Raw genomic sequence first — 53,449 nt, 5'->3', positions numbered from 1 at the left:
AACCGATCCCGCACCTCCGAGACCGTCACCCCCACCACCACACCCGAATCCGTCAGCATGTGCTCCACACGCCCCACCGGATACTGCGGATCCACCGGCAAAAACGCCGCCCCCGTCTTCGCCACCGCCCACACCGACAACACCGACTCGACCGACCGCGCCACCGCCACAGCCACCACCGACTCCGCACCCACCCCCGCCCCCAACAACACCCGCGCCAACCGATTCGACGCCTCATCCAACTCCCGATACGTCAACCGACGATCCCCACACACCACCGCCACCGCACCCGGATCCGCAACCACCGACGCCGCCAACAACTCCGGCAACGACACCTCCGACACCGACACCCCACCCACCACCGGTGTCAAGCACTCCAACTCCGCCACACCGATCACGGCGAGCGGTGTGCCGGGGTCGGCGGCGAGCAGTTCGTCGATCAATTCGACGACGCCGGCGTGATGCGACCGCAGGTCGTCGTCGCGGTAGCGGTACGGGTTGGCCTCGAACTCGACGATCGTCGACGCCGGCGTGCCACTCCGGTACACGTTCACGGACAGGTCTGGGACAGGACCGGTGGTGAGGATCCGGAAGTCACCGGTCAGCGACCCGAAGGTGAGATCCTGATCGAAGAGCATCACGTTGATCATCGGTCCCGAGATCCTGCGGGCCTCGGCGGAGACACCCAGCTCACGCAGAATGTCCTCGACGTTGCCGCGCTGGTGCCGCATTGCCCCCATCAGTTCGTGCTGGACCCGGGTCACGAGGTCGCCGACGGTGTCGTCGGATCGGACCTGCACCCGCAATGGCGCAACGTTGGCGAGCATGCCGCCGGAACGGCGCAGTACAGCGGTGGTGCGCGCGGACAGCGGAATGTCCACGAGCACGTCCTGCCGTCCCGTCCGCCGCGAGAGGTAGCAGGCGAAGGCGGCGATCAACGCGGCTGCTGCCGTCGCGCCCGGCCGGCCGTCGGTGTCCTCGAGCCGTGCGACGGTATCGGTGGACAGCGCCGCGCGCACGGTCAGGCTATGGGCGGCGGGTGGAGCCTCGATGTCGGTCAGGGAGGCGCCGTTCGTGCGTGTGTGGAGACGTTCGGCCCAGTAGTCACGGTCGGACGAGAACCGGTGGGACGCCCGGTAGTCGCCTTCGAGGCGGTGCAGGGTGTGCAGGTCGGATGCACGGTTCGGTTCGAGCTCGAGACCGTGGACCGCCGCGGTGTACAGGGCGGCGACACGGTTGACCATCGTCATCGCCCCGTATCCGTCGAGGGCGACGTGGTGGATCCTGCTGTACCACAGGTGCCGCTCGTCACCGACCCGCAACAGTGACGATTCGCACAGATAGTCGTGCTCGAAATCGACTCGTGCCGTGTAGTTCTCCTGCATCCACGCCTCCGCGGCGGCCATCGGGTCGGATGCACTGCGGAAGTCGACGATTCCCATGGCCGCGTCGGCAGGCGGATCGACCACCTGATGCGGCTCACCATCGACGTCGACCAGGCGCAGGAACACCGACTCGTATTCGTGGCCGGCAACGAGCGCTACCTCACGGAACAGATCGACGTCCAGCTGCCCGTGGATGTCGACGTACTGCGCGATGCAGATCGGGACGTCCGGGGCGAGTTGCTGCGCAAACCACAGCCCGTGCTGCGCCGCGGACAGCGGGAACGGATCGGATCGATGCTCTCGGTAGTTCGCTCGCGCAGCGTGTTCCATCAAATCACCAACCGGGGTGCTTGCGCCGCTGGATCGACGGCGGGACGCTCGGTCCTTGTGGGCAGGGGCAGCCGGATATACCGACGCCACTACGGTCCCGCGGATCGCCTTGCGCGAAAACACACCCTAGGTGTGTGGTGTGGGCACCCTGCACCGTCGGCACAACCCCACGACGAGGATGCCGGAGAACTATGCTTGGCCGTGAGCGTGTTCGAGGCGCGATGACCTGGAGCGCCGCCGAGGAGGTCCGCGATGAAGGCGATCATCCACACTCGGTTCGGCGGACCCGAAGTACTCGAACTCGCGCAGGTCCCGAAGCCGACACCCAAGGACGGCGAAGTCCTGGTGAAAGTCCACGCGACAACGGTGACAACAGCGGAATGCAAGATGCGCCGCGGCGAGCCGCTCTGGGGCCGGTTGATCCTCGGGCTGCGACGGCCACGAAGGAAGCTGCGGACCCTGGGCCTCGAGCTTGCCGGAGAGATCGAGGCCGTCGGCAAGGACGTGCACAGGTTCCAGCCGGGCGATCAGGTATTCGGGTTCACCGGTTTCGATATCGGCGCCTACGCCGAGTACAAGTGCCTGCCGGAAACCGCCTCGCTCGCACTCAAGCCGGTCGACAAGACCTACGAAGAGGCCGCCGCCGCCGTCGACGGTGCCACCACCGCACTGTTCTTCCTTCGGGACAAGGCGAAGGTGCGAACCGGACAGAAGGTTCTCGTCAACGGCGCCTCCGGCAGCGTCGGCACCTACGCAGTGCAACTCGCCAAGTCGTTCGGCGCGGAGGTCACCGGAGTGTGCGGTCCGCACAACACGGAGTTGGTGAAGTCCCTGGGCGCCGACAAGGTCATCGATTACACCACCGAGGATTTCACCGACAACGCCGAGGAATACGACGTCGTCTTCGACGCCGTCGGCAGGAATTCGTTCGCTCGGTGCAAGGGCGCGCTCACCGAGCACGGGTGCTACGTTCCCACATCCGGGCTGAACAACAACCTGCTGCAACTCTGGACGTCGATCCGAGGCGGAAGGAAAGTCGTCACCGGTATGTCCGTCCGCAAGAACGACGCATTGGCGTACATCAAGCAACTCATCGAAGCGGGCACATTGCGGATCGTCATCGACCGCAGCTATCCCCTGGAACGCATCGTCGAGGCGCATCGGTACGTCGACACCGGACACAAGAGTGGCAACGTCGTCATCACCGTGGTGCAGACGGGCCGCCCCGGAGATCGGGTTCCAACCACCCGTATGCCCACATGACCCCACTCGGGTACGCGCGTTTACGAGATCGCGACCTGGGGGAATCTCGTACACAAAAGGACGGTGCCAGATGTTGAAATCCGAGAACCCGAACCCCGTGCGGCCCACCCGAAGCTTCCTCGACCGGCGCCGCGGGCCCTCCGACCGTGAACTCTTGACCACCGCCAAGGCGGTGCTGATCACCAGCCGCGGCTACAGCGACGCGCAGGCGTTCGACGAACTGCTCGACGTGGCACGACGGCACCACCTCTCCGTGCAGGGTGCCGCCCGGTGCCTGATCGACCTCACCAGCAACACCCGGCACCTCACCAGTCGCCGACCGGGCACCTTCCCCGAGTGGGAAGGACTCCGCGGACAGCCTCCTTCGGGGCCCCACCGGCCGACGCAGCGCATGGCCAGCCTGCACGGGCGACACCATCCCCACCTCACGACGCAGATACGCCCGTGACCTGCGCGGTCCGTCGGCTGTCGGCGCGCCGGAGTCGCCGGCAGCGGCTGCGTACCCATATTCCTGCGGCAGATCGCCACCCGGTCTCTAGGCTGGATTGCGCGGGACCGCGACCGTTGACCCCACCCACCGTCGCAGGTACGCACGCAGTTCGTCCTGGCTCCGCGGCGGGTTTCCGGGCGAGATGAAGAACGACTGCATCGTCCGTAGCTGATATTCGACGAGCTCACGCAGGGCGGGCTCGTCGTAGCCGTGCCGCTCCCAGTCGACGTCGAAGCGTCTGATCATCGTCATTCCGAAGGTGAGGGCCTCGTCGGACGTGATCCCCTCGGTGTGGGAATGAGAACCGGACAGCATGATGCCGAGCTGCGGAATGCGGGGCGCTTCGTTGAGTGTGTAGATCACGGCCTCGACCACAGCTTCAGCGGGGTCTTCGATGCCCACGAGGTGTTCTGTGAGGCGGTCGAGGAATCCGGCGACGGCGGCGATGGCTGCGGCTCGTAGGAGGGCGTCGGTGCTGGGAAAGTATCGGTACACCGTCTGACGGATGACGCCGAGGGATTCCGCAACGTCGGCGATGCTGATCGCCGTATCTTTCCGACTGATGAGTTCGACTGCGGCGGTGACGATTCGCCGGGACGCTTCCTCGTCACTTCCAGGCGGACTACCACCCCACCCACGCCTGCCAGCCACTGTCTTTCCCTACCTCTCACAACGCGCCGTTGGGCCCGAACGGCATGCAAGGGCTGTCGGCGCACCGCCCCACCGGACTCAGAGGTTACCGCGAACGCTTGGCCCACCACCCCGAAGCCCTGTTTCGCGGACGCTCTCCAGGGATTCGCCGAATTCCGGGTGCGCGATGTTGAGCCGGACCACCACCGCTTCCACCGGCGTGGACTACGGGCCCGGGGTTGTCGCTGATGGTCCGGGACCCGAGCGCGACGCTCGAGCTGCAGCTCGACGCCACTCGAGCTCGTGCCGATGAAGTCCGGAAACTCGCGCGGGCCTTCCTCTCGCGGTCCTACCCTGGTACGCGAGAGACGGAAGGCGGATGAGTGATGCTGCTGCAGAACCGCACCACGATCGTCCACGGAGGCAGTGGCGCCATCGGCTCCGCGGTCGCGCGGGCGTACGCGCGGGAAGGCGCAGAGGTGCACCTCACCGGACGCACGCGCGCCACGCTCGAGGATGTCGCCCACCGCATCAGGGACGAGGGCGGGATTGCGCACGTCGCGGTTCTCGATGCGGTGGACCGGGACGCGGTTGAATGGCATGCCGCGGCGGTGGCGGACCAGAGCGGCGGCATCGACGTCTGCTTCAACGCCACCTTCAACGACGACATCCAAGGCACGCCGCTCGTCGACATGCGGGTCGGCGACGTCATGCAGCCAGTCGCCAAGGCGGTCACGACGAGCTTCACCGTGGCCACGGCCGCTGCACGCCACATGGTGGGACGCGGCACCGGCGTCATCCTCGTCATGGCCGGCGGACGGGAGGCTATCCCGAACCTCGGTGGCTCCCACGTCGCGTGGGCCGCACTCGCCGGACTGTGCCGACAGCGAACGCGGCCGTCTTCGCCGCGTCCGACTGGGCCACGACGATGACCGCGGCCGAGATCAACCTCACCGGGGGCGCTGTCGTCGACTGACCCGGGCCTGGAGGCGGGACGAACGCCCTCCTCCTTCCGGGTTCGGTGGCAACCGAACCGTGAGTAACGACAGCGCTAGGTCTCCGGAACAGGCGCGGGACCGCATCGCGATCGGTGACCGGCACCCCATCGTTGATGGAGCCGCGACCGAGGCTCGTTGGCATGCGCAAAACCGAATTGTTCAGATCGGTAACCCGTTGCTTGGGAAACTTAATCATACATACCCATCGATGTGTGTATGTTGTTAAACGCTCGGGTCTCTACCTGCCCAGAGGCTGCAGCCCACTCATGTCGCACGAGACGAGGTATCCCACATGACCGACCTGCACCCCAGAAAGATGGATTTCGCGTTTGACGAACAGGACGTCCCGTTCCTCTGGAACCCCGACAACCCGGCCTGGTCGAACATGTCGAATGCGATCTCGTTCCTGGCCGTCGGCTTCGAGAAGATGATCGTCAAGGCGATCATGCAGGCAAAACCACGGATGACCGACCCCGAGGTCGCAGAAGAGGCCATGGCGTTCATGCGTCAGGAGGGTCACCACTCGACCGCGCATCGCCAGCACGTCAAAGCCCTGATCAAGCGATACCCGGGGCTCCAGAACACCCTGGACGCCGTGATCGGCGAGTACGACCTCCTCACCGAGGCGACGACCCTGAACTACCGACTCGCCTACACCGCGGATCTGGAGGCAACCTTCACGCCGGTGTTCAAACTGATGCTCGACAACGACGCGACCCTCTTCCGACCGGGAGACGACCGCGTCGCGTCCCTGTTCATCTGGCATTTCGTCGAAGAGGTCGAACACCGGAGTTCCGCGATGATCATCTTCAATTCCCTTGTCGGGGAAGAGCTGTACCGGATGCGGATGGCGCCGTCGATCTTCGCACATGTGATGAAGGTGATGCGGATCGCCTGCGCCGGCTTCAATCAGCACGTGCCGATCAGGGAGCGGAAGGTCGATTCGATGTCGATGTTCGCCACGCACCGCACGAAGCAGAAACTGCTCACGTCGTTCGCGCCCTACCTGAGCAAAGGCGTCATGCCGCGTGCGTTCGACGACCTCCCGCGCGGTGAACAGCTCACCGCACTGGCCGGCATCGTCCGTAGTCAGATGCCGAAACACGACCCCACCCACGAAAAGCTGCCCGCGCTCGCCGACGAGTGGTTCGCCCGATACGACGCAGGCTACGACTGCACCCGGTGGTACACCGCGGACTCACGCGAACGCCGGACCGATCCCGTCCCGGCGGTGGTCAACTGATGGCCGACCTCTGCTCACCCACCTTCGACCAACTCTCGGCAGCGCTCGGCTTCTCGTGCGCCGAGGCCGGCGGACTCGTCGAGGTCCGTAGCCCGTCGGCGCTGGAGAACTGGACCCTGCCGGTTCTCGAGCTCACCATCGTGGTCGGGTCGGTGCTCGCGCTCGTATTCGCGATCCTGCGCTGGCGCCGCAACGGCGATCCGACCAACCTGGTGCTCTGGTTCGGCGCCACGGCGTATCTGTTCGTCATCGAGCCACCGCTGTACTTTCCGGCGGCCTTCGGGATCGAAGAGCACGTGGACACGATGTTCGCGCACAACGTGTTCACCGTGGACTTCCTGTGGGGCCGACTACCGCTGTACATCATCGCGATTTATCCGCTCATGGCCACGCTTGCCTTCGAGCTCGTCCGGATGCTCGGCGTCTTCCGGAAGTACGGGGTACTCGTCGGCGCGGTCTGTGTGGGCTTCGTGCACCACGCGTTCTACGAGATCTTCGACCAGCTCGGACCGCAGCTGAGGTGGTGGGAATGGTCGACCACCAACCCGGTCAACCAGCCCATGTTCGACTCGGTCCCACTGCCGAGCGTGGTGGTGTTCGCGGCCCTCTGGCCCATGTCGCTGGCCCTGTGCGTTCAGTTCTTCGTGGGCCGCTACGCCGACCGGGGCCGGGACTTCACCGGACTCGAACTGGTGTGGCGCACGATCGTGATCGGTCTCCTGGCGTCGGCGGGCACATTCATCCTCCCGATCCCGGCGACGGTCCTCGGAATGGAGAGCACCACGGTCCGGGGAATTCTCTACGCGACCGAACTGATCGTCATCGCGCTCGTCGCGATCCCGATCCTGGTCCGGCAGTGGTCGCGACTTCGACGGGGGACGTCCGACGTTCCGATCTATTCGAACGATTTCGTCCGTGCCTACAGCGTGGTGTACCTCGGCGTGATGGGCATTCTGTGGGTGACCGCGTTGCCCAGCTACTTCGGCGCTGTCGACGGCGTCACGAGCAACGGCGATCCCATCGGAAATCTCTGGTACACCATCGCCTGCTTCGCGATTGCGATTCTGTGCGTCGCCGCCACCTTCACGGTGCCGCGGGGCGCCGCTGACGGACGCGGCCCGGTCTCCGGTGAGGGTGCGGTGCCGAACGCGGTCCGATAGGCGCGACGACGGGAGCGACTGCTTGGCCGGTGCGACCCCAGCCCGTGATCCGCGGTGATGCGCGCAGATCACGGGCTGGGATGCGCGAACTACAAGGCGCCGAGCGCTTCACAGGCCTTTCGCACGCCTTCGCCGTAGGCGGGGTCTGCTCGAGTGCAGTTGGCGATGTGGCGCTCGATGACGGCAGCCGACGCTCCGGTGATGGCACGGGCGGTGTTCTCGAACAGCACCGTCTGCTGTTCGGCAGTCATGCTGCGGAAGAGGTTGCCGGGCTGTTCGAAGTAGTTGTCGTCGTCTGCTCGGTAGTCGAACCGGTCGGCGACCACGCCGACTTCGAGTGGCGGTTCGGCGTAGCTCCGCTGGTCGGCGAAGCGGCCGTGTGAGTTGGGTTCGATGCTCGGGACGCTGCCCAGGTTGCCGTCGACCCGCATGACGCCGTCACGGTGGAACGAATTGACGTGGGTTGCCCCTCTGGGACTGTTGACCGGGATCTGGTGGTGGTTGACGCCGAGCCGGTAGCGGGCGGCGTCGCCGTAGGAGAACAGTCGGCCTTGCAGCATGCGGTCCGGTGAGAACCCGATGCCGGGGACGATGTTCGCCGGGGAGAAGGCCGCCTGCTCGACGTCGGCGTGGTAATTCTCCGGGTTGCGGTCGAGTTCGAGTTCCCCGACCTCGATGAGCGGATAGTCCTTCTTGGACCACACCTTGGTGAGGTCGAAGGGATGATAGCGGTAGGTCTGGGCGTCGGCTTCCGGCATGATCTGCACGAAAAGGGTCCACTTCGGGTAATTGCCCTCCTCGATTGCATTGAAGAGATCGCGCTGCGCCGACTCGCGATCGCCGGCGACGACGACGGCAGCCTCTTCGTCGGTGAGGTTCTTGATGCCCTGCTGAGTGCGGAAGTGGAACTTCACCCAGGAGCGTTCCCCGGCGTCGTTGACGAACGAGAAGGTGTGTGACCCGAAACCGTGCATGTGCCGGTAGCCGTCGGGGATGCCGCGGTCGGACATCACGATGGTGATCTGGTGCAGCGCCTCCGGGAGATTGGTCCAGAAGTCCCAGTTGTTCTCCGCCGAGCGCAGGTTCGTCTTCGGATCGCGCTTGACCGCGTGGTTGAGGTCGGGGAACTTGAGGGGGTCACGGAAGAAGAAGACGGGGGTGTTGTTACCGACGACATCCCAGTTGCCTTGCTCGGTGTAGAAGCGGACGGCGAATCCGCGGATGTCGCGTTCGGCGTCGGCGGCGCCGCGCTCGCCGGCGACCGTGGAGAAACGCAGGAATACCTCGGTCTGCTTGCAGATCTCCGAGAATACGGCGGCGTTGGTGTGTGCGGTGATGTCGTGGGTGACGCGGAAGGTGCCGAACGCGGCCGAACCCTTGGCGTGCATGCGGCGTTCGGGGATGACTTCGCGGTCGAAGTGCGCGAGTTTCTCGAGAAGCCAGACGTCTTGCAGGAGCATCGGACCGCGTGCGCCGGCGGTGAGGCTGTTCTGGTTGTCGGGTACCGGCGCACCGGCGACTGTGGTGAGTCCGTTCGGGTTGGTCATCGATTTCTCCTGTCTGACACCCGAGTCTGGGCGGGTGAATGTGGTTCGGCGAGAGCATCCCTCGAGGGAGAGCGCAGCGATGTCTCAATCTGACATTCCCGCGGTACGGTCGGTCAGAGCACGATGCCGAATTCGCGAATCTTGCGGTAGATCGTCGCTCGGGACATGCCGATGGCGGTGGCGGCGGCCGTCTTGTCGCCGGCATGAAGCGCGAGCGCGTCCACGATCGCGTCCCTCTCGAGCGCCTGCATCCTGGTCAACGTTCGGCGTGTGGTGGAACGGCATGCGGGAGGCAGGGTGTCGATTTCGACGACACCGGCCCGTTGCCGCCGGCAAGTGTCCTCGAGAACCTTCTTCAGCTGGGTGACGTTTCCGCGCCACGCCAGACGCGCGAGCTGATTCGAGGCGGCTGGAGCCAGGGTGAGGCCGGTGGCCCCCAGGGTGTCGAGGAGGCTGCGCACAAGATCCGGAATGTCGTCCAGGTGGTGCCGTAGGGGTGGCACCGTGACCGACTTGGGGAACATGCGCAGCAGTGGAGTGGTGTCGGTCGAGTCCTGGGGATACCGGGTGAGCACCACCCACGGTCTGCGAGGTGGCTCCTGCGCCTCGGGGCCCTGCAGTAGGTCCGCGAGCGCGGCGAGGTGAGCGTCGTTCAGGGCGTGTGCGTGCAGTATTGCCAGGTCGGATCCGCTGTCGAGTTCGTCGGAGGCCTCGGTGAGGAGATCGTCGCCGAGTGCGGTGGCGTCGAGTACGGCGAGTCCGCGGTCCGGTACGAGTTGGTGCGCCGCTCGGATCAGGGCGGTCTTGCCGACGCCGGGTTCTCCGTCGAGGACGAGCCAGTCCTGTCGTCGGCAGGCGTCGACGACCGCCTGGACCGTGTGCCGCCAGAGCGGGCTGGCACCGGCGATCGCGGGCGGGGTGGGAACATTCACCTTCGGAGTGGAAAGACGCTGCGAAGCAACCTGTTTCGTGATTCGAACAACACCTCCGGCCAGCCGGCTACCGGTGAATGCCGGCTCGTAACTCAGGCGTGCGACCGTTCCGCTGGGCAGGTCGGTGAGGATCGTGACCGGTGCCGTTTCGCCGCCGATGTCTCGGGTGCGTTCGAGGATCGCCATCTGGTCTGGTGAGTCGAATTGTTGCCGGGTCAGCGAGTTCATCATCACGACCTCGTCACCGACAGCGACGACGGGTCGGCTGGAGCGCCGGCATGCGGACCGGTACGCACTGAAGATCGCCCGGTCCAGTTCGGTTGCGTCGTCGAGCATGTGCTCGCGAAGGCGGGCTGCGGCAAGTGTGGCGAAGGACAGCAGCAGGGTGTTGGAATTCTGCGCGGCGGTGGTCAGGTCCACGACACCGAGAATCGCTCCGGTCATGGGGTGCGTCACCGGCGCTCCCGCGCAGGAGAAGGACCGCAGCGGACCACTGAAGTGCTGGTCTCCGTCCACGAGGAGAGGTCGGCCGACCTCGAGCGCGGTACCGATTCCATTGGTGCCGACCTGGGTCTCCGCGTAGCGAAAGCCCGGGGCGAGGTCGACTCGGTCGAGTGCGGTGAACAAGGCGCTGTCGCCACCGGTGCGGGAGAGGACGATGCCGTTCGCATCGGTGAGAATCAGTGATACCGGCTCGTTTTCGATGGCGGTGGTCAAGTCGGGCAGCACGGATCGGGCGGCGCGCTCGAGCACCGTATCGGCGGCCGCGCGCTCGACGTACGCGGCGGCGGGCCGGTCGTCGTCGCCCAACGCCTGCCGAGATCGCGACCAGGACACCCGGAGCCAATTACTCAGACGAAGGTAGTCCGATCCCGCAGGCGAACTCGAGGCCGGAGCCCCCTCGGAGTCCGAGTCCGAGTCCGAGTCCGAGTTCGACTTCGGCGTCGTGCGGTGGTGTGACGTGCTGGTGGGCTGTGGGGTCACTCGCTCGGGTCTCCTGGGTCGACTGATCGAGGGCTGCATGGTCTGCCGCGGCGCGGGGCAAGTGTAGGCAGCCACCACCCACCCGAAGGTGACCTGCGTCTCACACTGAGACGGATGAGAGCTGGGTCACGGGGTTCAATCAATTTCCACAACGTCCCCCCCACAGCCGGCACCCGGCCGGCTCACGATCCAGGAGGCGCACATTGAGTAGGCAAAGCCTGACAAAGGCCCACGCGAAGATCACCGAACTGTCATGGGATCCGACATTCGCAACCCCGGCCACCCGGTTCGGCACCGACTACACCTTCGAGAAGGCTCCGAAGAAGGATCCTCTCAAGCAGATCATGCGGTCCTACTTCCCGATGGAGGAAGAGAAGGACAACCGCGTGTACGGCGCCATGGACGGTGCCATCCGCGGCAACATGTTCCGGCAGGTGCAGCAGCGGTGGCTCGAGTGGCAGAAGCTGTTCCTGTCGATCATTCCGTTCCCGGAGATCTCGGCCGCCCGAGCGATGCCGATGGCCATCGACGCCGTCCCCAACCCGGAAATCCACAACGGGCTGGCGGTGCAGATGATCGACGAGGTTCGTCACTCGACGATCCAGATGAACCTCAAGAAGCTGTACATGAACAACTACATCGATCCCGCCGGGTTCGACATCACCGAGAAGGCGTTCTCGAACAACTACGCGGGCACCATCGGCCGGCAGTTCGGCGAAGGGTTCATCACCGGTGACGCAATCACTGCCGCGAACATCTACCTGACCGTGGTCGCCGAGACCGCGTTCACCAACACCCTGTTCGTCGCGATGCCCGACGAGGCCGCCGCCAACGGTGACTACCTGCTGCCGACGGTGTTCCACTCGGTGCAATCCGACGAGTCCCGGCACATCTCCAACGGCTATTCGATCCTGCTGATGGCGCTCGCCGACGAGCGCAACCGGCCGCTGCTCGAACGGGATCTGCGGTACGCATGGTGGAACAACCACTGTGTCGTCGACGCCGCGATCGGCACCTTCATCGAGTACGGCACGAAGGACCGCCGCAAGGACCGCGAAAGTTACGCCGAGATGTGGCGGCGGTGGATCTACGACGACTACTACCGCAGCTACCTCATCCCGCTCGAGAAGTACGGCCTGACGATCCCGCACGACCTGGTCGAGGAGTCGTGGAAACGGATCACCGAGAAGGGCTACGTCCACGAGGTGGCCCGGTTCTTCGCCACCGGCTGGCCGGTGAACTACTGGCGGATCGACACGATGACCGACAAGGACTTCGAATGGTTCGAGCACAAGTACCCCGGCTGGTACTCGAAGTACGGCAAGTGGTGGGAGGAGTACAACCGCCTCGCCTACCCTGGCCGTAACAAGCCGATCGCGTTCGAGGAGGTCGGGTACCAGTACCCGCACCGGTGCTGGACCTGCATGGTGCCGGCCCTGATCCGCGAGGACATGGTCGTGGAGAAGGTCGACGACCAGTGGCGGACCTACTGCTCGGAGACTTGCTACTGGACCGACGCGGTCGCGTTCCGCAGCGAGTACGAGGGCCGGGATACCCCGAACATGGGGCGTCTCACCGGATTCCGGGAGTGGGAGACCCTCCATCACGGCAAGGATCTCGCTGACATCGTGCAGGACCTCGGTTACGTGCGCGACGACGGTAAGACCCTCATCGGTCAGCCGCATCTCCATCTGGACGACCCGAAGAAGATGTGGACTCTGGACGACGTACGAGGCAACACCTTCCAGAGTCCGAACGTGCTGCTGAACCAGATGTCCGAAGCCGAACGCAACGCGCACATCGCCGCGTACCGCGCCGGCGGCACAGTTCCGGCCTGATTCAAGGCCCGGTGGGTGGCGCCGCGGCCACTCCGGCGCCACCCACCGCTTCACCATTCACTTCACGAGCCCAGGAGAACCCCCGTGGCCGACAAGCACGTAATCAACTTCGAGCCCGTCGACATCGAGATGGAAGTCGGCGAAGACGAGTACATCCTCGATGCCGCATTCCGACAAGGCATCCACCTGATGCACGGCTGCCGTGAGGGACGCTGCTCGGCCTGCAAATCCTTTGTCCTCGACGGCGACATCCAGATGGAGAACTACTCGACATTTGCGTGCAACGACGCCGAGGTCGACGAGGGGCACGTGCTGCTGTGCCGCTCAACCGCATACAGCGACTGCACGATCGAACTGCTCAATTTCGACGAGGACGAACTTCTGGGCGGTGTCCCCATCCAAGATGTGCGCACCCAGGTGACCGGGATCGAGTCGATGACCAAGGACATCGTGTCGCTGCGACTGGCGCCCGTCGAACCCGCTGGGTACGAATTCAAACCTGGTCAATACTCCGACCTGCACATCCCGGGAACCGACGAGCATCGGTCCTTCTCCATGGCGACAACCCAATCGACGCCGGGGCACGTCGAATTCCTCATCAAGAAGTACCCCGGCGGCAAGTTCGCCGGCCTGCTCGAGGACGGGATATCGGTAGGTGACGAGATCGCCCTGACCGGTCCGTACGGGTCGTTCACCATCAAGGAAGGCCACGTTCTGCCAATGGTCTTCATCGGCGGCGGCGCGGGGATGGCTCCGCTGCTGTCGTTGCTGCGGCACATGAGCGAGACGGGCAACACCCGGCAGGTGCACTTCTACTACGGTGCCCGCACCCCGCAGGACCTGTTCTACCTCGACGAGATCCTCGAACTCGGACAGGGACTGAAGGATTTCAGTTTCGTGGCCTGCCTGTCCGAATCGATGGACCCACCGCCGGTGGGTGCGATCACCGTCGAGGACGGCAATGTCACCGACGTCGTCGGCCGCCGCGAACCCGAGCTCGGGCGGGCCGAGGTGTACCTGTGCGGGCCGCCGCCGATGGTCGACGCCGCCCTGGAACTGCTCGAGGCGAAGGGCACCCCGCACGACCAGATCTTCTACGACAAGTTCACCAGCCCCGCCTTCGAGTAGACGTCCCTCGGAAACCACCTTCCTGCTTCACCGACAGAACTGAGAAACGAGATGACCGCAACCTCCGAGTCCAAGCAACGCAGCTTTCCGAAGATCGAGTTCACCGACTCCGAAGCCGGTGCGCTGGAGTTCCCCAGCTCCCGCAGCCGCTCGTTCAGCTACTACACACCGGCCAAGAAGCGGTCGACGATGTACGAGGACGTGACCGTCGACGTGCAGCCCGACCCCGACCGTCACCTCTCGCAGGGCTGGATCTACGGCTTCGGTGACGGACCCGGCGGTTACCCACAGGAGTGGACGGCCGCGAAGTCGTCGAATTGGCACGCCTTCCTCGACCCGAACGAGGAGTGGGACCAGACCATCTTCCGCAACAACTCCAAGGTGGTCCATCAGGTCGAGTTGTGCCTGTCCAACGCCAAGCGTGCCCGAGTTTACGACGCCTGGAACACCCCGTGGCTGACGTTCATCTCCCGCAACCTGGGGGCCTGGATGCACGCCGAGAACGGGTTGGCGCTGCACGTGTTCACCTCGATCCAGCGGTCCTGCCCGACGAACATGATCAACACCGCCGTCGCGGTGAACGCCGCCCACAAGATGCGCTTCGCCCAGGACTTGGCCCTGTTCAATCTCGACCTGTCCGAGGCCACCGAGGACTTCGACGGTCTCGCCCACAAGGAGGTCTGGCAGTCCGCACCCGAGTGGCAGCCCACCCGCGAGGTCGTCGAGCGGCTCACCGCGGTTCCGGACTGGTGTGAGCTGCTGTTCGCCTCGAACATCGTCTTCGAGCAGCTGGTCGGCACCCTGTTCCGCAGCGAATTGGTCATGCAGATCGCCGCCGGTAACGGTGACTACATCACGCCCACCATCGTGGGCACCGGCGAACACGACTACGACCGCGACCTCGCCTACACCCGCAACCTGTTCCGGTTGCTCACCCGAGACCCCGAGCACGGGGAGACGAACAAGGAGCTGTTCGGCACCTGGCTCTCGATCTGGGTGCCACGGTGCCTCGACGCCGCCCGGGCACTGCAGCCGATCTGGTCACAGCCGGCCGACAAGGCGATCACCTTCGCCACCAGTTTCGACGCCGCCACCGACAAGTTCCGTTCCCTGCTCGAGGACCTCGGGCTCGACATCCCCAAGGAGTTGGACAAGTGAGCATGCAATTCGGATCGTCCACCGAGTTCTCCAACATGTGTGGCGTGACCTTGATGAACACCCCCATCGGCCGTGTCGTCGCGGAAGTGATGGGCGCCAAGGACGGTGTCGAGCTGACCGAGTACCCGTCGATGATCCGCGTCGACGGCCAGAAGCTGCTCGACTTCGACTACGAGGAACTCACCGACGCCCTCGGCCAGGAATTCGACGGCTCCATCTTCGAGGAGATCAGCTCCACCCACTACGGGCGCATGGTCCACCTCGACGAGAAGACCCTGCTGTTCGCCAGCCCCGAGGACGCCGCCGAGTACATCGGATTCGACCTCACAGCGCAGTAGATCGCAGCTGTCCGGGGCCACACAGGGTGGCCCCGGACACCCCCAGCCCACCCGAAAACCAGGACCAAGCGAGGACCCGATGTATCAGAAGGACGGTCAGAAATATTTCATCGTGGACGGCCACGTCCACGTCTGGGACGCCCGCGAGTCGAACCAGAAGAACGTGCACGGCAAGCAGTTCATCGACTGCTTCTACGACTATCACAAGAACCTCAGCCCCGAAGAGGTCGTGTGGGACTACGACACCTACACGTACTACGGCAGCGAGCGCTTCGAGCGTGACATCTTCGTGGAGGGATACGTCGACCACGCGATCTTCCAGGCCACCTTGCTCAGCGACTTCTACCACAACGGATTCGGGCGAACCGACGAAGCGCTCGCCCTGGTCGCCAAGCACCCCGGCAAACTGACCTACAACCACGCCTACGATCCCCGTCACGAGGAGGCCGGTCTCGAACAACTCCGCAAGGACGCCGACCGGATGAACCTGCAGGGCGTCAAGCTCTACACCGCCGAATGGCACGGCGATTCCCGCGGCTACAAACTCGACGACCCCTGGTCGCGGCGCTACCTCGAAGAGTGCATCGAGCTGGGGATCAAGAACATTCACGTCCACAAGGGCCCGACGATCCGTCCCCTCGACCGCGACGCCTTCGACGTCTCCGACATCGACAAGGTCGCCACCGACTACCTGGACCTGCGGTTCGTCGTCGAGCACGTGGGCCTGCCGCGCCTCGAGGACTTCTGCTGGATCGCCACCCAGGAGTCGAACGTGTACGGCGGCCTGGCGGTTGCCCTTCCGTTCATCCACACCCGGCCCCGCTACTTCGCCCAGATCATCGGCGAGTTGCTCTACTGGATCGGCGAGGACAAAATCCTGTTCGGCAGCGACTATGCGCTGTGGACCCCGAAGTGGCTGATCGAGAAGTTCGTCGACTTCCAGATCCCCGAGGACATGCAGGGCGAGTACGCCCCGATCACCGCCCGGCAGAAGCAGAAGATCCTCGGCCTCAACGCGGCAGCGCTGTACGACATCGACGTTCCCGCGAACCTGCGACTGGCCGAGCCGGCCGGGCAGGAAGGTGTGGAGGTCGCTGCCGGGGCGCGGGAAACCGTGTCGTCATGACCGCCGCCGTCGTCTGCACCGAACAGGACGTCCTGATGGCCCTGTCGACGGTCACCGACCCGGAACTGGACGAGCCGATCACCGATCTCGGCTTCGTCCGGTCGGTCACCCTCGACGACGACGGGGTCACCGTCCACCTACGGCTGCCCACCGCGTTCTGCTCGCCGAACTTCGCCTACCTCATGGCCTCCGACGCCCTCGACGCCCTGCGTCTGGTCGACGACATCGGCGAGGTGCGGGTGCTGCTCGACGACCATCACGACAGCGACAAGATCAACGCCGGTCTCGCGGCGGACGCCGGATACGTCGGGACGTTCGGCTCCGAGGCGGAGGAGAGTCTGCACGAGTTGCGCCGAACGTTCCGGTCCAAGGCGCACGCCGCGGCGATGGAGCGGTGTGTCGAGGCGCACCTGAAGACCACCGATGTGGGTGTGAACGAGATCTACCGGCTCACCCTCGGCGACCTCGCTCCCGGGAAGGCCAAGGCCGCGCTGCTGCGTCGCAGGATCGGCATCGGGTTGAGCATCTGCCCGGCCAGCCGGGTGTTCGTCGACGACGACGGCAAGCGCATCGCCTCGGAATCGGTGCCGATGCGGCTGCGCTTCGCCAAGTCGGTGCGCATTTCGATGGAAGGCAACGCGCATTTCTGCCGCGGCCTGCTCGCTACCCGTTACGCCGACAGCGAATCCGTCGGAGCCACAACGCGAATCACCAATCTCAGAACCAGGAGCCCGCGATGAAGGCCGTGCAAGTGGTGGGATACCACACCAAACTGCAGCTCACCGACATTCCCGAACCCACGATCGACGGCCCGCTCGATGTCATCGTGCGCATCGGCGGCGCGGGTGTGTGCCGCACCGATCTGCACATCCTCGAAGGGCAGTGGGAGGCGAAGTCCGGTGTCGCGCTGCCGTACACGATCGGCCACGAGAACGCCGGCTGGGTCCACGCCGTGGGCGACGCCGTCACCAATGTCGCGGTCGGCGACAAGGTGATTCTGCACCCGCTCATCACGTGCGGACTGTGCCGGGCGTGCCGATTCGGAGACGACGTCCACTGCCAGAACAGCACATTCCCCGGCATCGACGTCAACGGCGGGTACGCCGAATATCTGCGCACCACCGCCCGCAGCGTGGTCCGGATCGACGACTCGCTCGAACCGGCCGACGTCGCCGCCCTCGCCGACGCGGGCCTGACGGCGTACCACGCCGTTGCCAAGGCCGCGAAGACGACTCGGCCCGGAGACGTGTGCGTCGTGATCGGGGCCGGCGGACTCGGTCACATCGGCATTCAGGTCCTGAAGGCGATCTCCGGTGTCACCGTGGTCGTGCTCGACCGCAACCCCGCGGCCGTCGAACTCGCCGTGAAGATCGGCGCCGACCACGGCATCGTCGCCGACGGCACCCACATCCAGCAGGTGCTCGACCTGACCGGCGGTCACGGCGCCGAAGCCGTCGTCGACTTCGTCGGCGAGGGCGGCGCGACCGCAGAGGGGATCGCGATGCTGCGCCGCGCCGGGAACTACTACGTCGTCGGGTACGGCGAGAACATCGACGTCCCGACGATCGATGTGATCTCCACCGAGATCAACTTCATCGGAAATCTCGTCGGCTCCTACAACGACCTCCAGGAGCTCATGACCCTTGCCGCCCAGGGCAAGGTCACCCTGCACACCACCCGGTACCGGCTCGAGGACTTCCAGCAAGCACTCGACGATCTCGATGCCGGCCGGGTGCGCGGCCGCGCGATTCTCGTCCCGTAGCACGTCGCATCCTCCGCTCGAAGCACGAAAGGACATCAGCCATGGCAAAAGAGCTGCGGTACAACACGGACGCCCGGGCGCGGCTCGAGCACGGCGTCAACGCCCTCGCCGACGCGGTCAAGGTGACCCTCGGCCCCAAGGGGCGCAACGCGGTGCTCGAAAAGCTCACCGGACCACCGACGATCACCAACGACGGCGTGACCATCGCCCGCGAGATACAGCTCCGCGAACCCTTCGCCAACATGGGTGCGCAGCTGGTCAAGGAAGTGGCGATGAAAACCAATGGTGTGGTCGGCGACGGCACCACCACGGCAACCGTGCTCGCCCAGGCGATGGTCCGCGAGGGGCTGCGGTCCGTCGACGCCGGGGCCAACCCCATGCGGGTGCGCCGCGGCATCGAACGGGCCGTGTCCGTGGTCGTCGACTCCCTCCACGAGCAGGCCTCCCAGATCGGCGGGCAAAGCGATCTGCAGCGGATCGCGACTCTCGCCGCCAGCGACGACGAGGTGATCGGGCACGCCATCTCGAAGGCCGTCGACTACGTCGGCAAGTCCGGGGTCGTCACCACCGAGGAGAGCGACACCCTCGGGCTGTCGGTCGACATCGTCGACGGCATCGAGTTCGATCACGGCTACATCTCCGGCTACATGGTCACCGACCCGGAGCGGATGGAAGCGGTGCATACCAATCCGCTGATCCTGCTGACCAACAAGAAGATCACCCAGGTTCAAGACATCATGCCGAGCATCGAGGTGGCCAAGCGCGCCGACCGGCCCCTGGTGGTGCTGGCCGAGGAGGTCGACGGGCCGGCCCTGCAACTTCTCGTCGGCGGCAACATGCACAAGACGATGCAGTCGGTGGTCGTCCGGGCCCCCGGTTTCGGACATCGCCGGGTCGCCGAGCTAGAAGACCTCGCGGTGGCACTGGGTGGGCACGTGATCGCCAAGGACACCGGCATCGAACTGTCCGAAATCAGTGTCGAGCATCTCGGTTCGTGTGATCGCATCACCGTGACCGAGAACGAGACCACGATCGTCGGCGGGCACGGGGACCAGCGCCTGCTCGACGCTCGCATCGCCCAGCTCGAATCCCAGCACGAGCGCGCAAAGATCGAGGCTGACCAGGAAAGCCTCGAACTGCGCATCGCCCGGCTCACCGGTCGGGTTGCCGTCATCCGCGTCGGCGGCGCGACCAGCGTCGAGCTCAAGGAGCGGATGTTGCGCGTCGAGGACGCCCTGGCCGCCACTCGCGCCGCGGTGGAGGCGGGGATCGTCTCCGGTGGTGGTACCGCGCTGGCGCAGTCGCATCGGGCGTTGGCCGATCTCGACCTGACCGGCGACGAGGCCATCGGGTGTGACGTCGTGCGCCGCGCTCTCGCCGAACCGCTGCGCTGGATCGCGATCAACGCCGGGTTCGACGGCGACGAGGTCGTCGAGGTGGTCGCAGGTTTACCGCTCGGGCACGGGTTCAACGCGCTCACCGGTGAATACGGGGACATGTTCGACGACGGGGTGATCGACCCGTTCAAGGTCACCCGCGCCGCACTCGAGAGCGCGGCCTCGATCGCGGCACTTCTGATCACCACGGAGACCGCTGTCGTGGAAGAGGTGCTGGGCAATCCCGGTGCCATCATGGCGCCCGGTTTCGGCGATCTCGCCGAAGGCATGGTCCGCCCGTCGAACATCTACTAGAGCAATCCAGTGGGTCACCGCCTCGACGGTCCTGCGAGGCGGTGACCCACTCCCCCGTTCCGGCGGTGAGGAATTCGTCCGAAAGAAAGTGAGTCATCGTGATTTTCATCGTGGTGAAGTTCAAGGTCCTCGACAAGTACCGGAACGACTGGTTACTCGTCACCAAGGAGTTCACCGACGCGACCCGATCCGAGCCGGGCAATCTCTGGTTCGAATGGCATCGCAGCGCAGACGATCCCGCCGAGTTCGTGCTGATCGAGGCGTTCCGGGACGGGCAGGCCGGGTCCGACCACGTCGCTGCCGACCACTTCCGGAAGGGATTGGACGCGATGCGCCCGGCACTGAGCGAGACACCGCGCATCCTCCACACCGACCTACCCGGCACCGACTGGTCCCGCATGGGCGAACTGGAGATCAGCCGGTAACCCGGTGCGGCGCACAACCTGACGGAATACATCACTGTGGAAGGACAAGCATGACCGTGGTGACGACCGGCCCCGTCGCGGGTCTGCTCGCGGCACTGGGCGATGCCGTGGTGACCGACAGCGACACCATGATCGCCTACACCCGCGACCAGTCGATGCTCTCCCCCTCCGGGCATCCGATCGCGGTGGTCCGCGCCCGGACCACCGACCACGTCGTGACAACCCTGAAAACCGCCCACCGGTACGGCATTCCGGTCGTCACGAGAGGGGCGGGCACCGGACTCGCCGGCGGGGCCAACGCGATCGACGGCTGCATCGTGCTCAGCACCGAAAAACTCGACCGCATCCTCACCATCGACGAACAGTCCCGCACCGCCACGGTCGAGCCGGGAGTGATCAACGGTGTCCTCGCTGCCGCGGCCGCGGAGCGCGGACTCTGGTATGTCCCAGACCCCGGCAGTCGCGCCGTCTCCACGATCGGGGGGAACCTCGCGACCAATGCCGGCGGAGCATGCTGCGCGAAATACGGGGTCACCGGCGACCACGTCGCCCGGATCAAGGCGGTGCTCGCCGACGGCCGGATCATCCACACCGGCGCCGCCACCCGCAAAAATGTCGCCGGATTGAATCTGACCCAACTGCTGGTCGGGTCCGAGGGCACCCTGGCCGTCATCGTCGAGGCGACCATGCGGCTGCGTCGACCACCGGCACGCACGGCCACCGTCGTCGCCGCCTTCGCCGAGCCCGTCCAGGCGGTCGACGCGGTGATGGCGATTCAGGCGGTGGCCGACCCGAGCCTGGTGGAACTCATGGACCGCACCACCATCTCGGCCGTCAACGACATGACCCGCATGGGTCTCGACCAGACGGCCGGCGCGCTGCTGTTGATCCAGTGCGACGGCGACGCAGCCCCGGCGGAAGCGCAGCGCAGCGCGGACGCGTGCCGTGCCTCCGCGGCCACCGAGCTGTACATGAGCACCGACCCCGCCGAAGGAGACGCCCTCATGCAGGCCCGCAGTGTGGCGCTGACCGCCCTCGAGCGCCGCGGCAGCACTCTGCTCGACGACCTGGCCGTGCCGGTGCCCCGGCTACCGCACATGCTCGACGCCATTACCCGCATCGCCGACCACTACCGCCTCCTCATCGGCACCTTCGGGCACGCCGCCGACGGCAACCTCCACCCCACGATCGTGTTCGACGCCGCAGATCCGGACGCCGCCGAACGGGCCCACCAGGCCTTCGACGCGATGGTGGCGCGATGCTTGGCGCTGGGCGGATCCATCACGGGCGAGCACGGCGTCGGCGACCTCAAACGCCGCTACCTCGAACCCATGATCGGGTCGGTGGAGAGGTCCCTGATGGCGGAAGTCAAGGCAGCGTTCGACCCCACCGGAATTCTCAATCCGGGACGTGCGATATGACACCCACGAAACCACACGTCCGATCGAAGCGGGACGACGACCTCGTCCTGGAGTTCGGCAACCGGTGGGCAGTGTTCGGCGGCGGCAGCGCCGAAGACATCTTCGTCACGTTCGGGTGGACCGAGGCGCAGTACTTCGAGCGCCTGAAGGTCCTGGCCGGACGACGTTTCCCGCCCCTCGACGACACCCTCCGGCACCGTCTTCTCGCCGTGTGCGCCGAGCGGCTACAGCGAACCGCTCATCCCCCTTCCCCTGCGTCGAAAGGCCACGTCGATGACAGCGAATCCCGGCTGACGCCACGCTGATCCCGGTGCTCCGCCACCCCGTCTCATATTGAGACCCGTCTCACATCGAGACGACGTACCCTCAACTACGTGAGAGGTGGAGAATCGGGGCGTAAATACAGCATGACCAGCAAGGATCTACAGAAGGCGCGAGAGCTGTTCCTCGCCGACGACGGCCTCGACAGCTCCGTTCGCCAGCCCATCTCGTACTCGTGGCAGCGATCGAAGTCGCTCAAGGTGCGCCCCGACCAACTCGACCTCCCGTTCGTACGAGAGCCGAATCTGGACTGCCCTCTCGTCGCGGCAGCCGAACCCGTCCTGCGGCAACTCGCGGACGGACTGGTCGACGAACCGGTGAGCGTCATCCTGACCTCGGCTGACGGAGTGATCTTGACCAGGATCACCGCCAGCCGACGACTCAATCGCACACTCGACGACGTCCAACTGATACCCGGTTACAGCTACTCGGAACAATTCGCCGGCACCAACGGCATCGGCACCACTCTCGAAACCCGTCAGCCCATCCTGGTGACGGGCGCCGAGCACTACGCCGACTGCCTCGGGCAACTGGCGTGCGCCGGTGTCCCGATCACCCATCCGATGTCCGGCGCCCTCGTCGGCGCGCTCGATCTCACCGGCTGGGTAGAGGACGGTGGCCCGCTGTTGGCCACCCTCGCCAAATCCGCCACGGCTCAGATCGAAGGCCGACTCCTGGCGCAGGCCAGTGCGGACCAGACTGCGTTACTCAACGCCTATCTGAAGGTCTGTCGACGGTCACCCCAAACGGGGGTGTTGGCGCTCGGCGACGACGTCGTTCTCGTCAACCGAAAACTGCGCGTGGCACTGGATGCCCAGGATCAGGGTGCGTTGCTCGAACACGCCGTGGACCTGAGCGGCGCTCCGGCCACCCAACGACACATCGTCGCCCTGCCCAGCGGGCAGACGGCCCGGCTGTCCTCGGTCGAGGACTTCGGGCTCGGGGCCCGACGGCAGATGGCCTTGTTCTACGTACATCTGCTGGAGATCCCCACATCGGGATCCCCTGCTCTGGAGAGCATCCGCGTCTTGCCCGGAATCACCGGCACCAGCGCGTCCTGGCGCCGCAGTTGCCAGCAGATCGCTCGCTGCGCGCGCGAACAACAGTGGGTCACCGTCTCCGGCGAAGCCGGAAGCGGCCGCGCATCAGCTCTCAAAGCTGTTGCCATCGAACACATTCCCATCCGCACACGGATCTTCACGGTTGCCGAACTCGCGGGCGGCAGCGCCGGCCTGCCGGCACTCGAACAGGAACTCGGACAAGACCGATTCAGCGTCATCCTGCGCGACATCGACCTCCTCGGCGAGTCGCAGCTGCGGACTGTCGCCGACCTCGTTCAAGGACGCGAACACGCCGGATGGATCGGCGCGACCATCGGCGGAACCGATCACAACACCGACCTCGACACGCTGATCCTTCCCCACTTCAGCCATACCGTCACCATGCCCGCGCTGCGTCATCGCATCGACGATCTTCACAGCTTGGTACCACATTTGCTGCGACAGCTCGGGCGCGGCGCGGACTTGTCTCTCTCGCCTGCGGCGATGCGCCAACTCTGCAAGTACAGCTGGCCCGGCAACGTCACCGAGCTCCGGCAGGTTCTGCACGACGTGGTCCAGCGTCAGCGCTCCGGTGTCGTCGAGGTCGAGCAGCTACCCCCGATGTGCCGAGCCCTGAGCCGACACACACTCACACAGATCGAAGCCCTCGAACGCGACGCCATCGTGCGCAGCCTCGAGGAGAACCACGGCAACAAGAAGGCCGCCGCAACAGCTCTCGGCATCTCACGGGCCACCATCTACCGCAAGATCAAGGAATTCGGCATCGACATCTGACGGCGCCCGCACCACTTGGTGTCAGGAAATGAGACACGCATCACACCCTAGCCGGCGGATCATGAGGTCAGACAGAGAATCCCACGCGGATCAGCATCTCGTTGAGGGCCAGCTTCTTTCGAGTGCGGGGACGCGACCGGGACCGACGTGAGGACGACCCATGATTACGAACCCGCTTGGCGCGGAAACCCACTCGGTATCCCCCGGCAGCACCACCTCCCGGGTGTGGTTGGTCGCCGCGCTGGCGCACACGTGCGAACCCACCGACCGTCCCGCGGTTCGTGACGATCTGATGCGGACCTGGGTTCCGGAGCCGGGCAGCGGTTACCGCACCCAGGACGGCCGTCGCCGGGCAACCTGGGCGCAATTGCATTCCCGGTTCGATCTCGTCGAGGTGACCCCATGACTACCTCCTACGCGATCCGTCCCACACCGGCCCGCCACCGCTCGTCTGGGGTGAGAAGGTCCTGCGCGACCACGCTCCGTGATCAACTGGACAGGGAAGACGCCGCTGAGGATGCGCGGACCTTGGCCCCCGATGATCGGACGACGTGCCCGCTGCACCGACGGTGGATTCACCAATGCGTCGCGTCGCCGACACACGTCAACGCCGTCACGCGACACAGGTGGTGCCGCCAGTGCGCCGTGCCGCTCACCGTCACCGTCGACGAAATCACGCGGAGCGTCACGATGGTGTGCCCGTCCTGCGGTGACGGCGGAAGCCCCGCCACGACGAGACTGGTGTCCGCGTGTTGCGCCAGCCTCGGCGAGGCGTCGAATCACACTTCGCGGACAGGTGCATAGTGCTCCACGAACGGGAAGGGATCGTAGAAGTGGTGCAGCAGGTCCTTCCACTGCTGGTAGCGGCCCGATTGCCGAAAGCCTTCGGTGTGGTCTTCGAGTTCTTCCCACTCGACCAGCAGGAGATAGACATTCGGTCGCTCGAGGCCGCGTGACAATCGCAGCCGCAGGAATCCGGGCATCGACGAAATGATCGACTCGGCCTGCGCGAACGCAGATTCGAATTCCTCGACTCGTTCGGGTGCCACGGTCAGCAGTGCGTGTTCCAGGATCATCGGCACAGTATGCGACGTCGCACGGTCGTGGGTGCGAGCGACGTGATCGCCGCTCGAACGGGTGGCGCAAGTAGTGGCGATGCTCAGCCCTCACTACCCGGCTGCGGCGGGCTCGAGAACAGCTCGCGGTGTGCGGCGATGTATTGCTCGACCGACTGCGCGGGCTGCCCGGTCACGTCCTCGACGTCGGTGGTCAGCCGGTTGTAGCGATCGTCGCGGTGCAGTGTGGCAACGGTGAGGAGGTGTTGCACGGTGTGCGACGAGATGCCGGGAACGGCGCTCAACAACTCCACGAAGTCGTCGTGGGGCAAATCGGATCCCGCTACCGACTGTCCCAAGCCCCGGGTGTATTGATCGGCGAGGCCGTCGATGTCCAGGACGGCGGGGCCGGTCAGCTCGAAGACCTGCCCGATACGTCCTGCTGGATCCTGAAGTATGGCGGCGACGACGCGGGCGACGTCGGTGGCGGCGACGGGCGAGGTCCTGCCGGTACCGAACGGCAAGGCCAAGACGCCACGTTCGGCGACGGAACGGCTCGCCACGACGGTGAACAGCGGATTGTCCAGGAAGACCGTGGGTCTGACGTGGACGACGGGCAGACCGGACCAATTCATGATGCGCTCGGCGAGCCAGTGCAGCCGTTGGTGCCGGGACTCGTCGGTGCTGGTCGACGTCATCTGCGACACCGTCATCTGCGACATGTTCACCAACACCTCGAGATCGCCCCGCTCGTCGGCGATCGCGCACACAATAGCGGCGGCTTCCAGATAGTCCGCGGAAACGCTCATGTTGAAGAAGATCCGGGTAACGCCCGTCAGCGCCGCATCGACGTCGCCGGGTCGGGTCAGATCGCCGACGACGATGTCTGCTCCCAGCTCCCGTAGTGCGTCGGCGCGGCCGTCATCGCGATGAACCATCGCCCGCACGGGCTCGCCACTGCGGAGCAGCAGCTCGGCGACCATCCGGCTGATACTGCTGTAACCACCGCCCACACCGGTCACCAGGAACGGCGCCCGGTCACTCATGACCGAATCTCGCTGTTCGCGTCGCGTGCAGCCGCCGCGACTGCCCTGACACTGGAATGCGCTCTGGAGCCATCGTGGACCTCCTGGTTTCACGCTCTACTGCGACGTTACGACAGGAGGGCCGCCGCCCGTGCGTGGTTGACGAGTGCAGAAACTCGTCAATCACGCACGGGTGCTCGCTAGTCGGTGACGCCTTCTGCACGAGCAGCGGCGGCGACTGCCTCCGCGACAGCGGGGGCGACGCGAGGATCGAGCGGGCTGGGAACGATCTTGTCCACAGCCAGCTCGTCACCGACGACCGAGAGGATTGCCTCGGCGGCGGCGAGCTTCATACCTTCGGTGATCCGGCGGGCACCGGCATCGAGCGCACCCCGGAACACCCCCGGGAAGGCCAGCACATTGTTGATCTGGTTCGGGAAGTCACTGCGCCCGGTGGCCACGATCGCCGCATGCTTACGGGCGATGTCCGGGTGGATCTCCGGGTCCGGGTTCGACAACGCGAACACGATCGAATCCTGCGCCATGGTCGCGATCAGCTCCTCCGGCACGGTGCCCGCGGACACCCCGAGGAACACATCCGCCCCATTGAGGGCTTCGGCGGTGCCGCCGCGGCGGCCGGCCGGGTTGGTGCGTGCGGCCAGGTCGACCTTGACCGCGTTCAGGTCCTTGCGGTCGGCGGAGACGATGCCCTTCGAATCGAGCACCGTGACATCGGCGATCCCGGCGGCGAGCAGGATGTTCGCGCAGGCGACACCGGCGGCGCCGGCACCGGAGATGACGACCCGCAGCTGGTGGAGGTCGCGGTCCTGGACCTTGACCGCACCCTTGAGGGCGGCCAGGACGACGATGGCGGTGCCGTGCTGGTCGTCGTGCATGACCGGGCAGTCCAGGGCCTCGATGACGCGCTTTTCGATTTCGAAGCAGCGCGGTGCGGAGATGTCCTCCAGGTTGACGGCCCCGAAGCTCGGGCGCAGCCGGATCAGGGTTTCGACGATCTCGTCGGGGTCCTTGGTGTCGAGGACCAGCGGGATCGAGTTCAGGCCCGCGAAGTTCTTGAACAGGGCGGACTTGCCCTCCATCACGGGAAGCGAGGCGCGGGGGCCGATGTCCCCGAGGCCGAGTACCGCGGAGCCGTCGGAGACGACGACCACCAGGCGGCTGGTCCAGGTGTACCGGTCGGCGAGGGTTTCGTCGGCGGCGATGGCGCGGGAGACCTGCGCGACGCCGGGCGTGTAGGCGATGGACAGGGCGCGCTGCGTATCGAGGGCGGTCGTGGTCTCAACCGAGAGCTTCCCCCCGATGTGGCCGGCGAAGATCTCCTCGTCGGTCAGCTCGACCTTCTGCGGTGCGGTGGGTTCGGACACAATGGTCATTGTCTACTCATTCCTTGGCTATCGACGATCCGCGGGAGCGTGTCGTCGGAATTGATCATTGATTCGGCGCTCATTGCGCGTGGGTCATCTCTCGATCAGGGCGTCGCCGCGGTCGGCGGCGGCGTGTAGGGGGTGACTCGGACCATCCCGAGGCAGCGCTGTCTGCGGGGCTCGGTGGTTCGCTGTCGAAGCCCTTCGGGGGCAACGCCGATGGAAAGTTGCGCTGGTCCACACCCTCCACCCGCTGTTCGACCCCAGCGCACCGTCACGACTCGGGCTCACCGACTCGCTGTTCTTCGGCGTCGCCCTGAAATTCCCCACTGCGGGCGTCGCCGTCGACGTGGCGAGAACCAGCGTCGACCACCCGTCGGTACGAAAGATCGTCGCCGCACAGACAGCGGCAATCGCGAAGGTCAGGAGCCGAGATCCTGTGGCACTCGATGCGGTGGCGTCGCTGCTGCACGACAGCAGCCGGACAGATGCGCAGCGCTTGCTGGCGGACTACCTGTCCCCCCCCAGTACGGTCCCGATCCACGTGACGTCCACGCCGTTGGTGCGGATGCGACGTGAACACCTGGTCGTACACGCGCTGCTCGGGAGCCATGGCACGACGGTCACCGCGCGCAGGCACGAGTTGACGATCGACGAAGCCGCGCGATATGGCGGGCACGATGCCGGCGCAAACCCTGTCGAGCACATGCTCGCCGGTCTTGCCGCTGCCTCGCTGGTGGTACTTCGGCTGCTCGGCGAGGTCGCGATAGCCGAGTCTGCCACGCTCACAGTGTCAGCCGGCTTGAACGTCGACCGCGTGATGGGAACCGATGACGGCGCCGTCATCGACGTGATTCGCCTGGACTGGCACGTGGCGAACGCCGAACACGCCGTGCGCTTGCGTGCAGCACTTCCCCACCTTGCGAGTCGTCGACCGGGGCAAGCTCTGATCGATGCTGCATCCGTATCCACGGAAGCGGTGTCCATCACGAGTTGACGACTGCGGACGAGTAGCCGGACCCGCGCTTGTCAGAGATCGAGAACGAGGTCGGTTTCGGGTTGCGAGCAGCACAAGAGAGCCGTGCCTGGCATCGGGGGCTCCAGGGGGTCCGGTCGGTATCGAACGGTCCCGGAGAGGATCGGGGTCTGGCAGGTGTGGCACACGCCGGTTCGACACGACCAGCGGGTCGGAACGTCGCAGGCTTCGGCGAAATCGAGGACGGTGCTGTACTCGTCGCTCCATGGCACGGTGAGTCCGCTGCGGGTGAACGTGATGCGCGGCCCGGTGCCGACGGGTCCCAGTGGCAGGTGTGGCGGGGTGTGGGTGACGTCGGTGAGTCCAGGGTTGATGGCCGAGAGTGCGCCGAACAGTTCGGTGTGGATGCGGTCGGACTCCACACCGAGGTGCATGAGCGCCTCGCGCATCGCGGTCGTGAACGCGGTGGGACCGCACAGGTAGGTGGTCACGTTGGCGGGCAGCCCCAGGGCGGCCAAGGCTTCGCGGTTGATGCGGCCGGCGACGGCCGGTGGATCCGGGTTCGCCATCGGACTCTCGGCGGTGTAGTAAACGTGTTCGTGACCGCGGTCGACGCTGGTCAGCAATCGGTGCGCTTCGTCCGCGAAAGCCTGTTCGGCGGCTGAATGGGCGGTGTGCAGCCACCAGATGTCGCGCTTGCTGTGGGCTGCGGCGAGTGCATGCAGCATCGCCAGAACGGGGGTCACCCCGACGCCGGCCGAGAGCAGGAGCACGGGCGTGGTGTCGTCGCGGTCTTCGGGAAGGACGAAATCGCCACGCGGAGAGGCGATGTCGACGGTGTCGCCGACACGTAATTGCGTGTGGAGATAGGTGCTGACGAGGCCGTGAGTCTCGCGTTTGACGCTGATGCGGTACTCGCTGTCCGACGGGGCGGCAGACAGCGAATAGTTGCGCACCGGCGGTGGGTCGGCGGCGCCGGCGACGCGGAGGGTGAGGTGCTGGCCGGGTTTCGGCCGGGTCAGCGGGGTGTCGTCGTGTGGCGCCAGGTGGATCGACGCCACGGTTGTGCTTTCGGGAACGATCCGCGACACCCGCAGCGGTCGGAAGCCGGCCCAGCCTTCCGGTTGGGCGCCGGCGGGCGGCTCGCCGGCGCGCTTCGGGTGCTCTGCGGCGTCGAGCAGGTCGCGAAACGATCGCTGCCAGCCGGGGCTGAGTGCGGGGATGTCCACTGCGTTCCGGAGCTGGCCGATGTCCCGGTCGGGTAGGTAGAGCAGTGCGTCGATCGCGGCGACGCTCATGCGGTGTCGACCGATCCGGGTGCGGATGATCTCGTCGCCGGCCTGCACGTGACCTTCGGTGATAACCCGGAAGTAGAACCCGGGCCGGTGGTGGGCAACGAGCAGTGCCGGCATCTCGGGTTCACCCAGGCGCATTCCGACCCGATAACAAGTGACGCGTGGCTGAGTGACCTCGAACTCGGCGTCACCGATGCCATAGCGGTCACCGATGTGCACCTCGTCGTCGGGTAGGCCGTCGACGGTGAAGTTCTCACCGAACTGACCGTATTCGAGATCGTCGCGACCGAGTTGACGCCGCCAGAAGTCGTAGGACTGACATTGGTAGACGAGGACGGCACGTATTTCGCCGCCGTGACCGTCGAGGTCGCCTTGACCGTCGCCGTCGATGTCGAGCGTGCGGACCATGCGTGGACCGTCGACGGGGTACTTGAAGATGCCCGTGTGGACGGTCCGTCCTTGCCAGGGAACGTCTTTCGGCATACCGACGTTGAGTGACCGTAGGCGTGCCATTGTGCGACCCCTTACTGTTTCGCGCGGAACAGATTGCCGGAGGTGTCCATCGTTCGCGCCCTAGCCATCGCGATGAGCAGCTTCGTCATGTCGCAGAACATCCTATATCCGACTGTGATCTGCACCACTCCCGGCCCGATGGTCATGAAACAGCTTTCCGATCGATATCCGCGGCCGCGGAAGGAGGTCGGGTCTGAGCGGATCGGCGGATCGGTGTGCGTTGCGGAACGAGCACGGTCAGGATGGCACCGACGACGGCCGGCGCCGCGAAAGCCGCCAGTTGCCAGTTGGTTCCGGTCCCGATCGCGACGAGAACGCCACCGTAGGTGGGGCCGACGATCGCCCCGATCCGGCCCACACCCAAGGCCATACCCAGTCCTGTGGCACGACTCGACGCGGGGTAGTGACTGCCGATGAACATATTGAGAAGGATCTGGGTGCCGGTCGTGCCGACTCCGGCGAGTATGCCGCCGATGCAGGTGCCGACGAACCCCATGGCCACGGAACGGGCCCGGGCACGGGGTTCGGCGAATTCGATCAGTGTGGCGGCGGCTGTGGGCATGAGGACACCGGCGCCGAGTCCGACGGCGAAGCGTCCCGCCCCGAACACCTCGGGGGTGGGGGCGATCGCGCACGCACCCATGGCTGTGGAGAACATGACGACGGCGGCGAGGAGAGTGCGGCGTCGTCCCCACCGGTCGGCAACTGCCGCGGCGAGGAGGGCGCCGACGAGCATGCCGATGCCGGTCAGCGAGCCCAGCATCCCGACGTCGGTGGCGTCGAGGTCCCACGGGGTGTATGTGAGCAGTGACGGAACCACTGTTCCGTACATCAGGAGGTCATAGCCCTCGAGGACCAGGGCCATCAGGCAGAGCCCGACGACGGGGGCTGCGGGTGGAATACGGGCACGCATCGGATTCTCCGCTCGGAAGGTAGTCCAGACCAACGACCGCGGTGACCTCCGGAACATGTGAGGTCACTGCGGCGTGAGGTCCGGCAGAGGGATGTGGTGGCTGTCTACGGGAATCTGGTTGCCAGCCACGCGCCGATGTCGGCGGCGGCGAGGCTGGCACCGGTGGGAGCGCCGTCGTGGATGGGTCCGCCGAAGTGGGTGCCGGCGACGCGGACGTGGGTTTTGTCCGTCGACCCGAGTGCATCGCACACCGTCTTGGCGTCGTCGGGGAAGCAGGCCTGGTCTCCGGTGAGTTCGACGAACAGTGTCGGTGCGGTCACCGTGGGGGCGCAGCGCAGGAAGTCGGCGTTGCTGCTGAGCCCGGACCAGGTCGACAACCAGGCGTCCGGCGTGGAAAAGCGACCGAAGCCGACGAGTCCGTAGTTGGTCAGGTCGGGTCGCCGGCCGAACAGCGACCCGTAAGGGCGTTCGTTCGGGTTCAGCGATAGATCGACGAATCGCAGGTCGGCGTCGGTGCGGTAGACGGTGAGGACGCGGGGCGCGAGGGCGGCGCGACGATCTCCCGGATCCGACGTGCTCTTGTACCGGCGGCGCGCGTCGGCGGCTTCGTCGACGCGTTGCCGGGCGACGGTGTCGAGGCGGGCGATGCGGTCGCGCTGCGCTTGGCGGTAGCGTGTGATGAATTCCGGTGAGTAGGAAGAACTGTGGGGCGGTTCGGCGAATCCATTCGCAGGATCGAACGGGTTCAGGTCCGGATCTGTCGAAAGAGGGTCGGATTCGTCGACGACCGACGGGTCGATCAGCCGCAGCAGGAGCGCACCCTGACCGGGGTGCGGTGCCATGAATATCGCCGCATCGGGCCGGGGCATCTCGGCCCCAGCCAGGTCGATGGGTCTGCCCGCGGGAGTATGGGTCAACCGCTCCCCCGGCGGCAAACCGGCTTGCTGGTGATAGAACGCAAAGAGGGTTCCGCCGCCGGAATGACCGAGGGTGACGACGTGGTCGAAACCCCTCTCCCGCAGAAACACTTGCCCGGCCGCGGCATCGAGCAAGGCTTGCTCGTGCACTAGAGCGATGTCGTTGTTGACCGATCGGGTGCCCTGCGTCCATACCGCGAACCCGCGGGCGAGCAGTTCGGGCACGAGCACGTGGTGAGTCAGATCCTGGCGCGGGTGCATCAGCGCGACGACGGTGTGCGCGCCGGGCACCACCCGTAGGACACCGGAGACCTTCGCTCCGTCGGCGGTGGCAAGTTCGTGCACCGACGTGACGGCGGTGTCAGGGGCCTGGGCGGCGTCGATGTACCGTCCGGCGCCGAGCCGTTGGGTGCTCTCGCTCATTGCGGCTCAACCCTCATGACGTCCTTGTCCCACTGCGTGATTCGGGACCCCGCCAGTCCGGCGACGCTGCTGTACCAGACGGCGTGGCGGCAGCCGGTGGCGCGGCGGTCGATGACGATGGCCGAGTCGGAGACGATTCGGAAGTAGGGCCCGACGTGGTCGACGGTGACCGCCGGGTTGCGACCGGCCACCTCGGCGACAGCCGTGTTCTCCGGGACGTCGAGGATGAACAGGGTAGTCATCGGGTCGCCATCTCCTTCGATTCCTGCTCCTGTTGCCAGGCCGCTGCCCGTTCGGTGATCAGTTCGGCTTTGCGGGTGAGCAGCGCGGCCATGCTAGGGTCCGGTCCGGTCACGACGTCGACGAGGGCGTCGATGGTGAGATTGGCGTCGAGGTCTTCCTGCGGGGTGACCGGGCGTAGCGCCCTTGTTATTTCGATCATGTAGCCGTTGGGGTCGTGGGTGTAGATCGACTCGATCGTCTCGTGCTGGATCTGCATCTCCACCGGCCACGAGCTGTGGTCCAAGCGCCGCCGGTATTCCATCAGGTCGTCTTCGCTATCCACGTGGATTGCCAGGTGGCGGGAGCGGATGAAGAAGATGGGTACGTCCTCGGCGAATCGGGAGTACGAGTCGCCCTGCGGGCCGCCGTCGAACGGTTCGAGGCCGAAGTAGTAGAAGAATGCCAATCGGTCGTCGTTGCCGATATCGAAGAAGAAATGGATGAAGTCGGGATGTTTCTCCGGGCCCCAGCCGGCCGCGCAGATCGAGTGCACGACTGGGAACCCGAGAACGTCGCGGTAGAACGTGACGGTCGCGGCGGGGTCGAATGTCGGGTAGGCGACGTGGTCGACGCCTTTGACCGTGTGTTGCAGTTCGGACATGGTGAACTCCAATGGATTCGGGTCTACTGAAGGGCGGCGGCCTGAGCGTCGGCACGCAGGAGACCACCGGCTCCGGGGATGTCGACCGGAAGATCGAGGGCCCGCAGCAGGCTGTAGACACCGGCGGTGGCCGCCGAGAGGACGGGCAGCCCGAACTCGTCTTCGGCCGCTTGGACGAGGTCGAGTGAGGGCATCTGCACGCACGCGGAGATCACCAGCGCGTCGGCTCCGGCGCGGTCGAGCGATCGGGCAGCGTCCATGACCCGGTCGCCGGGGATACAGCCGACCTCCGCGTTGTCGGCGACCTCGAGTGCTCGCCAGTCCGATACCCGAATTCCTTCGGCCTCGATGTACGCGACGACCTGCTCGGCGAGGGGACGCATGTAGGGGGTGACCAGGACGATCCGTTCGGCGTGGATGGCGTGGAGTGCTTCGACGAGTGCGCCTGCGCTCGAGCGGATCGCCGTTTCCGAACCGCCGGTGGCCAGTTGCTCGGCAATCAGCCCCTCCACCCGCTGATGCTCTCCGGGTCCCACCGACATCAGCGCGACCAGGCACGCGTAGAGAATGGCGTCGACCCCGGCATCACCGAGTTCGAGGATGCATCGCTCGCGTTGGGCGTTCATCGCCCGTAGCTGTTCCGGGGACACGGACTGCATCCGCGTCCGGCTCGAGTGAAACGAGAACCGCGCGTCCGCATGCCGGTTGAGCAGTGCCGGCATTTCCGTCTCGACGGTCACATTCGAACTCGGTACGACGAGTCCGATGCGATGAATGCCCATGTTGTGGCCCTTCTGGTGGGAGTCGGACATAGATTTACGCCCATGACGAGTATTCGACGCTAATGATGATTCGTCAACCCCCGAGCGTCCGAAGCGTGGGTTCGCCGCAACTTCCCCCACCTCCGTGACGGCACTCACAGTTGCCTCTTGACATGTCATCATTCACGTCGAATACTCGACACAGACGTAAGGAGTGTTCGAGGATGACCTCACACCGCCCCCTGAATTTCCCCCAGCACGAAGGAGCGCAGCTGCAATGGCATATGTGATCGGAGTGGACGTCGGTGGCACGTTCACCGACGCGGTATTGGACGACGATGCAGGCACTGTTCTCGCCGCGAAGGCCCCCTCGACACCGCCGGACTACTCCCGCGGCGTGATCGACGTCCTCGAGGTACTCGCCGGGCAATTGGGCTGTCCGATCGAGGAAATGCTGGCAAACACCCACCACATCGCACACGGCACCACGTCGTCACTCAACGCGCTCGTCATGGGCAACGTGCCCCCGGTCGGCTTCCTCACCACCAAAGGCCATCGCGACTCCATCTACATCATGAACGTCGAGGGCCGATACCTGGGCGGCTCACCGGAGCAGTTGCAAAATGTCATGGGGCAGAGCAAGTCTCATGGCCTGATACCGAAGAAGCATGCCCTGGAAGTCACCGAACGACTCGACCGCGACGGCAACGTCGTCGTCGCACTCGACGAAGAATCCGCCCGTCGATCCATCCGCACGCTTCTCGCCGACGGCATCACCGCGATCGCGGTCTCCCTGCTGTGGTCGTTCCGCAACCCGACGCACGAGCAGCGCATCCGCGAACTCGTCCACGAGATCGACCCGACGGTGTTCGTGTCCCTGTCGAGTGAGGTGAGCCCACGCATCCGCGAATTCGCCCGCAACGCGACGACCATCATGAGCACCCAGATCGGACCGGGGCTACGTGACTACCTCGGTTCACTGGAGTCCGAGCTGCGGGAACGCAAACTCGCCGGACCCCTGCTGGTGATGCAGAGCAACGGCGGCGCCGTCGCAGCCGCCGAGGCACCGAAGAACGCGATCAGCACCGTCGGCTCGGTGCTGACCGGTGGCGTGGTCGGTGCGGTGTCCCTCGGCAAACAACTCGGCCACCGCAACATCATCGCCACCGATGTGGGCGGGACCACCTTCCTCGTCGGCCTCGTCGTCGACGGCGAGCCGGTCCGGGCGTCGAGCACGATCATCAACCACCACCCGATCAACGTTCCCACCCTCGAGGTACACGCCATCGGTTCCGGCGGCGGCGCCATCGCCTGGGTCGACCCCGGCGGCAATCTCCAGATCGGCCCACACAGCGCCCAGGCCGTCCCCGGCCCGGCCTGCTACGGCCAGGGCGGCATCGAACCGACCAACGCCGACGCGAACCTGGTTCTCGGGATCCTGCCCGAACACGGGCTCCTCGGCGGCCGTAAACCGCTGGACAAGGACCTCGCGCGGGAAGCAATCCGCACCAAGATCGCCGAACCCCTCGGGCTGTCGATCGAAGACGCGGCCGCGGCCATCTACGCCGTACAGAACGCCCAGACCGGTGACCTGCTGCGTAAGACGGTGGTCGAGGCGGGACACGACCCCCGCGACTTCGTGCTCTACGCCTTCGGCGGTGCCGGCCCAGCCCACTGCGCCGCCTACGCCCGCGAGGTCGGTGTCAGGGAAGTCATCGTCCCACTCGGCCAGGTGGCCTCGGCGTTCTCCGCCTACGGATTGGCCTCGTCCAACATCGTCCTCGCCGCCGAACTGTCCGACCCTGCCGCCATGCCGCTCGATCCTGCCCGTGCCGAGCGCAACTTCGCCCAACTCGAGTCCCAGGTCCTCGAGCAACTCAACCGGCAGGGGTTGACATTCACCGGGGTGGAGATCGAACGCGAAATCGACATGCGCTACACCATGCAACTTGCGGAGGTAGCGACAGCGGTACCTGCCGGTAGCCTCGACGCCGCCGGTATCCACGCCGCGTCGGACCTCTTCGAGCAGCGGTACGCCGAACTGTACGGAAAAGACAGCGGTTTCCGTGAGGCCGGAATCCAGGCCATCACCTACCGTGTCCGGGCCACCGGCCTCCTGCCGTTCTCCCCTACCCTGCCGGAGGTCAAGTCCGCGGACTCCGCCGATCCCACACCAGCACACATCGGAACCCGAAAAGTGTGCCTGGACGGCCGGATCGGGTACGTCGACACCGACGTCTACGACTACAGCAAGCTGCTCGCCGGACACGTCCTGCACGGGCCGGCCATCATCGAAGTCCCCACGACCACCGTCGTCGTTCCCCACGACACCACCGGCACCGTCGACCGCCTCGGCAACCTCACCATCGCCGCCCAGTAGGAGCACCGAAGATGACCATGCAAATCCCCGGCTCCGAAATCTTCTCGAGCCGACCGATCGACCCCGACGCACTGGCGCGATCGCTGCCCCCGACGCTGGCAGTCCACACCGTCAGCCAGGAGCACATCGACAACCTCGACCCACTGACCTACGAGGTCATCCGGCACCGGCTGTGGTCGGTCACCGACGAAATGGGCGAAGCACTCAAACGCATGTCCGGCTCCCCCATCGTCACCGACGCCAACGACTTCGACTTCGCGATCAGCGACGAAATCGGGCAGGAAGTGCAGGTAGGCCTGTACAACACCATGCTCGTCGGGGCGGTCGACCTCGCCATCTACTGGACCCTCCAGCACCGCGCGACCAACCCGGGCATCACCGAGGGCGACATGTTCCTGTGCAACGATCCGTGGGTCGGCGGCGGACTGCACCAGAGCGATGTGATCGTCTATCAACCAATCTTCCACGAGGGCAAGCTCTTCGCCTGGACCAGCGCCATCTGCCACGAACCCGATCTCGGCGGGTCCGGGCTCGGCTCGTTCGACCCCTCTGCCCAGGACGTGTTCTCCGAGTCGCTGCCGACACCCCCGATCAAGGTGGTCCGCGACTACGAATTGCAACGCGACGTCTCCGACGCCTGGGTGCGGCGCTCGCGGGTGCCCATGCTCGTCGGACTCGATCTCCGCGCGAAGATCGGCGCCAACACCGTGGGGCGCAACCGACTGCTCGCGGTGATCGAGCAGTATGGCGCCGACACCGTCAAGGCCGTGATGAAGCGGATGATGGCCGACGCCGAGGGACGTCTGCGCGGCAAGCTCACCTCGCTGCCCGACGGAACCTGGAAGGCCACCGGCTATCAGGATCAGTCACACACCGGCGACCGCGGGATCCACAAGATCACCGTGGCCATGACCAAGACCGCCGACCACCTCACCTTCGACTTCACCGGCACCGACCCGCAGACCGGCGTCATCAACTGCACTTACGCGGGCATGCGCGGCGGAGTCATGCTCGCCCTGCTTCCGATCCTCGCCGGGGACATCCCCTGGTCCGCGGGCGGACTGATGCGCTGCTTCGACCTGGTCTCCGAAGAGGGCACGATCAACAACGCCACCTTCCCCGCCGCGGTCAGCCGCGGACCGATCGGACCCGCGTGGCTCACCGGCACCCTGATCGCCGAATGCCTGTCGCAGATGCTCGACCGGTCGGTCGATCTCGGCACGAGCGTGCAGGCCGCGTGCTGCGGCACCTGGGACACCGCCGTGATCGCCGGTCTCGACGAACGCCCCGAACAGTCGGTGCCGTTCCTCAACATCATGATGGAGCCGATGGCCGGCGGCTACGGGGCCCGCCCCACCGCCGACGGCATGGACACCGGTGGCCTCTTCTGCATCCCGATGGGCCGCATCCCGGACACCGAAATGACCGAATTCCTCTACCCGCTGCTCACCCTGTGGCGCCGCGAGGAACCCGACTCCGGCGGACCCGGACGCCAGCGCGGTGGTGTCAGTGCCTCCATCGCCATCACCCCCTACGGCACCAGCCTGCCGATGGGCCTGGTACTGGCGTCGGCGGGCAAGGCCGTCGCCCAGAACAACGGTCTCGCAGGCGGATACCCCGGCAATACCGGCGTGGAGGTCCTCGCCCGCGGCACCGACATCGTCGAACAGTTCGCGGCCGGCCGCATCCCCGACGCCCTGGACGATCTCGGCGGCGGCCGCGAACTCGGAGCCTGCTACGCCGAGAGCTACGTGGCACCCGGTGAGGTGCTGTACATGCACTGGCAGGGCGGCGGCGGCTACGGTGATCCGTTGCTGCGCGACCCGGCCGCCGTGGCAGCCGACTTCCGTGAAGGCAAGGTCACCGAAAACGGTGCCGAAACCGTCTATGGAGTCATCCTCTCCGGCGGAGATGCCGATGAGATCCGGACCTCGGATCGGCGGGACGAGATGCGCACGGAGCGTCGAGACCGCTCCGGGACTACTCGGTCCGATGCCCCCGTGCTCGATCTGGCCGGGGCTCGCAGACTCGACGACAACCTGGCGGAGGTCACGATCGGGGACACCCGCGCGATCGCCTGCGCCCAGTGCGGACGCCTCCTCGGAGACGACAAGACCAATGCTGCGCTGGACCTCGCCCGGTTCGAAGGTCCCTCCTCGACCGCCGGACCACAGGTGACCTCCGATCCGCGCGAGTACGTCGACGCCCCCGTCGTCTTCCGGCAGCTGTGCTGCCCCGGTTGCTGGACCGCTGTCTACTCCGGCATCGTCCCCGCCGATCACCCCGATCACGCCCTGGACATCGCCCGCCTCCTCCCCGCGGTAGCGGAGCGATGATGTCGGCGAACCCCGTGATGACACTGGATGCAGGAGGACTGCGGTGACCTTCTCGGATTGGGGCGGACGCCTCGTCACGTTCCCCGCCGACCGGGCCGGGCACTACCGCGAAAGCGGGATGTGGAGCGCCGATCCCACCGGGCGGCGACTGCACCGGATCGCCACCCGGTTCCCGGATCGAACGGCGGTGATCAGTGCGGAGGGTTCGATGAGCTTCGCCGAACTGGACCGTCGGACCGACCAGATCGCGGCCGGACTGATCCGGCTCGGGCTCGACCGACTCGATCCGGTCATCTTCCAGCTGACCAATCGCCTGGAGACCGTCCTTGCCTGGTACGGCTGCCTCAAGGCCGGCCTGGTTCCCGTCGCGACTTTGGCCGCGCACCGCATGCACGAGATCGGGCACGTCAGCCGCAAGGTCGGCGCCGTGGGGCATATCGTCGAGGCCCGCACCGCGGGATTCGATCTCGTCGAGTTCGCACGCGAACACGCCGCCGGGCATCCCAGCATCCGGCACATCATCAGCGTCGGCGACGAGGCGGGCAACGATCAGCCAGGCGTGACCCGACTGGAAGACATCGGTCGCGAGACCGATCCCGCCGCAGCCCGTGCCGTGGTCGAACAGATAGAAGCGCAGATCGACCCACTCGACGTCGTCGCGTTCCAGCTGTCCGGCGGTACCACCGGTGTGCCCAAGGTGATTCCGCGCATCCATGCCGAATACTGGAACAACGCCCTGCTCTACGCACAACGACTCGGCTGGGACGAACACAGTCGCGTGGCACACCTGATACCGATCATTCACAACGCCGGAATCTCATGTGGGCTGCACGCGGCGCACTCCGTCGGCGCCTGCCTGGTACTGGCCACCGCTGACGCTCCCGCGGCGTTCGAGTTGATGGCACGGTCGGAGGCGACCGAAGTCCTCATCGGGCACGGCCACTACCAGGCAGTTCTGACCCCGGACTTCGACAAGGCCCGCGCGTCTCTCGGACGGGTCGTACTGTCGGGTGCCAAGGTTCCACCCGAACTGTTCGAACGAGTCGACGACGGTGCGGGGCATTGGGCCGGCCAGCTGTTCGGCATGTCCGAAGGGCTGCTGACGGTGACCCCGATCGACTCCCCCACCCACGCTCGCCTGACGACCGTGGGAACCCCGATCGCGTCCGACGACGAAATTCGTATCCTCGAGCCGGGTACCGAGATAGATCTCCCCGACGGCGGCGTCGGAGAACTGTGCTGCCGCGGCCCATACACGATCCCCGGCTACTTCGATGCCCCGGAGCACAACCGGGATGCCTTCACCTCCGACGGCTTCTACCGCACCGGTGACCTCGCCGCGATCACCGTCATCGACGGCGAGCGGTACCTGTCGATCGAGGGCCGAATCAAGGACCTCATCAACAGGGGCGGGGAGAAGATCAACGCGGAGGAACTCGAATTACTGCTGCTCGAGCATCCTCGCGTCGCCAATGCGGCGGTAGTCGCCATGCCCGATCCCCGACTCGGGGAGAAAACCTGCGCATATCTGGTGGCCACCGACGAAGAGCCGTTGTCGATGAAGGCCGTTCAAGAGCATCTGGCCCGGCTCGGCGTCGCCAAGTTCAAGTGGCCCGAACGGCTCGAATGGGTGACATCCTTGCCGCACACCAATGTGAACAAGATCGACAAGAAGCGGTTGCGTGCCGAGATAGCCGCGAAAGTGCTCGCCGAAGCCGATGCACGCGGCGCGGTCGTCTAGAACCACGTGTTCCGTTCTGGATCAACACCTTCGGGGCATGTCCACACGGGCATTCCCCCGAAGACGACCACCTTCCAGATGACATCGACCGCACACGTCACATTGACTGTTCGACATAAACGTCGAATACTTGACTTAAACGTCACACAGACTGGAGTTTTGCCATGAATCTCGCGCGAGTCGCAGTTCTCGGAGGTGGACCCGGCGGTCTCTATGCCGCAAGACTGCTCAAGCTCAGCCATCCGGACGCCGAGGTGACCGTGTACGAACAGAGCGCCCCGGACAAGACATTCGGATTCGGCGTCGGCCTCGCCTCCCGCACACAGCGCAATCTTCGCGAGGCCGATTCGGCATCGCTGGAGGCCATCGTTGCCGCTGCACACCCGCACGACATGTCGATGCAGGTCGGCGAGCACATCGCCCGGCTGCAGAGCGGCGACCTCCTCGCGATCGCGCGTACCTCCCTGCTCGAAGTGCTGCAACAGCAAGCCCGACAGGCCGGTGTCCGCCTGCACTTCGGCGAACGCCGGGACATCGGCGACCTCGACGCGGACCTGATCATCGCGGCCGACGGCATCAACAGCGGAACGCGCACAGAGCTCGCAGACCGCTTCGATCCACACATCGACACCGGCACCGGGCTGTACCTCTGGTGCGGAACCGATTTCGCTCTCCCGAGCGCCATATTCACACCGGTCACCACCGAACACGGCACGTTCGTCGCGCACGCCTACCCCTACGCGCCGGACCGCAGCACCTTCCTCATCGAAACCGACGAGGACACTTGGCGGCGAGCAGGATTCGACGTATCCACCGAGCAGACAGCACCACTCGACAGTGACGAAACCTCACTGCACTACCTGCAGGCAGCGTTCGCCGACACTCTGCAGCACCACCGGCTGATCGGTAACCGCACCCGCTGGATGCGCTTCCGGACCATCTCGTGTGGGCATTGGCACAGCGGCAACGTCGTACTCCTCGGCGACGCCGCCCACACCGCGCACTACTCCATCGGCTCGGGCACCAAGCTGGCCATGGAGGACGCCATCGCCCTCGACCAGGCACTCACCGCCTCCCCGAACATCGAGGACGCGCTCGCGCACTACGAACGAACCCGCCGCCCCGCCGTCGAATACCTCCAGCACATCGCGCACCGCAGCGAACTCTGGTGGGAGTCCTTCCCGCAGCGGATGAACCTACCCGTCGAACAGCTGCTGATCGCCTACATGACCCGCGCCGGAAAGGTCAGTCTCAGCCGATTCCACGACACCGCCCCCACGCTCGTGCGGAAGGGCCTGGCGAACTACGCGGACGTGCCTCCCGACGCGATCCCCGACACCGACATCACGGACTGGACGATCGGGCAACCACTCGCCCACGGCGACCGCCGATTCGAGCACCGGATCGCACCGGCGGACCTGCGCGACGCCGCCACCACCACAGTGCTCGATATCGACTTCGAGTCCGCCTGGGGTCCGGAGGCCACCGCACTCATCGAGACCGCACCAACCGCGCGAACTCTCTGGCTCACCGGCCCAACCACCCGCTCATCGCTGCTCGGCAGGCTCGACTTCGCCGAACGCCTCGGTCACCGCACAGACGCAGTCGTCGTCGTCGAGGCCCCCGGTTCCTGCCGCGCAGATGTCGCAGCAGGTTTGGCCAGCGTACGGATGCACCTCGCGTTCTTCAGTGATCCCGCGATGTCGGACGCTGATCCGGCGCTTTCCGGGTTGCGGGTCTCGACATGAGTACCCGACCAGCGACCGGCGCCCGTTATCCTTCGGACATGACAAGCGAGGAGGCCCCGAACGAGCGCCGACCCCGAGGCCGGGGCAAATCCCGTTCCACCGATCAGGCTGCGACCGAACCCGCGGGCATCCGCAGCAACCCTCGCCGTGAGCTGGTGGAAAAGCAGATCATCGAGCAAGCCACTCGACTGTTTGCCGAACGAGGATTCGCGAGCACCACGCTGCAGGACATCGCCGACGCAACCGGCCTGACACGGCCGGCCCTCTATCACTACGTGGCCAACAAGGACGAGCTCCTCTCCCGCCTGGTCAGCGAGAGCACCGAGACACCGGCCGCGCTGCTACACACCATCAACGAGCGCACCGATCTGGGTCCGACAGAAAAGCTCCGCGAGATGGCCACCGCCATCGCACTGCATCAGGCGCAGGCTCCGGATCGATTCCGGTTGATCATCCGTTCGGAAGCCGAATTACCCGAAGACATCTCACGCAACTACGAGCAGAGCCGTCGACACGTGCTCAAGGAATTCATCCACGTCGTCGAAGACGGTATCCGCACCGGTGAGATGCGACCGGTCGACCCGCGAACCGCAGCTCTGGCCGTCATCGGCATGCTGAACTGGATCGCCTGGTGGCATCAGCCGGGAAACGCAGACGACGACCGAGTCATCGCCACTCAACTCGCGGACATGGCGGTACGCTCGTTGGTCCACCAGGACCCGCAGTCGGCGAGCCCGGAAGGTCCCGCGCGAGCGATCGCGATGATTCGCCAGGACCTGAACTACCTCGAACGGCTGCTCGACGAACCACGCCCCGACTGACCGCGCTCGACGGCAACGGCCCCGGTCCTGACGGAGGTCACGCGCGTCGCAGCGCCAGCACGGGGATCGTCCGGATGCCCGCCGTCTTCTCCGCATATTCGGCAAAGCCGGGATACCGGCGCGCCTGCTCGGTGTAGATCCGATCCCGTTCGTCACCGGTCACCTCGACGACAGTCACCGGGTACTGCTCGGTGCCGCGTTCGACCTCTGCCTCCCCTGCACTGACGAGGTTGTAGTACCAGTCGGGATTGGTCGGGGCACCGGCCTTGGAAGCGAAAACGTAAATCGTGTCCGGACCTTGCTCATCGGGTAGATACATCATCGGGCTCACCCGATCGCGCCCAGTCTTTCGGCCCCGGTGGTGAACCAGCACCACCGGGGCGCCCTCGAACGGGCCACCCACTCGGCCCTGGTTTGCCCGGAATTCGGCAATGATATTCGCGTTCCAGTCGTCGGGGGTGCTCATCCTGGGAATTGTCCTAGGCCGGCACCGGAACGGGGGGCATTTCCGGTCGAATGACGTCGTCTCGTGTCGCACTCTTTCCGCTGACCGCGATGGCGACCATTCCGGCACCGCCAATCCGACGCCACGCAAATGCAGGCGTCGTCGCCATCAGGCCCTTGTGGAAAATCAGTCCTGTTTGGGCACCCAGTGGTCGGTTGCGAGCTCGTAACTCTGTTTGAGCTCCCCGTACGCCGCTCGTTGGGCCTCCTCGCCCTCGCCGTACCGCCGGACGGCCATCTCGTGGGCAGCCGCGAAGGCCGCCTGTACCTCCTTCGACGATCGCCGCAGTGTCTGTGGGAGCTCGGTTCGGTTCACCGCTCCACTCCTTCTCGGTCGTGGCCGTGACGTACCCCTCGATTGTCCGCCCGGGACCACCGCGGCGGAACCGGGTTGACCCGGTTTTCCGATGTCGGCCGCGGGGCGCCCGCAGGCAGGGTCTGCGCAGCGCACCCGACACCGAGAATCACAGGCATCGAAGCGGGTCTCCACGGTGGCCTGCCAACGGTGTAGACCGGGGAAACACCTGGCACCGATCACCGGTATGGGTAACAATGACCTCGGAAAACACACAGCGACGCCAATTTCATTCTCGCCGAAGGGAAGTCCGCACCAGAGGAGACTCGATGCCTGTTTCGCCACACACATTGTTACAGCACGTCCAGGATCGCACCACCGACCTACGCCGATGGTTGGATACCGGCGAGAACACCGCCGTCCTGACGGCGTACCTGCGCGACGAACCCGTCGACCACCGTTGGCTCACCACCTACCAACGACTCACGCACGACCTGCTGAGAGCGGTCGACCATGCCTGCCCGTCCAGGGCGCCGCACGAAACCCAGACGCCGAACGCCGGCCGGCCGCCGGACCGTCGATGAACGACGACCAACGCCGGGCTCTCGAGCACGTACGCGACACCTGCGTCATGCTGCACAGCTTCCTGACCACCCACCCGAGCGACCGACCGCCCGAACAGGTCCGATCGGCCACCTTCGAACAGCTCACCGACGACCTCCTCGACGCCGTCACCGCAGCGCAGAACGCAGGAGTTCCCGAACAACGCATCTTCGACAGCATGTGACAAACCGTCCGCCGGCCCGGTCCGTGGCAGAAGCCCCTACCGGGATCGAGGTTCGGCTCTCTAGCCGGTACCGGGCGAGGAATGCGCTTTGCCGGATGCAATACCGGCTCGTATTCCGATTGCTCCGGCCTCTCCACGGTTGGCGCCCTCGAGTTTCTTGAGCACGCTCGCGACGTGAAACTTGATCGTGCGCTGGCTGATCCCGAGTTCCTCGGCGATGGCGCGATTGCGTTTGCCGACCGCGAGGTGCGCGAGGACTTCGAGCTCGCGGGGGTTCAGGGTGGACAGCAGGTCCTCGTCGGGGCGGGCGGCGCGCGGATCCAACGGGATGGTCAGCGTCACGCGACTCCCCCACCCGGCGATGGATTCGATGTCGATCCGGCCGCGCAACGTGTGCAGGCGTCCGGACAGTTGCCGAGTCAGCGCGTTGCGGTCGATGGCGCCGAGCCCCCGGTCGCGAACCTCGATCAGAACGTTGTCACCGTCGCAGTCCCACGCGATCCGTAGCCGGGGCAGCACGATGGCGCGGACCATCGCGCGTGCCGCATGCGCCACCTCACCAGGAAGCGGACGGCCGTCGGCCGGCGGGTCGACATAGTCGACTTCGACCTCCCGATGCCGCAACAGTGGCCGCAATTCGCCCTGCAACCGAGGAAGTGCCGGGACTCGCCGGTGAGCTGCGTGGTGGCGATGCCGGTGTGTAGCCGGCTTCGAGCTGCTCGATCTCGTCGTCGGTCAAGGTCAGGTCTACCGCTGCGGCTGCGTCGACGAGGTGATGGGGCTTGGTCGCGCCCACGATTGGCGCGGTCACCTGCGGGTTGCGCATGACCCAGGCGAGGGCGACTTGGGCCATGGGCACGCCCCGTTCGTGGGCGACCTTCTCGACGGCGTCGATGATGGGCTTGTCGCGGTCGCCGTGACCGGCGAAGAAGCGCTCGGCGGCGGCATCGTCTGCGGATCGGGTCGTGCCCGCCTGCCCGAACGGGCGGGTCAGCCGGCCTTTGGCCAGCGGGCTCCACGGGATCGTTCCGACGCCCTGATCGGCAAGCAGCCCGAACATCTCACGCTCCTCCTCCCGCTGGAGCAGGCTGTACTGGTTCTGCATGGACACGAACTCGGTCCAGCCGTGCAGGCGGGCGGTGTACTGCATCTTGGAGAACTGCCACGCCCACATCGAGGACGCGCCGAGGTAGCGGGCATTCCCGGCTCTGACGACGTCGTGCAGGGCCTCTCCTCGACCGGAGCGTCGGGGTCGAACCGGTGGAGCTGGCACAGGTCGACGTAATCGGTGCCGAGGCGGGTGAGGGTTCCGTCGATCTGCTCCATGATGGCCTTGCGGGACAGTCCTCGCCCGCCGGGGCCGTCATGCATCGGGAAGAACAGCTTCGAGGCAAGCACGATCTGCTCCCGCGAGGCGAGCTTCCGCATTGCGCGCCCGACGATCTCCTCCGAGGTGCCATGCCCGTAAACGTTCGCGGGTCCCAGAACGTGATCCCCAAAATCCAGCGCCTGCCGCAGGAGCGGTTCGGCGGCGTCCTCGTTCAACGATCATGGGTGTCCGCCCGGAATCGTGGGATCGCCGTAGCTCATACAGCCGAGCACGATCCGGCTGATCGTTAATCCGGTCGATCCCAGTGGTCCATACTCCATGTCGGTTGCTCCTTCGCGGTGGCTGTCACCGCCACGTGACTGCAGATAGGTCGGGGACGCAGATCGGCATCCTCGGATAGTCAGGCGATCGGGATGCCTGGGTCAGCGGCCGACGAGGCCGAGGTGAAACTCGTTGTATCGGTCGCCGTGCACGCCGACCCGGCGGGCGAGGGTGTCGAGATCGGCGATTTCGTCGGCCGACAGCGGTACTCCGGTGGCGCCCGCGTTCTCCTGGATGCGCGTGGTCCGGCGCGTTCCGGGAATCGGCACGATCCAGGGCTGCTGCGCCAGGAGCCAGGCCAGAGCGATCTGGCCCGCGGTGGCGTCCTTTGCCGTTGCAAGCTGTGCGACGTGATCGACGAGAGCCTGATTCGCTGCCCGGTTCTTTTCACTGAAACGCGGAATGCTCGCGCGCACGTCCCCCTCGGCGAAGGTCGTGCGGGTGTCGACCGTGCCGGTGAGGAATCCCTTGCCGAGCGGGCTGAACGGAACGAAGCCGATGCCCAGCTCCGCCAGGGTCGGGAGCACCTCGGCCTCCGGGTCGCGTGTCCACAGCGAGTATTCGCTCTGGAGTGCGGTGACGGGCTGGACGGCATGTGCGCGGCGGATGGTGGCGGCGGAGGCCTCGGAGAGGCCGAAGTGGCGCACCTTGCCCTCGGCGATCAGTTCGCCCACGGCGCCGGCGACATCCTCGATCGGCACGTCCGGATCGACGCGGTGCTGGTAGAACAGGTCGATCGCATCGGTGCGCAATCGGGTGAGGGATTCATCGGCGACGCGGCGGATCTGCTCGGGCCTGCTGTTCAGGCCCACGCTTTGATTGTTCTGGATGTCCCAGCCGAACTTGGTGGCGATCACGACCTGGTCGCGGATGGGTTCGAGGGCTTCGCCGACGAGCTCCTCGTTGACGTACGGTCCGTATACCTCCGCGGTGTCGAAGAACGTGACGCCGTGCTCGGCCGCGGAGCGCAGGACAGCGATCATGTCGTCCCGGTTGCCGGGGTTGGGTCCGTAGCTCTGGGACATGCCCATCGCGCCGAGTCCGATCGCGGAGACTTCAAGACCCTGGCCGAGAGTTCTGGTGTGCATGGTCAGGCCTCCACTGTCATGTTGTGTGCGCGGGTGTAGTCGGCGTCGTCAACGTGTTCGAGCCAGGTCGTCGTCGTGGCCGGGTCGTCGCCGTTCTCGTGGGAGTGCCAGGCGGTGCGGGCACTGGGCGCGAACCGGACACAGGCGACCACCATCCGCTGGCCCGGCTCCTGCGGGGCAGCGATCGGGTCGACCCACACGTCGCCGGTGAACTGCTCCGGAGGGTTCTTACCTGTCGGGTTCTGGGGAAGCTGTTTCATAGATTCGTCTCTTTCGGCGCAGCGGCCTGAGTCTTCTGCGGGTCGGTGTCTTCCTGTTGATGTGCGGTGGCGGCCCAGCTCGCCAGGAGACTGAGCCGTTCCTGGCTCGCTGAACCGGGCTCGGCGGTGTAGATGAGGAACGAGAGTCCGGGTTCGGCGGTCAGCTCCATGCCCTCGTAGGACAAGGTCAACTCGCCGACAACGTGGTGTTGGAAGTTTTTGGTCCCCGAGCCGTGGCGGCGTACGTTGTGCGCGCCCCACCGGGTGCGGAACGCGTCACTGCGTGTGGAGAGCTCACCGATGAGATCGTGCAGTTGCTTGTCGCGGGGGTCGCGGCCAGCCTCGGTCCGGAGGATCGACACGGTGATGTCGGCGGCGGCTTCCCAGTCTGGGTAGAACTCCTTGGCGCGCTCGTCGAGGAAGCAGAACCGCGCGAGATTGCCCTGCCCCGGCCCGTCGAAGACGCGATCGTAGAACGCGCGACCCAGCGCGTTGGTGGCAAGGATGTCCATTCGGCCATTGCGTACGAACGCGGGCCCGTGAGTGATCACATCCAGTGCCCGCGTGAGGCTCTCCCGGGCTACCCACCTTTTCGGATTGCGCCTGCGCACAGGTTGGGCGGCGCCGCCCGCGACGCGGGCCAAGTCGAAGAGGTGCTCACGTTCGGCGTCGTCCAGTTGCAGCGCTCGCGCGACCGCTTCGAGGACGGCATCGGAGACCCCGGCAAGGTTCCCGCGCTCGATCTTGGCGTAGTACTCGATGCTCACATCGGCAAGCATCGCCACTTCACTGCGTCTCAGTCCCGCCACACGCCGCTGCCCGGAGACGGTCAGACCTGCCTGCTCGGGGGTGAGGTTCGCGCGCCGGGACATGAGGAACTCTCGTGCTTCACTCCTGTTGTCCACGCCCCAAACGTTATGCCGATGCAGCCACGCAGGGGATGCCCTGCTGGTACACCCCTCATCAGAGACTCCCTCCGGGCCCGTTCTGAAGGTGTCATAGAACTTGCCGAGATTCCGCGACGGTAACGATGGCACCGAAAGAACACTTCGCCCGACCCTTCATGGCGTCGAGCATCTTTTGTGGTCGATGGCGTCTGTCGCGTCCCCGCCGAGCGCGGCCTCGGCGCATTGCTCACCGATCGCGACGCAGCACAACGGCATGAATTCGAAGGCGGTGCATGCGAGGAGTCGCAGCAGGAAACGAACTGAACAACCGACGAGGCATCCCCAGATGCCGGACGAGAGGAAACAAGCATGGCTGAGAACACAGGTACTGGCTGGACCGGTGGACAGAACGCGTTCGGTGACTTCGCCCCCGGACTCGTCCACTACACCGACAAGATCCTGTTCGACGAGGTGTGGGAACGGCCCGATCTGTCCAAGCGCGACCGCAGCCTGGCCACCGTGTCGGCCCTGCTCGCGATGGGCAACATCGACCAGCTCAACTTCCACCTCCCGTTCGCCCGCGACAACGGCGTGACCGAACAGGAACTCATCGAGACCATCACCCACCTGGCGTTCTACACCGGCTGGCCCAAGGCCATGTCCGCGATGACCGTCGCCAAGAACGCCTTCACCACCGAGGAGAACTGAACCGCATGTACGGAGCCGTCATCCACGCCCCCGGCGACGTCCGCTATGAACAGCGCGAGGACCCGCAGATCCTCGCCCCGACCGACGCGATCATCCGCCTGGCCGCATCCTGCGTGTGCGGGTCGGACCTCTGGGACTACCGCGGCATCAACCCCGTCGACCAACCCACCCCGATGGGCCACGAATACGTCGGCGTCGTCGAACAGATCGGCAACGACGTCAACAACGTCAAGGTCGGTGACTTCGTCGTCGGATCGTTCTTCGCCTCCGACAACACCTGCGAGATCTGTCAGGCCGGTTACCAATCCCGCTGCGAGCACGTCGAGTTCGCCGGCGCCGGTGGTGCGCAGGCACACCTGCTGCGGGTCCCCCTCGCCGACGGAACCCTCGTCGCCACCCCCGGCATCCCCGATCCGGACCTGGTCCCGTCGTTGCTGGCCGCCTCCGACGTGCTCGGCACCGGCTGGTACGGCGCCATCGCCGCCGAGGCCGGCCCCGGTAAGACTGTGGCTGTTGTCGGTGACGGCGCGGTGGGCTTGCTCGCCGTTCTCGCCGCCAAACAACTCGGCGCCGACCGGATCATCGCCATGTCCCGCCACGAGCCCCGCCAACGGCTGGCCCTGGAGTTCGGAGCCACCGACATCGTCACCGAACGCGGCGACGACGGTGTCGCGAAAATCAAGGCACTCACCGGCGGACTCGGCGCGCACTCCGTGATCGAAGCGGTCGGGACACAGGAAGCGATGATGCAGGCCATCCGGTCGACCCGTCCCGGTGGGCATCTCGGTTTCGTCGGCGTCTCACACGGCGTGAACCTGCCCGGCGAAGAACTGTTCTACGCCGAGATCCACCTGCACGGCGGTCCCGCCCCGGTGCGCCGGTTCCTGCCAGACCTGATCGACCGGATCTGGCGACGCGAGATCGACCCGGGCAAGGTCTTCGATCTCACCCTCCCGCTGAGCGAGGTCGCCGAAGGGTACAAGGCCATGGACGAGCGCCGCGCCATCAAGGTCCTCCTCCAACCCTGAGTCTCTTCCACGGCCGAATTGTCGCTTCCCGTCCTCGGCACGGGCGGGAAGCGACGCTCTCTGCTCTGACGAAAGCGAATCACAATGAAAGCCATCGCACTCGAGACCTACGGAGGACCCGACGTCCTCCATCCCGTCGATCTCCCGGACCCGCATCCCGGCCCCGGGCAGGTGCGCATCCAGGTCCACGCCGCCGCTGTCGCGCCGGTCGACGCGATGCTCCGCACCGGACTATTGGCCGAGATGAACGCTGGGCTGAACCCGCCGTTCGTGCCAGGCATGGAGGTCGCCGGCGTCGTCGACGAGGTCGGCGACGACATCGACCCGGCTCTGGCGGTCGAGGCCGGGCAGAAGGTCGTCGGATTCGTGGACAATCTCGGCGCACACGGCGGTTACAGCGACTACGTCGTCCTGCCCGCCGCGTCGGTCACCCGCATCCCAGAGGGGGCGTCCGCACCGGAGGCGGCGAGCTTCATCAACAACTCGATGACTGCGCTCAACGCGCTCGAGGCCCTCCACCTTCCTGCAGGGGCGACGCTACTGGTCACCGGCGCGGCCGGCTCGGTCGGCGGATACCTCGCCCAGCTCGCCCACCACGCAGGCCTCCGGGTCATCACCATCGCAGGCTCTGGGGACGACGACCTGGTCCGCTCGTTCGGCGCCGACCAGATCGTTCACCGCGGACCGGACGCCGCGCGCGAGGTCGTCGCGCGTGTCCCGGGCGGGGTGGATGCGGTCGCCGATGCCGCCCTACTCGGCGATGACATTGTCGGTGCGATCCGCGACGGCGGGCAACTGGCCACCTTCCGCCCCTACCACGGGGATCCAGGACGCGGGATCCGGGTGCACGGTCTGAACGTGCGGCAACGCGCGACCGACCATCCCGCAATCACTCACCTGCGCGACCTAGTCAATGAGGGCGTCCTGACCATGAGGGTCGGGACGGTGTTGCCCGCCGCCGAAGCACCGGAAGCGCACCGGCTTCTGGACGCCGGCGGGGTGCGCGATCGCATAATCCTCGAATTCCCCGTCCACGAACCCTCCGACGAAAGGACGACACATGAACCCTTGGCCGTCCCCAGACATTGAGTGGATCGTCGACGCCGACGACCTGCACATCGCACCCTTCCGCGCAGATGGCATCACGCCCGGCACCCCGACCTGGATCTGGTCCGTCGTGGTCGACGGGCGCCTGTTCGTCCGAGCCTGGAACGGCACCCGCTCCCGCTGGTACCAGGCCGCCATCGCCCAGCGGGCCGGGCAGATCACCACCGCTGGCGCAACCTACGACGTCGCATTCCACTCTGCCGACCCAGGACTGAAGGATCGGATCGACGCCGCGTACCGAACCAAGTACGCAGCCAGCAGTTACCTGCCACCCATGGTCGCTTCCGGCCCCCAGGCCGCCACCGTCGAAGTCACCCCGCGCCCCGCTCCACAAGCCTGAGCAGGACAAATCGCGTCCACCATCGACCCGTGTGAAAGGAACTCTTCCGTGCGATCAAAGCCCCTCGTCTTAGCATTCGTATTCACATTCGCCGCGACCTTGCCACTGCTGCTTGCCGCCTGCAGCACCAACACGACCGACGATGACACAGGGGCTCCTTCACCATCGACTGCACCGACTTCGCCATTGCCACCCCGCATACTCGACACGACGGCCTCGCGTGACGCAGTAGGCACGACCGTCCGCTTCACCGCCGGTGACACGTCGATCCACGTCACCATGGCAGACAATCCGGCTGCCCAGGACTTCCTGTCGATGCTCCCGCTGACTCTCGAGTTCGAGGACTTCGCTGGCAACGAGAAGATCAGCTACCTGCCCCGCGAACTCGACCACGAGGAAACCGAAGGCTCAATCCTGAACCAGGGCGACTTCCTGTACTACATCCCCTGGGGCAACGTCGGATTCTGGTACCCGAACCCAGCACCCACGCCGACGACTCCCTCGTACTCGGCAGCTACGCAGCCAGCCTCGACGACCTCCAATACCTCGAAGGACGCGACGTCACCGTGGAAGCCCTCCCGTGAACGACCAGGCGACCCCTCCCCTCGGTCACACGTCAGGCAAGCCCAGCGCGACGCGTCGGGCTAGCACAGGCGGCCAAATGCCTCTCAAATCAACCACAACAGACGAATCGACTGGGAGGGCACGGCGGACACACCCGTCCTCGTTTCGACGTCAGCTGGTGAACAGTGGTTTACTCGATGAGTAAACACTTGTTCACCATTGCTACGAGGAGTTCCGTGAGTCCGCCCTTCGACATCTCCGCGTCCGAGTCGTCACGTAGCTGGATAGTGGTTGCGACGCTTGCCCTGACCGGCACCGTGGTCTCCCTTCAGCAGACCCTCGTCCTTCCGCTGCTTCCCGACCTTCCGGAGTTGCTCGGCACCACCGCCGACAACGTTTCGTGGCTTGTCACCGCGACCCTTTTGTTCGGTGCCATCTCGATACCGACCGTCACCCGCCTCGCCGACATGTTCGGGAAGAAGCGGATGATGATGGTCTCGCTCGCGGCAATGGTGCTCGGCTCGGCACTCGGTGCGCTGAGCACCGATCTCGCGCTCGTGATTACGGCCAGGGCCATGCAAGGCGTCGGACTGTCGCTGGTACCGGTGGGTATCGCAATCATGCGTGATGAGCTGCCGCGAGAGCGTGTGCCGCTCGGCGTGGCGTTGATGAGCGCGAGCCTGGCCATCGGTTCGGGTGCCGGCCTGCCCCTGTCCGGGTTGATCGCGGCGCATCTGGACTGGCATGCCATCTTCTGGGTCACCGGCGTCGTTGGAATGGTCGTTCTCGCGGCAGTCTGGCGAGTGATCGACGAGTCTCCGGTACAGACCGGCGGATCCTTCGACTACCGCGGGGCGATAGTTGGGACGGTTGCTCTGACGGCCGTGATGCTTGCGGTGTCCAAGGGAGCGCACTGGGGATGGACCTCGCGTCTCACTATCGCTCTGGCGGCCGCCGGGGTGCTGTTGCTCATCGTTTGGGTACCCATGGAGCTCCGAGTACGCAACCCGCTGGTCAATGTCCGTGTCGCGGCGCGACCGCCTGTTTTCCTTG

51 protein-coding genes and 2 pseudogenes (1 of these 53 cut by a window edge) are annotated in these 53,449 nt (G+C 65.8%); 32 read left to right on the top strand and 21 right to left on the bottom strand.

Annotated features, from left to right (window positions below):
- Positions 1-1,715: condensation domain-containing protein (locus QM841_RS34670; protein ID WP_283335419.1), on the bottom strand; the 1,715-nt coding region annotated here is incomplete at its 3' end.
- 252 nt (positions 1,716-1,967) lie between these two features.
- On the opposite strand from QM841_RS34670, the gene QM841_RS34665 reads away from it, so the two are divergent.
- Both QM841_RS34665 and QM841_RS34660 read left to right on the top strand, forming a co-directional pair.
- Positions 1,968-2,978, top strand: coding sequence for an NAD(P)-dependent alcohol dehydrogenase (locus tag QM841_RS34665; RefSeq protein ID WP_283335417.1), 1,011 nt, complete (start codon positions 1,968-1,970; stop codon positions 2,976-2,978).
- A 70-nt stretch (positions 2,979-3,048) separates the two neighbouring features.
- Positions 3,049-3,426, top strand: a complete 378-nt coding sequence (locus tag QM841_RS34660; RefSeq protein ID WP_105420100.1) for an ANTAR domain-containing protein — start codon at positions 3,049-3,051, stop codon at positions 3,424-3,426.
- 87 nt (positions 3,427-3,513) lie between these two features.
- On the opposite strand, the gene QM841_RS34655 is transcribed toward QM841_RS34660, so the two are convergent.
- A complete protein-coding gene (locus QM841_RS34655; protein ID WP_009472923.1) occupies positions 3,514-4,119 on the bottom strand; it encodes a TetR/AcrR family transcriptional regulator in 606 nt (201 codons plus the stop codon).
- A gap of 365 nt (positions 4,120-4,484) precedes the next feature.
- Between QM841_RS34655 and QM841_RS34650 the strand changes: the two genes are divergently transcribed.
- The 3 genes from QM841_RS34650 to QM841_RS34640 all read left to right on the top strand — a co-directional run bounded on the left by QM841_RS34650 (position 4,485) and on the right by QM841_RS34640 (position 7,499).
- Positions 4,485-5,030 (top strand): SDR family NAD(P)-dependent oxidoreductase, encoded by a 546-nt coding sequence (locus QM841_RS34650; RefSeq protein ID WP_283335415.1) that lies wholly within the window; start codon positions 4,485-4,487, stop codon positions 5,028-5,030.
- A 358-nt stretch (positions 5,031-5,388) separates the two neighbouring features.
- On the top strand, positions 5,389-6,339 hold the full coding sequence (locus QM841_RS34645) for a metal-dependent hydrolase (RefSeq protein WP_009472926.1): 951 nt from the start codon (positions 5,389-5,391) through the stop codon (positions 6,337-6,339).
- Entirely contained in the window at positions 6,339-7,499 is a 1,161-nt protein-coding gene (locus tag QM841_RS34640; RefSeq protein WP_283335414.1) for a hypothetical protein, read from the top strand. The genes QM841_RS34645 and QM841_RS34640 overlap by 1 nt, the downstream gene beginning before the upstream one ends.
- Before the next feature lie 89 nt (positions 7,500-7,588).
- Here QM841_RS34640 and QM841_RS34635 read toward each other — a convergent pair whose 3' ends face one another.
- Both QM841_RS34635 and QM841_RS34630 read right to left on the bottom strand, forming a co-directional pair.
- Positions 7,589-9,046, bottom strand: a complete 1,458-nt coding sequence (locus QM841_RS34635; protein ID WP_283335413.1) for a catalase — start codon at positions 9,044-9,046, stop codon at positions 7,589-7,591.
- Between the two features lie 113 nt (positions 9,047-9,159).
- A complete protein-coding gene (locus tag QM841_RS34630; protein WP_502943303.1) occupies positions 9,160-10,815 on the bottom strand; it encodes a sigma-54-dependent Fis family transcriptional regulator in 1,656 nt (551 codons plus the stop codon).
- Positions 10,816-11,165: 350 nt separating this feature from the next.
- Between QM841_RS34630 and QM841_RS34625 the strand changes: the two genes are divergently transcribed.
- The 13 genes from QM841_RS34625 to QM841_RS34565 all read left to right on the top strand — a co-directional run bounded on the left by QM841_RS34625 (position 11,166) and on the right by QM841_RS34565 (position 24,411).
- On the top strand, positions 11,166-12,800 hold the full coding sequence (locus tag QM841_RS34625) for a ferritin family protein (protein WP_009472931.1): 1,635 nt from the start codon (positions 11,166-11,168) through the stop codon (positions 12,798-12,800).
- Between the two features lie 84 nt (positions 12,801-12,884).
- On the top strand, positions 12,885-13,928 hold the full coding sequence (locus QM841_RS34620) for a 2Fe-2S iron-sulfur cluster-binding protein (RefSeq protein ID WP_283335411.1): 1,044 nt from the start codon (positions 12,885-12,887) through the stop codon (positions 13,926-13,928).
- A gap of 51 nt (positions 13,929-13,979) precedes the next feature.
- A complete protein-coding gene (locus tag QM841_RS34615) occupies positions 13,980-15,086 on the top strand; it encodes an aromatic/alkene monooxygenase hydroxylase subunit beta (protein WP_009472933.1) in 1,107 nt (368 codons plus the stop codon).
- Positions 15,083-15,424 (top strand): propane 2-monooxygenase effector subunit MimD, encoded by a 342-nt coding sequence (gene mimD / locus QM841_RS34610; RefSeq protein ID WP_009472934.1) that lies wholly within the window; start codon positions 15,083-15,085, stop codon positions 15,422-15,424. The genes QM841_RS34615 and mimD overlap by 4 nt, the downstream gene beginning before the upstream one ends.
- Positions 15,425-15,503: 79 nt before the next feature.
- Positions 15,504-16,550: an amidohydrolase family protein gene (locus tag QM841_RS34605; RefSeq protein WP_283335410.1), complete on the top strand. Its 1,047-nt coding sequence runs from the start codon at positions 15,504-15,506 to the stop codon at positions 16,548-16,550.
- Complete coding sequence (locus QM841_RS34600) at positions 16,547-17,290, top strand: iron-sulfur cluster assembly protein (RefSeq protein WP_283335408.1); 744 nt, start codon at positions 16,547-16,549, stop codon at positions 17,288-17,290. Before QM841_RS34605 ends, QM841_RS34600 begins: the two co-directional genes overlap by 4 nt.
- On the top strand, positions 17,287-18,312 hold the full coding sequence (locus QM841_RS34595; protein ID WP_280784343.1) for an NAD(P)-dependent alcohol dehydrogenase: 1,026 nt from the start codon (positions 17,287-17,289) through the stop codon (positions 18,310-18,312). Before QM841_RS34600 ends, QM841_RS34595 begins: the two co-directional genes overlap by 4 nt.
- A gap of 41 nt (positions 18,313-18,353) precedes the next feature.
- Positions 18,354-20,003: a chaperonin GroEL gene (groL, locus tag QM841_RS34590; RefSeq protein ID WP_005242375.1), complete on the top strand. Its 1,650-nt coding sequence runs from the start codon at positions 18,354-18,356 to the stop codon at positions 20,001-20,003.
- A gap of 98 nt (positions 20,004-20,101) precedes the next feature.
- On the top strand, positions 20,102-20,428 hold the full coding sequence (locus QM841_RS34585) for a putative quinol monooxygenase (protein WP_283335406.1): 327 nt from the start codon (positions 20,102-20,104) through the stop codon (positions 20,426-20,428).
- Between the two features lie 50 nt (positions 20,429-20,478).
- Entirely contained in the window at positions 20,479-21,849 is a 1,371-nt protein-coding gene (locus QM841_RS34580) for an FAD-binding oxidoreductase (protein ID WP_283335404.1), read from the top strand.
- A complete protein-coding gene (locus QM841_RS34575) occupies positions 21,846-22,154 on the top strand; it encodes a hypothetical protein (RefSeq protein ID WP_283335403.1) in 309 nt (102 codons plus the stop codon). Before QM841_RS34580 ends, QM841_RS34575 begins: the two co-directional genes overlap by 4 nt.
- Positions 22,155-22,256: 102 nt before the next feature.
- Positions 22,257-24,005, top strand: coding sequence for a sigma-54-dependent Fis family transcriptional regulator (locus QM841_RS34570; RefSeq protein ID WP_283335402.1), 1,749 nt, complete (start codon positions 22,257-22,259; stop codon positions 24,003-24,005).
- A gap of 160 nt (positions 24,006-24,165) precedes the next feature.
- Positions 24,166-24,411: a hypothetical protein gene (locus tag QM841_RS34565; RefSeq protein WP_283335400.1), complete on the top strand. Its 246-nt coding sequence runs from the start codon at positions 24,166-24,168 to the stop codon at positions 24,409-24,411.
- A gap of 373 nt (positions 24,412-24,784) precedes the next feature.
- On the opposite strand, the gene QM841_RS34560 is transcribed toward QM841_RS34565, so the two are convergent.
- From QM841_RS34560 to QM841_RS34550, 3 genes are all read right to left on the bottom strand, one after another.
- Positions 24,785-25,081 (bottom strand): antibiotic biosynthesis monooxygenase family protein, encoded by a 297-nt coding sequence (locus QM841_RS34560; RefSeq protein ID WP_283335398.1) that lies wholly within the window; start codon positions 25,079-25,081, stop codon positions 24,785-24,787.
- Between the two features lie 83 nt (positions 25,082-25,164).
- Positions 25,165-26,106 carry an NAD(P)H-binding protein gene (locus QM841_RS34555; RefSeq protein ID WP_283335397.1) on the bottom strand — a complete coding sequence of 314 codons (942 nt, stop codon included), beginning with the start codon at positions 26,104-26,106 and terminating at the stop codon, positions 25,165-25,167.
- Positions 26,107-26,285: 179 nt separating this feature from the next.
- Positions 26,286-27,479, bottom strand: a complete 1,194-nt coding sequence (locus QM841_RS34550; RefSeq protein ID WP_283335396.1) for an NAD(P)-dependent malic enzyme — start codon at positions 27,477-27,479, stop codon at positions 26,286-26,288.
- Between the two features lie 430 nt (positions 27,480-27,909).
- On the opposite strand from QM841_RS34550, the gene QM841_RS34545 reads away from it, so the two are divergent.
- Entirely contained in the window at positions 27,910-28,467 is a 558-nt protein-coding gene (locus QM841_RS34545; protein WP_283335395.1) for an OsmC family protein, read from the top strand.
- 32 nt (positions 28,468-28,499) lie between these two features.
- On the opposite strand, the gene QM841_RS34540 is transcribed toward QM841_RS34545, so the two are convergent.
- The 6 genes from QM841_RS34540 to QM841_RS34515 form a co-directional block, all read right to left on the bottom strand.
- Positions 28,500-30,254 (bottom strand): MOSC and FAD-binding oxidoreductase domain-containing protein, encoded by a 1,755-nt coding sequence (locus tag QM841_RS34540; RefSeq protein ID WP_283335392.1) that lies wholly within the window; start codon positions 30,252-30,254, stop codon positions 28,500-28,502.
- A gap of 142 nt (positions 30,255-30,396) precedes the next feature.
- Positions 30,397-31,167 (bottom strand): MFS transporter, encoded by a 771-nt coding sequence (locus tag QM841_RS34535; protein ID WP_283335391.1) that lies wholly within the window; start codon positions 31,165-31,167, stop codon positions 30,397-30,399.
- A 104-nt stretch (positions 31,168-31,271) separates the two neighbouring features.
- Positions 31,272-32,507, bottom strand: coding sequence for an alpha/beta hydrolase (locus QM841_RS34530; RefSeq protein WP_283335390.1), 1,236 nt, complete (start codon positions 32,505-32,507; stop codon positions 31,272-31,274).
- Positions 32,504-32,749, bottom strand: coding sequence for a hypothetical protein (locus tag QM841_RS34525; RefSeq protein ID WP_283335389.1), 246 nt, complete (start codon positions 32,747-32,749; stop codon positions 32,504-32,506). The genes QM841_RS34530 and QM841_RS34525 overlap by 4 nt, the downstream gene beginning before the upstream one ends.
- Positions 32,746-33,390, bottom strand: coding sequence for a VOC family protein (locus QM841_RS34520; protein WP_105420145.1), 645 nt, complete (start codon positions 33,388-33,390; stop codon positions 32,746-32,748). Before QM841_RS34520 ends, QM841_RS34525 begins: the two co-directional genes overlap by 4 nt.
- A gap of 23 nt (positions 33,391-33,413) precedes the next feature.
- On the bottom strand, positions 33,414-34,172 hold the full coding sequence (locus QM841_RS34515; protein ID WP_283335425.1) for a maleate cis-trans isomerase family protein: 759 nt from the start codon (positions 34,170-34,172) through the stop codon (positions 33,414-33,416).
- Between the two features lie 256 nt (positions 34,173-34,428).
- Between QM841_RS34515 and QM841_RS34510 the strand changes: the two genes are divergently transcribed.
- From QM841_RS34510 to QM841_RS34490, 5 genes are all read left to right on the top strand, one after another.
- A complete protein-coding gene (locus tag QM841_RS34510) occupies positions 34,429-36,531 on the top strand; it encodes a hydantoinase/oxoprolinase family protein (protein ID WP_283335388.1) in 2,103 nt (700 codons plus the stop codon).
- An 11-nt stretch (positions 36,532-36,542) separates the two neighbouring features.
- Entirely contained in the window at positions 36,543-38,867 is a 2,325-nt protein-coding gene (locus QM841_RS34505) for a hydantoinase B/oxoprolinase family protein (protein ID WP_283335387.1), read from the top strand.
- Between the two features lie 43 nt (positions 38,868-38,910).
- A complete protein-coding gene (locus tag QM841_RS34500) occupies positions 38,911-40,608 on the top strand; it encodes a (2,3-dihydroxybenzoyl)adenylate synthase (protein ID WP_280780296.1) in 1,698 nt (565 codons plus the stop codon).
- A gap of 164 nt (positions 40,609-40,772) precedes the next feature.
- Positions 40,773-42,356, top strand: a complete 1,584-nt coding sequence (locus QM841_RS34495) for an FAD-dependent monooxygenase (protein ID WP_283335386.1) — start codon at positions 40,773-40,775, stop codon at positions 42,354-42,356.
- Between the two features lie 38 nt (positions 42,357-42,394).
- On the top strand, positions 42,395-43,177 hold the full coding sequence (locus QM841_RS34490; RefSeq protein ID WP_283335385.1) for a TetR/AcrR family transcriptional regulator: 783 nt from the start codon (positions 42,395-42,397) through the stop codon (positions 43,175-43,177).
- A 37-nt stretch (positions 43,178-43,214) separates the two neighbouring features.
- Here QM841_RS34490 and QM841_RS34485 read toward each other — a convergent pair whose 3' ends face one another.
- Positions 43,215-43,643, bottom strand: coding sequence for a nitroreductase family deazaflavin-dependent oxidoreductase (locus QM841_RS34485; protein WP_280780293.1), 429 nt, complete (start codon positions 43,641-43,643; stop codon positions 43,215-43,217).
- Between the two features lie 165 nt (positions 43,644-43,808).
- Complete coding sequence (locus QM841_RS34480; RefSeq protein WP_009473096.1) at positions 43,809-43,997, bottom strand: ChaB family protein; 189 nt, start codon at positions 43,995-43,997, stop codon at positions 43,809-43,811.
- Positions 43,998-44,305: 308 nt separating this feature from the next.
- Between QM841_RS34480 and QM841_RS34475 the strand changes: the two genes are divergently transcribed.
- On the top strand, positions 44,306-44,560 hold the full coding sequence (locus QM841_RS34475; protein WP_283335384.1) for a hypothetical protein: 255 nt from the start codon (positions 44,306-44,308) through the stop codon (positions 44,558-44,560).
- Positions 44,557-44,763, top strand: a complete 207-nt coding sequence (locus QM841_RS34470) for a hypothetical protein (RefSeq protein ID WP_283335383.1) — start codon at positions 44,557-44,559, stop codon at positions 44,761-44,763. The genes QM841_RS34475 and QM841_RS34470 overlap by 4 nt, the downstream gene beginning before the upstream one ends.
- Positions 44,764-44,823: 60 nt before the next feature.
- On the opposite strand, the pseudogene QM841_RS34465 reads toward QM841_RS34470, so the two are convergent.
- From QM841_RS34465 to QM841_RS34445, 6 genes and pseudogenes are all read right to left on the bottom strand, one after another.
- Positions 44,824-45,423 (bottom strand): annotated as a pseudogene (locus tag QM841_RS34465) (helix-turn-helix transcriptional regulator); the annotation flags it as partial.
- Entirely contained in the window at positions 45,320-45,937 is a 618-nt protein-coding gene (locus QM841_RS43235) for an aldo/keto reductase (RefSeq protein ID WP_349307443.1), read from the bottom strand. The gene QM841_RS43235 and the pseudogene QM841_RS34465, both read right to left, overlap by 104 nt.
- Positions 45,938-46,053: 116 nt before the next feature.
- A pseudogene (locus QM841_RS43230) lies at positions 46,054-46,308 on the bottom strand (aldo/keto reductase); the annotation flags it as partial.
- Between the two features lie 207 nt (positions 46,309-46,515).
- Positions 46,516-47,502, bottom strand: a complete 987-nt coding sequence (locus tag QM841_RS34455; protein WP_283335382.1) for an aldo/keto reductase — start codon at positions 47,500-47,502, stop codon at positions 46,516-46,518.
- 2 nt (positions 47,503-47,504) lie between these two features.
- Positions 47,505-47,762 (bottom strand): cupin domain-containing protein, encoded by a 258-nt coding sequence (locus QM841_RS34450; RefSeq protein ID WP_283335381.1) that lies wholly within the window; start codon positions 47,760-47,762, stop codon positions 47,505-47,507.
- The gene (locus QM841_RS34445; RefSeq protein WP_283335380.1) at positions 47,759-48,667 is read right to left on the bottom strand and encodes a helix-turn-helix transcriptional regulator; all 909 of its coding nucleotides are present in this window, start codon (positions 48,665-48,667) and stop codon (positions 47,759-47,761) included. Before QM841_RS34445 ends, QM841_RS34450 begins: the two co-directional genes overlap by 4 nt.
- A 351-nt stretch (positions 48,668-49,018) precedes the next feature.
- Between QM841_RS34445 and QM841_RS34440 the strand changes: the two genes are divergently transcribed.
- The 6 genes from QM841_RS34440 to QM841_RS34415 all read left to right on the top strand — a co-directional run.
- Positions 49,019-49,357, top strand: a complete 339-nt coding sequence (locus QM841_RS34440) for a carboxymuconolactone decarboxylase family protein (protein ID WP_061697793.1) — start codon at positions 49,019-49,021, stop codon at positions 49,355-49,357.
- Positions 49,358-49,362: 5 nt separating this feature from the next.
- A complete protein-coding gene (locus QM841_RS34435; protein ID WP_283335379.1) occupies positions 49,363-50,385 on the top strand; it encodes a zinc-dependent alcohol dehydrogenase family protein in 1,023 nt (340 codons plus the stop codon).
- 84 nt (positions 50,386-50,469) lie between these two features.
- The gene (locus QM841_RS34430) at positions 50,470-51,474 is read left to right on the top strand and encodes a quinone oxidoreductase family protein (RefSeq protein ID WP_283335378.1); all 1,005 of its coding nucleotides are present in this window, start codon (positions 50,470-50,472) and stop codon (positions 51,472-51,474) included.
- Positions 51,446-51,832 (top strand): DUF2255 family protein, encoded by a 387-nt coding sequence (locus QM841_RS34425; protein ID WP_283335377.1) that lies wholly within the window; start codon positions 51,446-51,448, stop codon positions 51,830-51,832. Before QM841_RS34430 ends, QM841_RS34425 begins: the two co-directional genes overlap by 29 nt.
- A gap of 186 nt (positions 51,833-52,018) precedes the next feature.
- Positions 52,019-52,480 carry a cyclophilin-like fold protein gene (locus QM841_RS34420; protein ID WP_283335376.1) on the top strand — a complete coding sequence of 154 codons (462 nt, stop codon included), beginning with the start codon at positions 52,019-52,021 and terminating at the stop codon, positions 52,478-52,480.
- A gap of 152 nt (positions 52,481-52,632) precedes the next feature.
- Positions 52,633-53,449, top strand: partial view of an MFS transporter gene (locus tag QM841_RS34415; RefSeq protein WP_283335375.1) — the beginning only. The gene runs 1,172 nt beyond the window's last position; only the first 817 of its 1,989 coding nucleotides appear in the window; its start codon is at positions 52,633-52,635; its stop codon lies off the right edge, out of view.

The sequence above is a fragment of the Rhodococcus sp. IEGM 1307 genome (genome assembly GCF_030056915.1).
Classification (GTDB): domain Bacteria; phylum Actinomycetota; class Actinomycetes; order Mycobacteriales; family Mycobacteriaceae; genus Rhodococcus_F; species Rhodococcus_F opacus_D.
This window is presented reverse-complemented; position numbering and strand designations above follow the sequence as displayed.

Excerpts from the sequence above, each read along its gene's own strand:
- QM841_RS34665 (WP_283335417.1), top strand. The coding sequence starts at position 1,968 with ATGAAGGCGATCATCCACACTCGGTTCGGCGGACCCGAAGTACTCGAA.
- QM841_RS34660 (WP_105420100.1), top strand. The coding sequence starts at position 3,049 with ATGTTGAAATCCGAGAACCCGAACCCCGTGCGGCCCACCCGAAGCTTC.
- QM841_RS34650 (WP_283335415.1), top strand. The coding sequence starts at position 4,485 with ATGCTGCTGCAGAACCGCACCACGATCGTCCACGGAGGCAGTGGCGCC.
- QM841_RS34645 (WP_009472926.1), top strand. The coding sequence starts at position 5,389 with ATGACCGACCTGCACCCCAGAAAGATGGATTTCGCGTTTGACGAACAG.
- QM841_RS34640 (WP_283335414.1), top strand. The coding sequence starts at position 6,339 with ATGGCCGACCTCTGCTCACCCACCTTCGACCAACTCTCGGCAGCGCTC.
- QM841_RS34635 (WP_283335413.1), bottom strand. The coding sequence starts at position 9,046 with ATGACCAACCCGAACGGACTCACCACAGTCGCCGGTGCGCCGGTACCC.
- QM841_RS34615 (WP_009472933.1), top strand. The coding sequence starts at position 13,980 with ATGACCGCAACCTCCGAGTCCAAGCAACGCAGCTTTCCGAAGATCGAG.
- QM841_RS34605 (WP_283335410.1), top strand. The coding sequence starts at position 15,504 with ATGTATCAGAAGGACGGTCAGAAATATTTCATCGTGGACGGCCACGTC.
- QM841_RS34600 (WP_283335408.1), top strand. The coding sequence starts at position 16,547 with ATGACCGCCGCCGTCGTCTGCACCGAACAGGACGTCCTGATGGCCCTG.
- QM841_RS34595 (WP_280784343.1), top strand. The coding sequence starts at position 17,287 with ATGAAGGCCGTGCAAGTGGTGGGATACCACACCAAACTGCAGCTCACC.
- groL (WP_005242375.1), top strand. The coding sequence starts at position 18,354 with ATGGCAAAAGAGCTGCGGTACAACACGGACGCCCGGGCGCGGCTCGAG.
- QM841_RS34580 (WP_283335404.1), top strand. The coding sequence starts at position 20,479 with ATGACCGTGGTGACGACCGGCCCCGTCGCGGGTCTGCTCGCGGCACTG.
- QM841_RS34575 (WP_283335403.1), top strand. The coding sequence starts at position 21,846 with ATGACACCCACGAAACCACACGTCCGATCGAAGCGGGACGACGACCTC.
- QM841_RS34570 (WP_283335402.1), top strand. The coding sequence starts at position 22,257 with ATGACCAGCAAGGATCTACAGAAGGCGCGAGAGCTGTTCCTCGCCGAC.
- QM841_RS34565 (WP_283335400.1), top strand. The coding sequence starts at position 24,166 with ATGATTACGAACCCGCTTGGCGCGGAAACCCACTCGGTATCCCCCGGC.
- QM841_RS34560 (WP_283335398.1), bottom strand. The coding sequence starts at position 25,081 with ATGATCCTGGAACACGCACTGCTGACCGTGGCACCCGAACGAGTCGAG.
- QM841_RS34555 (WP_283335397.1), bottom strand. The coding sequence starts at position 26,106 with ATGAGTGACCGGGCGCCGTTCCTGGTGACCGGTGTGGGCGGTGGTTAC.
- QM841_RS34550 (WP_283335396.1), bottom strand. The coding sequence starts at position 27,479 with ATGACCATTGTGTCCGAACCCACCGCACCGCAGAAGGTCGAGCTGACC.
- QM841_RS34540 (WP_283335392.1), bottom strand. The coding sequence starts at position 30,254 with ATGGCACGCCTACGGTCACTCAACGTCGGTATGCCGAAAGACGTTCCC.
- QM841_RS34535 (WP_283335391.1), bottom strand. The coding sequence starts at position 31,167 with ATGCGTGCCCGTATTCCACCCGCAGCCCCCGTCGTCGGGCTCTGCCTG.
- QM841_RS34530 (WP_283335390.1), bottom strand. The coding sequence starts at position 32,507 with ATGAGCGAGAGCACCCAACGGCTCGGCGCCGGACGGTACATCGACGCC.
- QM841_RS34525 (WP_283335389.1), bottom strand. The coding sequence starts at position 32,749 with ATGACTACCCTGTTCATCCTCGACGTCCCGGAGAACACGGCTGTCGCC.
- QM841_RS34520 (WP_105420145.1), bottom strand. The coding sequence starts at position 33,390 with ATGTCCGAACTGCAACACACGGTCAAAGGCGTCGACCACGTCGCCTAC.
- QM841_RS34515 (WP_283335425.1), bottom strand. The coding sequence starts at position 34,172 with ATGGGCATTCATCGCATCGGACTCGTCGTACCGAGTTCGAATGTGACC.
- QM841_RS34510 (WP_283335388.1), top strand. The coding sequence starts at position 34,429 with ATGGCATATGTGATCGGAGTGGACGTCGGTGGCACGTTCACCGACGCG.
- QM841_RS34505 (WP_283335387.1), top strand. The coding sequence starts at position 36,543 with ATGACCATGCAAATCCCCGGCTCCGAAATCTTCTCGAGCCGACCGATC.
- QM841_RS34495 (WP_283335386.1), top strand. The coding sequence starts at position 40,773 with ATGAATCTCGCGCGAGTCGCAGTTCTCGGAGGTGGACCCGGCGGTCTC.
- QM841_RS34490 (WP_283335385.1), top strand. The coding sequence starts at position 42,395 with ATGACAAGCGAGGAGGCCCCGAACGAGCGCCGACCCCGAGGCCGGGGC.
- QM841_RS34485 (WP_280780293.1), bottom strand. The coding sequence starts at position 43,643 with ATGAGCACCCCCGACGACTGGAACGCGAATATCATTGCCGAATTCCGG.
- QM841_RS34475 (WP_283335384.1), top strand. The coding sequence starts at position 44,306 with ATGCCTGTTTCGCCACACACATTGTTACAGCACGTCCAGGATCGCACC.
- QM841_RS34470 (WP_283335383.1), top strand. The coding sequence starts at position 44,557 with ATGAACGACGACCAACGCCGGGCTCTCGAGCACGTACGCGACACCTGC.
- QM841_RS43235 (WP_349307443.1), bottom strand. The coding sequence starts at position 45,937 with ATGTGGGCGTGGCAGTTCTCCAAGATGCAGTACACCGCCCGCCTGCAC.
- QM841_RS34455 (WP_283335382.1), bottom strand. The coding sequence starts at position 47,502 with ATGCACACCAGAACTCTCGGCCAGGGTCTTGAAGTCTCCGCGATCGGA.
- QM841_RS34450 (WP_283335381.1), bottom strand. The coding sequence starts at position 47,762 with ATGAAACAGCTTCCCCAGAACCCGACAGGTAAGAACCCTCCGGAGCAG.
- QM841_RS34440 (WP_061697793.1), top strand. The coding sequence starts at position 49,019 with ATGGCTGAGAACACAGGTACTGGCTGGACCGGTGGACAGAACGCGTTC.
- QM841_RS34435 (WP_283335379.1), top strand. The coding sequence starts at position 49,363 with ATGTACGGAGCCGTCATCCACGCCCCCGGCGACGTCCGCTATGAACAG.
- QM841_RS34430 (WP_283335378.1), top strand. The coding sequence starts at position 50,470 with ATGAAAGCCATCGCACTCGAGACCTACGGAGGACCCGACGTCCTCCAT.
- QM841_RS34425 (WP_283335377.1), top strand. The coding sequence starts at position 51,446 with ATGAACCCTTGGCCGTCCCCAGACATTGAGTGGATCGTCGACGCCGAC.